General features: G+C 71.7%; 34 protein-coding genes, 1 tRNA gene and 1 pseudogene. 17 read left to right on the top strand and 19 right to left on the bottom strand.

All coding sequences use genetic code 11. The features are described 5' to 3' along the window. Positions 1–214: hypothetical protein (locus Q5762_RS34680; protein WP_315896291.1), on the top strand; the 214-nt coding region annotated here is incomplete at its 5' end. A 46-nt stretch (positions 215–260) separates the two neighbouring features. On the opposite strand, the gene Q5762_RS34675 is transcribed toward Q5762_RS34680, so the two are convergent. Further along, positions 261–345 (bottom strand) — tRNA-Leu (locus Q5762_RS34675). 271 nt (positions 346–616) lie between these two features. Here Q5762_RS34675 and Q5762_RS34670 point away from each other — a divergent pair. After that, entirely contained in the window at positions 617–1,885 is a 1,269-nt protein-coding gene (locus Q5762_RS34670; protein WP_315896294.1) for a DUF2254 domain-containing protein, read from the top strand. A gap of 6 nt (positions 1,886–1,891) precedes the next feature. Here Q5762_RS34670 and Q5762_RS34665 read toward each other — a convergent pair whose 3' ends face one another. The 3 genes from Q5762_RS34665 to sucC all read right to left on the bottom strand — a co-directional run bounded on the left by Q5762_RS34665 (position 1,892) and on the right by sucC (position 5,633). Further along, positions 1,892–3,445: an aldehyde dehydrogenase family protein gene (locus tag Q5762_RS34665; protein ID WP_315896290.1), complete on the bottom strand. Its 1,554-nt coding sequence runs from the start codon at positions 3,443–3,445 to the stop codon at positions 1,892–1,894. A 102-nt stretch (positions 3,446–3,547) separates the two neighbouring features. Further along, the gene (sucD, locus tag Q5762_RS34660) at positions 3,548–4,450 is read right to left on the bottom strand and encodes a succinate--CoA ligase subunit alpha (protein WP_315896289.1); all 903 of its coding nucleotides are present in this window, start codon (positions 4,448–4,450) and stop codon (positions 3,548–3,550) included. Positions 4,451–4,502: 52 nt separating this feature from the next. Further along, positions 4,503–5,633, bottom strand: coding sequence for an ADP-forming succinate--CoA ligase subunit beta (sucC, locus tag Q5762_RS34655; protein WP_315896288.1), 1,131 nt, complete (start codon positions 5,631–5,633; stop codon positions 4,503–4,505). A gap of 145 nt (positions 5,634–5,778) precedes the next feature. Between sucC and Q5762_RS34650 the strand changes: the two genes are divergently transcribed. The 4 genes from Q5762_RS34650 (at position 5,779) to Q5762_RS34635 (ending at position 12,446) form a co-directional block, all read left to right on the top strand. Then, positions 5,779–7,485 carry a thiamine pyrophosphate-binding protein gene (locus Q5762_RS34650; RefSeq protein ID WP_315896293.1) on the top strand — a complete coding sequence of 569 codons (1,707 nt, stop codon included), beginning with the start codon at positions 5,779–5,781 and terminating at the stop codon, positions 7,483–7,485. A gap of 12 nt (positions 7,486–7,497) precedes the next feature. Continuing rightward, the gene (frc, locus tag Q5762_RS34645; protein ID WP_315896287.1) at positions 7,498–8,757 is read left to right on the top strand and encodes a formyl-CoA transferase; all 1,260 of its coding nucleotides are present in this window, start codon (positions 7,498–7,500) and stop codon (positions 8,755–8,757) included. Then, positions 8,758–10,938, top strand: a complete 2,181-nt coding sequence (locus Q5762_RS34640; RefSeq protein WP_315896286.1) for an acetate--CoA ligase family protein — start codon at positions 8,758–8,760, stop codon at positions 10,936–10,938. Between the two features lie 119 nt (positions 10,939–11,057). Continuing rightward, positions 11,058–12,446 carry an OFA family MFS transporter gene (locus Q5762_RS34635; protein WP_315896285.1) on the top strand — a complete coding sequence of 463 codons (1,389 nt, stop codon included), beginning with the start codon at positions 11,058–11,060 and terminating at the stop codon, positions 12,444–12,446. A gap of 186 nt (positions 12,447–12,632) precedes the next feature. Here Q5762_RS34635 and Q5762_RS34630 read toward each other — a convergent pair. From Q5762_RS34630 to Q5762_RS34580, 11 genes and pseudogenes are all read right to left on the bottom strand, one after another. Next, positions 12,633–15,163, bottom strand: a pseudogene (locus Q5762_RS34630) (PQQ-dependent sugar dehydrogenase); the annotation flags it as partial. Between the two features lie 269 nt (positions 15,164–15,432). Next, positions 15,433–16,437, bottom strand: coding sequence for a sugar phosphate isomerase/epimerase family protein (locus tag Q5762_RS34625; RefSeq protein WP_315896284.1), 1,005 nt, complete (start codon positions 16,435–16,437; stop codon positions 15,433–15,435). 13 nt (positions 16,438–16,450) lie between these two features. After that, complete coding sequence (locus Q5762_RS34620) at positions 16,451–17,668, bottom strand: Gfo/Idh/MocA family oxidoreductase (protein WP_315896283.1); 1,218 nt, start codon at positions 17,666–17,668, stop codon at positions 16,451–16,453. A 47-nt stretch (positions 17,669–17,715) separates the two neighbouring features. Next, the gene (locus Q5762_RS34615) at positions 17,716–18,753 is read right to left on the bottom strand and encodes a substrate-binding domain-containing protein (RefSeq protein ID WP_315896282.1); all 1,038 of its coding nucleotides are present in this window, start codon (positions 18,751–18,753) and stop codon (positions 17,716–17,718) included. Positions 18,754–18,811: 58 nt separating this feature from the next. Continuing rightward, positions 18,812–19,822, bottom strand: a complete 1,011-nt coding sequence (locus tag Q5762_RS34610; protein WP_315896281.1) for an ABC transporter permease — start codon at positions 19,820–19,822, stop codon at positions 18,812–18,814. Continuing rightward, complete coding sequence (locus Q5762_RS34605; RefSeq protein WP_315896280.1) at positions 19,819–21,324, bottom strand: sugar ABC transporter ATP-binding protein; 1,506 nt, start codon at positions 21,322–21,324, stop codon at positions 19,819–19,821. The genes Q5762_RS34610 and Q5762_RS34605 overlap by 4 nt, the downstream gene beginning before the upstream one ends. A 164-nt stretch (positions 21,325–21,488) precedes the next feature. After that, positions 21,489–22,670, bottom strand: coding sequence for an ROK family transcriptional regulator (locus Q5762_RS34600; protein ID WP_315896279.1), 1,182 nt, complete (start codon positions 22,668–22,670; stop codon positions 21,489–21,491). 171 nt (positions 22,671–22,841) lie between these two features. Further along, entirely contained in the window at positions 22,842–23,486 is a 645-nt protein-coding gene (locus Q5762_RS34595) for a class F sortase (protein WP_315896278.1), read from the bottom strand. An 87-nt stretch (positions 23,487–23,573) separates the two neighbouring features. Then, on the bottom strand, positions 23,574–24,149 hold the full coding sequence (locus Q5762_RS34590) for a hypothetical protein (protein ID WP_315896277.1): 576 nt from the start codon (positions 24,147–24,149) through the stop codon (positions 23,574–23,576). Positions 24,150–24,328: 179 nt separating this feature from the next. Continuing rightward, positions 24,329–25,006, bottom strand: coding sequence for a GntR family transcriptional regulator (locus Q5762_RS34585; RefSeq protein ID WP_315896276.1), 678 nt, complete (start codon positions 25,004–25,006; stop codon positions 24,329–24,331). A 129-nt stretch (positions 25,007–25,135) separates the two neighbouring features. Then, complete coding sequence (locus Q5762_RS34580) at positions 25,136–26,083, bottom strand: beta-ketoacyl-ACP synthase III (RefSeq protein WP_315896275.1); 948 nt, start codon at positions 26,081–26,083, stop codon at positions 25,136–25,138. 268 nt (positions 26,084–26,351) lie between these two features. Between Q5762_RS34580 and Q5762_RS34575 the strand changes: the two genes are divergently transcribed. From Q5762_RS34575 to fdhD, 5 genes are read left to right on the top strand one after another with little or no spacing between them, the layout of a single operon-like run. Then, entirely contained in the window at positions 26,352–27,338 is a 987-nt protein-coding gene (locus tag Q5762_RS34575) for a 2-dehydropantoate 2-reductase (protein ID WP_315896274.1), read from the top strand. Next, positions 27,335–29,263 (top strand): molybdopterin-dependent oxidoreductase, encoded by a 1,929-nt coding sequence (locus Q5762_RS34570; RefSeq protein ID WP_315896273.1) that lies wholly within the window; start codon positions 27,335–27,337, stop codon positions 29,261–29,263. The genes Q5762_RS34575 and Q5762_RS34570 overlap by 4 nt, the downstream gene beginning before the upstream one ends. After that, positions 29,263–31,296 carry an NADH-ubiquinone oxidoreductase-F iron-sulfur binding region domain-containing protein gene (locus Q5762_RS34565; RefSeq protein ID WP_315896272.1) on the top strand — a complete coding sequence of 678 codons (2,034 nt, stop codon included), beginning with the start codon at positions 29,263–29,265 and terminating at the stop codon, positions 31,294–31,296. The genes Q5762_RS34570 and Q5762_RS34565 overlap by 1 nt, the downstream gene beginning before the upstream one ends. Beyond that, the gene (locus tag Q5762_RS34560) at positions 31,293–32,153 is read left to right on the top strand and encodes a 2Fe-2S iron-sulfur cluster-binding protein (RefSeq protein WP_315896271.1); all 861 of its coding nucleotides are present in this window, start codon (positions 31,293–31,295) and stop codon (positions 32,151–32,153) included. The genes Q5762_RS34565 and Q5762_RS34560 overlap by 4 nt, the downstream gene beginning before the upstream one ends. Positions 32,154–32,157: 4 nt before the next feature. Continuing rightward, complete coding sequence (gene fdhD, locus Q5762_RS34555; RefSeq protein WP_315896270.1) at positions 32,158–33,006, top strand: formate dehydrogenase accessory sulfurtransferase FdhD; 849 nt, start codon at positions 32,158–32,160, stop codon at positions 33,004–33,006. A gap of 214 nt (positions 33,007–33,220) precedes the next feature. Here fdhD and Q5762_RS34550 read toward each other — a convergent pair whose 3' ends face one another. The 4 genes from Q5762_RS34550 to Q5762_RS34535 form a co-directional block, all read right to left on the bottom strand. Further along, the gene (locus Q5762_RS34550; protein ID WP_315896269.1) at positions 33,221–34,732 is read right to left on the bottom strand and encodes a SulP family inorganic anion transporter; all 1,512 of its coding nucleotides are present in this window, start codon (positions 34,730–34,732) and stop codon (positions 33,221–33,223) included. A 200-nt stretch (positions 34,733–34,932) separates the two neighbouring features. After that, a complete protein-coding gene (locus Q5762_RS34545) occupies positions 34,933–35,388 on the bottom strand; it encodes a (2Fe-2S) ferredoxin domain-containing protein (RefSeq protein ID WP_315896268.1) in 456 nt (151 codons plus the stop codon). Further along, positions 35,385–35,906, bottom strand: coding sequence for an isochorismatase family protein (locus tag Q5762_RS34540; RefSeq protein WP_315896267.1), 522 nt, complete (start codon positions 35,904–35,906; stop codon positions 35,385–35,387). The genes Q5762_RS34545 and Q5762_RS34540 overlap by 4 nt, the downstream gene beginning before the upstream one ends. A 121-nt stretch (positions 35,907–36,027) precedes the next feature. Further along, positions 36,028–37,077 (bottom strand): bile acid:sodium symporter family protein, encoded by a 1,050-nt coding sequence (locus Q5762_RS34535; protein WP_315896266.1) that lies wholly within the window; start codon positions 37,075–37,077, stop codon positions 36,028–36,030. 124 nt (positions 37,078–37,201) lie between these two features. On the opposite strand from Q5762_RS34535, the gene Q5762_RS34530 reads away from it, so the two are divergent. The 6 genes from Q5762_RS34530 (at position 37,202) to Q5762_RS34505 (ending at position 46,627) form a co-directional block, all read left to right on the top strand. After that, a complete protein-coding gene (locus Q5762_RS34530; RefSeq protein WP_315896265.1) occupies positions 37,202–38,062 on the top strand; it encodes a LysR substrate-binding domain-containing protein in 861 nt (286 codons plus the stop codon). Positions 38,063–38,570: 508 nt separating this feature from the next. Next, the gene (locus tag Q5762_RS34525; protein ID WP_315896264.1) at positions 38,571–40,400 is read left to right on the top strand and encodes an AMP-dependent synthetase/ligase; all 1,830 of its coding nucleotides are present in this window, start codon (positions 38,571–38,573) and stop codon (positions 40,398–40,400) included. Positions 40,401–40,522: 122 nt separating this feature from the next. Then, a complete protein-coding gene (locus Q5762_RS34520; protein ID WP_315896263.1) occupies positions 40,523–41,776 on the top strand; it encodes an ABC transporter substrate-binding protein in 1,254 nt (417 codons plus the stop codon). A 13-nt stretch (positions 41,777–41,789) separates the two neighbouring features. Then, the gene (locus Q5762_RS34515; RefSeq protein ID WP_315896262.1) at positions 41,790–44,978 is read left to right on the top strand and encodes an ABC transporter permease subunit; all 3,189 of its coding nucleotides are present in this window, start codon (positions 41,790–41,792) and stop codon (positions 44,976–44,978) included. Then, the gene (locus Q5762_RS34510; RefSeq protein ID WP_399495392.1) at positions 44,978–45,718 is read left to right on the top strand and encodes an ABC transporter ATP-binding protein; all 741 of its coding nucleotides are present in this window, start codon (positions 44,978–44,980) and stop codon (positions 45,716–45,718) included. Before Q5762_RS34515 ends, Q5762_RS34510 begins: the two co-directional genes overlap by 1 nt. Positions 45,719–45,832: 114 nt before the next feature. Further along, positions 45,833–46,627 carry an aldo/keto reductase gene (locus tag Q5762_RS34505; protein WP_315896292.1) on the top strand — a complete coding sequence of 265 codons (795 nt, stop codon included), beginning with the start codon at positions 45,833–45,835 and terminating at the stop codon, positions 46,625–46,627. Positions 46,628–46,651: the final 24 nt, after the last annotated feature.

Raw genomic sequence — 46,651 nt, 5'->3', positions numbered from 1 at the left:
CCGGGCTTCCGGGCTTCCGGGCTTCCGGGCTTCCGGGCTTCCGGGCTTCCGGGCTTCCGGGCTTCCGGGCTTCCGGGTGGAGAACGGCTCCCCGGTCGTCCTGGCACCGGGCGTCACCGCCGACGAGCAGAAGGCACTCGAGGCCGCCGACTACCGCGTCTTCCACTCCACGGAGGCGCTGCGCCTCCACATCGAGCACCTGCGTCGGGGGTAAACAGAAAGTGCTGGTTGAGATCATCTCAACCAGCACTTCTTCGTTGTGTCCGAGGGGGGACTTGAACCCCCACGCCCGATAAAGGGCACTAGCACCTCAAGCTAGCGCGTCTGCCATTCCGCCACCCGGACCAGGTGTTGTGTCGTCCGGGGGTGTTCCCCGCGGCGACATGGATAACTCTACCAGGGGTTCGAGGTGCCTTTCACCCACGTTTCCCGTGGTCAGTGGCGTGCGGTGGCCCTTGAGTCCTTGATCGCCACCGGGTGGGGCGAGGAGATGCGCAGTGTGTCGTCGTGTGCATACGTGGCGTAGCCGGTGGCGGCGCCTAGCCTGCGCTGGGTGAGCTACCTCTTCGAGCGCCGCGGGTCGACCGGTCGCGGGTCCACGTACCGCCGGCCCCGGATGCTGTCGCCGTTGCGGGAGCATCTGCGGGACACCTTCTGGTTCGCCCCGATCGCGAGCCTGGTGGCCGTGTTCGTGCTGTGGCTGGTCGCCTCCGCTGCGGACGAGGCCATCATCGGCTTCCTCCAGGACGAGCAGGACTACGACGCCGTCACCGAGCTGATCGGGATCGTCGAGGACGCGAAGACGATCGTGACGACGATCAGCTCCGCGATGATGACCTTCATCGGTGTCGTCTTCTCGATCTCGCTCGTCGCCGTGCAGATGGCCAGCGGGCAGTTCAGCCCCCGTATCGTGCGGATCTTCATCCGGAGCCGGATCACCAAGGCGGCCTTCTCCGTCTTCCTCGCCACCTTCCTGCTCTCGCTGCTCGTCCTCACCTCGTACGACAGCGAGACCGATCCCCGGTACGTGTCCACCGTGCCGCTGGTGCAGTCGGTGCTGACGCTGATCATGGTGGGGCTGAGCCTGCTGCTCTTCGTGGCGTACGTGAACTCGACGCTGCGGCTGATGCGGGTGGGGCACGTGGTGGACCGGATCACGTGGGAGTCGTTCGGCGTCCTGACGAAGCAGCCGCAGTACGAGGGTGAGCTCGCCGATCTGGGCGACGAGACCGAGCACGTGCTGCACCGGGGAAGCGCCGGCGTGCTGCGGGATGTGAACGTCGCCCTGCTCGTCAGGCTCGCCCGGCGCCACGGGGTCGTCCTGCGGCTGCTGCCTCGGATCGGGGACTTCGTGGTGCCGGGGACCCCGATCCTCGCCGTGCACGGAGGACGGGTGCCCCGGCGGATCGGGGCGGCCGTGTCCGTCGGGGTGGAGCGGACCTTCCATCAGGATCTCGGCTTCGGGCTGCGGCAGCTCGCGGACATCGGGCTCCGGGCCCTCTCCCCCGCCGTCAACGACCCTACGACCGCCGTGCAGTGCCTGGACCGGATCACGCAGTTCCTGGCCGCGGTGGCGGTCCGCCCGCTGGGGGCCGTCCACCACCGCGACCGGAACGGCACGGTCCGGCTGGTGCAGGACGTACCCGGATGGACGGATCTCGTGGATCTCGGGTTCACCGAGATCCGGGGGTGCGCGCCGGGGAACCCGCAGGTGTCGCGGCGGATGCTGGCAGGCCTCGACGACCTGCTGGCGCTGGTACCGGCGGAACGTCGGGAGCCCCTGCTCCGGCACCGCACGCTGCTGACGCAGCTGGTGGAACGTACGGTGCCGGAGGCCGCCGACCGGGCGTTCGCGCTGGAGGGCGACCGTCAGGGGATCGGGTGAGCGGGGTTACGGCATGAGGTGGTAGTCCGGGAAGTTGCCCGGGAGCCGCTCCCCGTCCGGGCCTTCGGTGACGGCCTTGACCAACAGGTCGCCGCCGACGAACGCGCCGCGCCAGGACGCTCCGAAGCCGCCGAACAGTTCGTCGCGGTCGCCGCGTGACCGGGGCTTGCCGTGGCCGGTCTTGAAGGCGCGGATCTGTGGCGCGAGCCTGGCGTACGTCGCCGGGTCGTCGGTGGCCAGCGTCGCGACGAGGGCGCCGTTGGAGGCGTTCATCGCGGCGAGGAGTTCGGCCTCGGTGTCGACGAGGACGATCGTGTCGACCGGCCCGAAGGGTTCGGCGTGATGGAGGGGGGAGGACGGGGGCGGGTTCAGGAGGGTGACGGGCGGGAGGTACGCCGAGGTGTCCTGGCCGGGCAGGAAACGGCCGTCGGCGAGCGAGCCCCGGTGGAGCGGGATCGCACCCCGGTCGACCGCCTCGGCGACCTGGTCGCCGAGCTCCTTGGCCTTGGCGGCGTTGATGAGCGGGCCGAAGTCGAGGTCGGGAAGCACGTCCTCCGGGTGCTCGACGGCGAGCGGGTGCCCGAAGCGGAGTGCGCGTACCGGTGGCAGGTACGCGGCGAGGAAGTCGGCGAACGCGGTGCGTTCGACGACGAAGCGCGGGTAGGCCGTGCAGCGCTGTTTGCCGTAGTCGAAGAGCTTGGGGATCACGGCGGTGAGGGCCGGCCAGTCGGTGTGCTTCCAGACACCCCAGGTGTTGAGGCCCTCCTGTTCGAGGATGTGGCGTTTGCCCAGGTCGGCGACCTCGGTGGCGATACGGGCGCCGGTGTCGCGGCCGCCGACGAACGAGACGCAGCCGATCTCGGGGGCGCGGACGAGCGCCTCGGAGAGTTCGCCGCCGCTGCCGCTGACCAGGGTGATCGGGATGCCCTCGCGGGCGGCGAGTGCGGCGGCGAGGGTGAGGCAGGCGAGGCCGCCGTCGGTCGGGGCCTTGGCGATGACCGCGTTCCCGGCCAGCGCCTGCACGAGCAGGGCGTGGACGAGGACGGACATCGGGTAGTTCCAGCTGGCGATGTTGGAGACGGGGCCGGGCAGCGGAGCACGGCCGGGCAGCATGGTGTCGATGCCGTCGACGTACCAGCGGACTCCGTCGATCGCCCGGTCGACGTCGGCCTGGGCGAGCCGCCAGGGCTTGCCGATCTCCCAGACGAGGAGCAGGGCGAGCAGTTCGCGGTGGGCGCTGAGCGCGTCGAGGGTGGCGGAGACCCGGGCGCGGCGCTCGGGCAGCGGGACGTGGCGCCAGGCCCGGTGCTGGTCGAGCGAGGCGCGGACGGCCTGGTGGGCGGTGGCCGCGTCGAGGCGTGGCGGGCCGGCGATGGGGCTGCCGTCCACGGGGCTGGTGGCGGGCAGCGGGCGGCCGTCGGGCTGCCAGGTGCCGGCCCAGAGGTTGCGGACGGTGTCGTCGCGGAACGCCTCGGGGGCGACGGTCAGGCAGCGCTGCCAGGCATCGGTCCAGGCAGTGCCGGGCTTGAGGGTGAGGGTGGGAGGAGAGTTCGGTGCCATGGGGTGTTCTCCGCTCTCGGGTGCACAGTCGGGGCGGGAGGCGGGGCGGGAGGCAGGGCGGAAGGCTGGGCGGAAGGCGCGACGGCAGCTGCGATGGCCGCGTCAATTCTGGGTGAGGGTGTCCGGGGTCGCCAGCCGGGCGACGACGAGGGCGGCCGTCTCGGTGGGGGTGGAGCCGACCTGGACCCCGGCCGCTTCCAGGGCCTTCTTCTTCCCCTCGGCCGTACCGGAGGAACCGGAGACGATGGCTCCGGCATGGCCCATGGTCTTGCCCTCGGGGGCGATGAAGCCGGCGATGTAGGCGATGACGGGTTTGGTGACGTGCGCGGCGATGTGGTCGGCGGCGCGTTCCTCGGCGTCGCCGCCGATCTCGCCGATCATCACGATGAGGTCGGTGTCGGGGTCGGCTTCGAAGGCGCTGAGGCAGTCGATGTGGGTGGTGCCCACGACCGGGTCGCCGCCGATCCCGACCGCCGAGGAGAACCCGTACTCCTTCAGCTCGTACATCAGCTGGTAGGTGAGCGTGCCGGACTTGGAGACGAGTCCGATCCGGCCGGGCTCGGGGGCGATGTCGGCGGGGATGATGCCGGCGTTGGACTGGCCGGGGCTGATCAGGCCGGGGCAGTTGGGACCGATGACGCGGGTGCCGTGGGTACGGGCGTACGTCTGGAAGGCCACGGTGTCGTGGACGGGGATGCCCTCGGTGATGACGACGGCGAGGCCGATGCGGGCGTCGACGGCTTCGAGGACGGCCGCCTTGGCGAAGGGCGGGGGGACGAAGACGACGGTGACGTCCGCGCCGGTGGCGGCCATGGCCTCGCGGACGGAGCCGTGGACGGGGATCCGGCGGCCGTCGAGGTCGACGGTGGTGCCCGCCTTGCGCGGGTTGACTCCACCGACGACGTCGGTGCCGGCGGCGAGCATCCGGCGGGTGTGCTTCATGCCTTCGGCGCCGGTCATGCCCTGGACGAGGACCTTGCTCTGCTTGGTCAGGAAGATGGCCATGGGTTCACATCCCTCAGCTGTGCGTGCTTGGGCGCGGGCTTCTGTGGGTGCTTCAGCGGGTGGCGAGTTGGGCGGCGCGGGCGGCGGCGCCGTCCATCGTGGTGACCTGTTCGACCAGAGGGTGGGCCCGGGCGTCGAGGATCGCCCTGCCGCGGGCGGCGTTGTTGCCGTCGAGGCGTACGACGAGCGGCTGGGTGAGGTGGACGGCGTCCAGGGCGCGGACGATTCCCTCGGCGACGGCGTCGCAGGCGGTGATGCCGCCGAAGACGTTGACGAGGACGGCCTTGACGTCGGGGTCGGAGAGGATGACGTCGAGGCCGTCGGCCATGACCTGGGCGGAGGCGCCGCCGCCGATGTCGAGGAAGTTGGCGGGGCGGGCGCCTCGGCCGGCGACGACGTCGAGGGTGGACATGACGAGTCCGGCTCCGTTGCCGATGACGCCGACCTGGCCGTCGAGTTTGACGTAGGTGAGGCCCTTGGCCGCGGCGGCGGCCTCCAGCGGGTCGCCCCCGTGCGCTTCCGAGGCGTCATCCCAACGGGCTTGGCGGAAGCGGGCGTTGTCGTCCACGGTGACCTTGCCGTCGAGGGCGAGGATCGCCCCGTCGGCGGTACGGACGAGGGGGTTCACCTCGACGAGCAGGGCGTCCTCGCCGACGAGGACCTGCCAGAGGCGGACCAGTACGTCGGCGGTCTCCGGCGGGAGTCCGGCCGCCGCGGCGATCTCGGCGGCCTTGGCCTCGGTGACCCCTCCGGCCGGGTCGACGGGGATCCGGGCGACGGCCTCGGGGCGGGTGGCGGCGACCTCCTCGATGTCCATGCCGCCCTCGGCGGAGGCGATGGCGAGGAACATGCCGGCCGCCCGGTCGAGGACGTAGCTCACGTAGAACTCGTCCTGGATGTCAACGGGTTGGGCCAGCATGACGCGGCGGACGGTGTGGCCCTTGATGTCCATGCCGAGGATCTGGCGGGCGGTGATCTCGGCGGCGGCCGGGTCGGCCGCGAGTTTGACTCCGCCGGCCTTGCCCCGGCCACCCGTCTTGACCTGCGCCTTGACGACGACGCGTCCGCCGAGGAGTTCGGCGGCGCGGCGGGCCTCCTTGGGGTGGTCGGCGACGGCCGCGTCGGGGACCGCGATGCCGTAGCCCTTGAAGACTTCCCTTGCCTGGTGCTCGTACAGGTCCATCTCGGCTCCCTCGCTCGAAAGTGCCGCGCACCCCCTGGACACCATCCGGGCGATGCGGGATAACAAGCTTCATACAGTATTCGTCGACTGTATGCAATCGACCGCGATCACCCTCAACTCCCCTACGAAGGGACAGGACTTCGCCATGCCCGACGACAGCCAGCAGCAGCCCCAGTCGCCCCAGCAGGAACGCATCTCCGGCGGACATCTGGTCGCCAAGGCCCTCAAGGCGGAGGGCGTCGAAGTCATCTACACGCTCTGCGGCGGCCACATCATCGACATCTACGACGGCTGTGTCGACGAGGGCATCGAAGTCGTCGACGTACGCCACGAGCAGGTGGCCGCGCACGCCGCCGACGGCTACGCCCGCATCACCGGCAAGCCCGGCTGCGCCGTGGTCACGGCCGGTCCCGGCACCACGGACGCGGTCACCGGCGTCGCCAACGCCTTCCGAGCCGAGTCACCCATGCTCCTGATCGGCGGTCAGGGAGCCCACACGCAGCACAAGATGGGCTCGCTGCAGGACCTGCCGCACGTCGACATGATGACCCCGATCACCAAGTTCGCCGCCACCGTGCCGGACACCGCCCGCGCCGCGGACATGGTGTCCATGGCGTTCCGCGAGTGCTACCACGGCGCGCCCGGGCCCTCCTTCCTGGAGATCCCGCGCGACGTCCTGGACGCCACCGTCCCGGTGGAGAAGGCACGCGTGCCCAAGGCCGGCCACTACCGGGCCTCCACCCGCAGCGCCGGCGACCCCGAGGCGGTCGAGCGGCTCGCCGATCTGCTGGTGCACGCCGAGAAGCCGGCCGTCCTGCTCGGCAGCCAGGTCTGGACGGCCCGCGGCACGGACGCGGCCGTCGAACTCGTCCGCACCCTCAACGTCCCCGCGTACATGAACGGGGCGGGGCGCGGCACGCTGCCGCCCGGCGACCCGCACCACTTCCAGCTCTCCCGGCGCTACGCCTTCGCCAACGCGGACGTCATCGTCATCGTCGGCACCCCCTTCGACTTCCGGATGGGCTACGGCAAGCGGCTCTCCCCGGACGCCACCGTCGTCCAGATCGACCTCGACTACCGGACCGTCGGCAAGAACCGGGACATCGACCTCGGGATCGTCGGCGACCCGGGGCTGATCCTGGCGTCGGTCACGCAGGCGGCGAGCGGCCGGCTCAACGGTGGCGCCATCAAGCGCAAGGCCTGGCTGGAGGAGCTGCGTACCGCCGAGCAGACCGCGCTGGAGAAGCGGCTGCCGCAGCTGCGCTCGGACGCCTCGCCGATCCACCCGTACCGGCTGGTCAGCGAGATCAACGACTTCCTGACCGAGGACTCGATCTACATCGGCGACGGCGGGGACATCGTCACCTTCTCCGGCCAGGTCGTGCAGCCCAAGTCCCCCGGGCACTGGATGGACCCGGGACCGCTCGGCACGCTCGGTGTCGGCATCCCCTTCGTCCTGGCCGCCAAGAAGGCGCGGCCGGACAAGGAGGTGGTGGCGCTCTTCGGTGACGGCGCGTTCTCCCTCACCGGCTGGGACTTCGAGACGCTCGTCCGCTACAACCTCCCCTTCGTCGGCATCGTCGGCAACAACTCCTCGATGAACCAGATCCGTTACGGCCAGGCCCAGAAGTACGGCCTGGAGCGCGAGCGGGTCGGCAACACCCTCGGCGACGTGCACTACGACAAGTTCGCCCAGATGCTGGGCGGTTACGGCGAGGAGGTGCGGGACCCCGCCGACATCGCCCCGGCGCTGCGGCGCGCCCGCGAGTCCGGTCTGCCGTCGCTGATCAACGTCTGGGTCGACCCCGACGCGTACGCCCCCGGAACCATGAACCAGACCATGTACAAGTGAGGGGTCTCCATCATGACCAAGGCTCTCGGTACGAAGGCACCGGGCAGGAAGGCGCTCGAAGGCGTCCGCGTCCTCGACATGACCCACGTGCAGTCCGGACCCTCCGCCACGCAGCTGCTCGCCTGGCTCGGCGCGGACGTGGTGAAGCTGGAGGCCCCGTCCGGCGACATCACCCGTAAGCAACTGCGGGACATCCCGGACGTCGACTCGCTCTACTTCACGATGCTCAACTGCAACAAGCGGAGCATCACCCTCAACACCAAGACCGAACGCGGCAAGGAGCTGCTCACCGAGCTGATCCGTCGCAGCGACGTGATGGTCGAGAACTTCGGCCCGGGGGCCGTGGACCGGATGGGCTTCACGTGGGAGCGCATCCAGGAGATCAATCCACGAATCGTCTATGCCTCCATCAAGGGGTTCGGGGACGGCCCGTACACCAACTTCAAGGCGTACGAGGTCGTCGCTCAGGCCATGGGCGGCTCGATGGCCACCACCGGGTTCGAGGACGGGCCGCCGTTGGCGACGGGCGCCCAGATCGGGGACTCCGGCACCGGCATCCATGCCGTGGCGGGAATCCTGGCGGCGCTCTACCAGCGCGAGAACACCGGGCGGGGGCAGCGGGTGAACGTCGCGATGCAGCACGCGGTGCTGAATCTCTGCCGGGTGAAACTGCGGGACCAGCAGAGGCTTTCGCACGGACCGCTCTCCGAGTATCCCAACGAAGATTTCGGCGAGGAAGTCCCTCGTTCGGGTAATGCTTCCGGCGGCGGCCAGCCGGGCTGGGCGGTGCGCTGCGCGCCCGGCGGCCCGAACGACTACGTGTACGTCATCGTCCAGCCCGTCGGCTGGTCCCCGGTCTCGGAGCTCATCGGCCGGCCCGAACTCGCCGACGACCCGGAGTGGGCGACGCCGGAAGCCCGGTTGCCCAAGCTCCCGAAGATGTTCCAGCTGATCGAGGAGTGGTCCTCCACGCTGCCCAAGTGGGAGGTCCTGGAGCGGCTCAACGCCCGGGGCATTCCGTGCGGTCCGATCCTCTCCACCAAGGAGATCATCGAGGACGCCTCGCTGGTCGCCAACGAGATGGTGGTCGAGGTCCCGCACCCGGAGCGCGGGAACTTCACCACGGTGGGCTCCCCGCTCAAGCTTTCCGACTCCCCGGTGGAGGTCGTCACCTCCCCGCTGCTCGGCGAGCACAACGAAGAGGTGTACGTCGGCGAACTGGGGCTCGGCGACGAGGAGCTTCGGCTGCTGAAGACGAGCGGGGTGATCTAGGTGACGGCGCACAGCACGACGCACGGCGCGGCGCACAGCTTCGACCAGCAGGCGGTACGTGAGCTGCTCGACGCGGTCAGGGCGGAGGGGCGCACGGCCCTCACGGCGCCCGAGGGGAAGCGACTCGCCGACGCGTACGGCATCGCCGTGCCGGGCGAGGCCCTGGCCCGGGACGTCGACGAGGCGGTGGCGCAGGCCGACCGGCTCGGCGGGAAGGTCGTCCTGAAGATCGTCTCCCCCGACATCCTGCACAAGACCGACGCGGGCGGTGTGGTCGTCGGCGTGGAGGGGGCGGCGCAGGTCCGCGAGGCGTTCTGCCGGATCGTCGAGAACGCCCGGGCCTACGCCCCCGACGCGCGCGTCGACGGCGTGCAGGTGCAGCAGATGCTGCCGCCGGGCCAGGAGGTCATCGTCGGCGCCGTCACCGACCCGGCCTTCGGCAAGGTCGTCGCCTTCGGGCTCGGCGGGGTGCTCGTGGAGGTGCTGAAGGACATCACCTTCAGGCTCGCTCCGGTGACCGCCGACGAGGCGGTGTCGATGCTGGACTCGATCCGGGCGGCGGAGATCCTGCGCGGCGTGCGCGGGGCGCCGGCCGTGGACCGGTGGGCGGTCGCGGAGCAGATCCGGCGGGTCTCCCACCTGGTCAGCGACTTCCCCGAGATCGCCGAGGTCGACCTCAACCCGGTCATCGCCACCCCCGAGGGCGCCCTGGCGGCGGACATCCGCGTGATCCTCGCCTCCGAAGTGCCCACCCCGAGGCGGACGTTCACCCGCGAGGAGATCCTGTGGTCCATGCGGCGGCTGATGGAGCCGCGCGCGGTGGCGGTGATCGGGGCCTCCAACGAGCAGGGGAAGATCGGCAATTCGGTCATGCGCAACCTCGTCGACGGCGGATTCCCGGGCGAGATCCATCCGGTGAACCCGCGGGCCGATGACATCCTCGGACGCAAGGCGTACAAGAGTGTCACGGACGTTCCCGGTGAGGTCGATGTGGCGGTCTTCGCGATCCCCGCCCGATTCGTGGCGTCGGCGCTGGAGGAGGTGGGTCGCAAGGGCATTCCGAACGCCGTGCTGATCCCGTCAGGCTTCGCCGAGACCGGGGAACACGCCCTGCAGGACGAGATCGTGGCCGTGGCGGAGCGGTACGGGATCCGACTCCTCGGCCCGAACATCTACGGGTACTACTCGACCTGGCAGGACCTGTGCGCCACGTTCTGCACACCGTACGACGTCAAGGGGGGTGTGGCCCTGACCTCGCAGTCAGGTGGGATCGGGATGGCGATCCTGGGCTTCGCCCGCACCACGCGGACGGGTGTGTCGGCGATCGTCGGACTCGGCAACAAGTCGGACATCGACGAGGACGATCTGCTGACCTGGTTCGGCGAGGATCCCCGTACCGACTGCATCGCCATGCACCTGGAGGACCTCAAGGACGGGCGGGCCTTCGTCGAGGCGGCCCGGCAGACCGTGCCGAAGAAGCCGGTGGTCGTCCTCAAGGCCGGGCGCACCAGCGCCGGGGCGCGGGCGGCAGGCTCGCACACGGGTGCGCTGGCCGGTGACGACGCGGTGTACGACGACATCCTGCGGCAGGCGGGCGTCATCCGGGCGCCGGGGCTGAGCGACATGCTGGAGTACGCGCGGGCGCTGCCCGTACTGCCGGCGCCGCGCGGGGACAACGTCGTCGTCATCACCGGAGCGGGTGGGTCCGGTGTGCTGCTCTCGGACGCGATCGTGGACAACGGGCTGCGGCTGATGGAGATCCCGGAGGACCTGGACGCCGCCTTCAAGGCGTTCATCCCGCCGTTCGGGGCGTCCGGGAACCCCATCGACATCACGGGCGGCGAGCCGCCGGCCACGTACGAGGCGACGATCAGGCTCGGTCTGGAGGACCCGCGGATCCACGCGCTCGTCCTCGGCTACTGGCACACCATCGTCACTCCCCCGATGGTGTTCGCCGAGCTCACCGCGCGCGTGGTGGCGGAGTTCCGCGAGCGGGGCATCGAGAAGCCGGTCGTCGCCTCGCTCGCGGGGGACGTCGAGGTCGAGGAGGCCTGCCAGTACCTGTTCGAGCGGGGTGTCGTGGCCTACCCGTACACGACGGAGCGGCCGGTCGCGGTGCTCGGCGCGAAGTACCGCTGGGCCCGGGCCGCGGGGCTCCTGGGCGGTGATGCGGTGAGCTGAGCGACAGCTCGAACCACGGGGCTCGCGGCGGCCGCGGACCGCCCGCCGCGGGTCCCGGTGCGAAGGGAACGGACAGGGGGCGCTGGCCAGACTTCTTCCACGCGAGGGGTTCGATCTCCATGACGACAACCGACATCACCACCACCCTCCCTTACAGGGAGGTGACGGACGCCAACGGCCGCACGTACCGGCTCGGTGAGAGCGACGTCGACCTGATGGGCCGTAAACGCAAGTGGATGGTCATCCTGCCCTGGGTGGGCATGATGGGCATCAGCTCGGCGGAGTACGCGTTCGCGTCCGCCGAGGACACGCTGCACACCGCGCACAGTTGGAGCAGTGCGCACATCTTCTGGATGCTCGGGGTCTGGGTGTTCTTCCAGGCCGCGGTCGCCTTCCCGGCCGGAAAGCTGAGGGAGAGCGGCAGACTGCCCGCCCGCTGGGCGATGATGCTGGGCGCTCTCGGCACCCTGCTCGGCTATCTCTCGCTCGCCTTCGCGCCGCACGTGATCGTCGCCTACATCGGCTTCGGCATGTTCAGCGGCATGGGCGCGGGCATGGTCTATGCCACCTGCGTCAACATGGTGGGCAAGTGGTATCCCGAGCGGAAGGGCGGCAAGACGGGCTTCGTCAACGGCGGTTTCGCCTACGGGTCCGTGCCCTTCGTCTTCATCTTCACCGGCTACATGGACCTGACGAACTTCCGTTGGGTGCTGGTCGCCGTCGGACTGTTCCTGGCCGCGACGGTGGCGGTGGCCGGCTACTTCTTCCAGGACCCGCCGAAGAACTGGTGGCCCGCGGAGATCGACCCGCTGCGCAAGCCGGACGACCCCCGGGCACGGCGCGCCCTGGAGAAGAACCCGCCGGCGGTGAAGCAGTACACGCCGAAGGAGGCCTGGCAGACCGGCCGCGTGGGCCTGATGTGGTTCTGTCTGCTGTGCACCTCGGGCGTGAACATCTTCGGAATCGCCTTCCAGGTGCCGTTCGGTGACGAGGCAGGCTTCGCGGGCGGGATCGTGGCGACCGCGATGTCGCTGAAGGCGATCGTGAACGGCACGGGCCGGGGCGTCATCGGCTGGCTGTCGGACCGGTACGGGCGCAAGCAGTGCCTGATCTTCGTCTGCATCGTGCTCGGCCTGTCGCAGTACGGGATCCTGTTCGCCGGCAACATCAACAACCTGCCGCTGTTCCTGCTGTTCTCCAGCATCTCCGGTTTCGGCGGCGGCGCGATCTTCCCGATGTTCGCGGCGATGACGGCCGACTACTTCGGCGAGAACAACAACGCCTCCAACTACGGTCTCGTCTACAGCTCGAAGCTGGTGTCGGGTCTGCTCGGTTCCGGCATGGGCGCGGTCGTGGTGGGTGCCTGGGGCTACGGCGGCGCCTTCGTCCTGGCCGGATCGATCTCGCTGTTCGCCGGATTCGTGGCGCTCTTCCTGCACCCGCCGGGCCGGCCGCAGGCCCGCCTCGTGAAGGCGAACCCGCGACCGATCAGCCGCGACGAAGGATGATCAGCAGTCCTTCTCCCGGAGCGAGTGGAGGTGCGCGCTGGACTTCCGGGCGAACGCGAAGGACTCGACCGGGTTGTCGTGTTCGGCCTGCCAGTGGTGGGCGCGGTACCGGTGGTGGGTGCGGTTCACCGCGGAGATGAAGCGCCGGTAGTCGATGTCTCCGTCCCCGACGTCCGCCATGCGGTAGCCGTCGCGGACGGAGTCGTCGCGTTCGCCGTCCTTCACGTGGACGAGGGCCCGCTTGGCGTTACGGTCGGCCGGGGTGCTGGAGATCGTGAAGTCGTCCACGTCGTAGAGCGCGCCCGCGCCGCCCTTGAAGACGAGGAAGAGTTCGGTGGAGGCGCGGGGCAGGTTCCGCAGGGGTACGTCGACATCCTGGAAGGTCTCCCAGCCGCCGGTCACGGGGACGGCCGCGGAGCGGTGCAGGGGCCCGGTGGGCGATCCGGTGCGGACTTCGAGGAAGCCGCCGACGCCGCCGGAGGAGACGCGGGCGGTGAGCTTGGTGGCCCCGCTCAGGCTGTAGGGCTTGAGGGAGATCCAGTCACCGTCGTGGATGTCCCCGACGGTCCGTCCGCCGTTCGCCGGGGCCTTGTCGATGACGGCGACGCCGTTCTGGGCGTCGAAGTGCTCGGCCTGGCGGTGGCGCGGCTGGAGCTTGGCCTGGTCGTGGGTGGTGAGGGCGGCCTGGCCGCCGCCTCCGCCGTCGGTGTACTCGGCGTCGAAGACGGCGAAGATGTTGGCGTCGTCGTCATGGCCGCCGTCGGAGGAGGTCTTGATGGTGCCCGTGCAGCCGTTGGCCGAGGTGACCGGGTGGCCGTGACTGTCGTGGCCGAGGACGTAGGTGACCTTGACCTTGGCGCAGTCGATCGCGCCGTCCTCCGGGTCGGTGACCTTCACCTTGAACGGGATCTCGTCACCGAAGGCGAAGAGGGCGCCCTTCGCGGGGAGTTCGAGGGTGACCTTCGGCGCGGTGCTGCCGACGACGACGTGGACGGAGGCCGAACCGGTGCGGCCGCTGGGGTCCTTGGCGGTCACGGTCGCGGTGTAGGTGCCGTTCTTCCGGTACGTGTACGTGGGGTTGGCGGCCGTCGACGTACCGCCGTCGCCGAAGTCCCAGCTGTACGTGAGGGCGTCGCCGTCACCGTCGGTCGTCCCGGCGGAGGAGAAGGCGACCTTCAGAGGGGACACGCCCGAGGTCTTGTCGGCCTTCGCCTCGGCGACCGGGGAGCGTCCGCCGGTGGCGTTCTCGATGCGGTAGAGCCCGGAGTTGTGGTCGCCGCCGAACCAGGCGGTGCCGTAGTCGAGGACGTACAGCGCACCGTCGGGGCCGAAGGCCATGTCCATCACCTGGGTGCCGGTCCAGGGCACGGGGTTGATGGACTGGACGGCGCCGTCCGCGCCCTGCTCGACCCGCCTGATCCAGCGCCGGCCGAACTCGCCGGCGAAGAAGTCGCCGTCGTATGCCTCCGGGAACTTGACCGGGGAGGTCGAGGCGGCGTCGTAGCGGTAGACGGGACCGCCCATCGGGGACTCGGAGCCGGTGCCGAACTCCGGTACGGAGCCGCCGTTGTACGGGATCCAGGCGGGCTCGGCCGGCGGGACGTCGACGAGTCCGGTGTTGTACGGCGACTCGTTCTTGGGCGCGGCGCAGTCGAAGGCGGCGCCGGACTCCTTGGTCGCGAAGTCGTAGTCGCGGTAGGCGTCGTTCCTGCCGGTGCAGAACGGCCAGCCGAAGTTGCCGGGCTTGGTGACGCGGGCGAACTCGACCTGGCCGGCCCGTCCGCGGCTCGGGTCCGCCGCGCCCGCGTCGGGGCCGTAGTCGCCGACATAGAGGACGCCGGTCGCCTTGTCGACGCTGAAGCGGAAGGGGTTGCGGAAGCCCATGGCGTAGATCTCGGGGCGGGTCTTCGCGGTGCCCGCGGCGAAGAGGTTGCCGTCCGGGACGGTGTACGAGCCGTCGTCCGCGACCTTGATGCGCAGGATCTTGCCGCGCAGGTCGTTGGTGTTGCCGGAGGTCCGCCGTGCGTCGAACGCCGGGTTGCGGCCGGGGCGTTCGTCGATGGGGGTGAAGCCGTCGGAGGCGAAGGGGTTGGAGTCGTCGCCGGTCGACAGGTAGAGGTTGCCCTGCGCGTCGAAGTCGATGTCGCCGCCGACGTGGCAGCAGATGCCCCGGGTGGCGGGGATGTCGATGACCTTCTTCTCGCTGGCGTCGTCGAGGGTGCCGTCGGCCTTCAGCGTGAAGCGGGAGAGCCGGTTGACCCGTCGTACTTCGCGAAGTCGGCGGCGGTGCCGTTCTCGGGCGCGTCGCCGGCGGGGGTGTCGAGCGGCGGCGCGTAGTAGAGGTAAATGGCCTTGTTCTGGGCGAAGTTCGGGTCGAGTCCGATGCCCTGGAGGCCTTCCTCGTCGTGGGAGTAGACGGGGATGGTGCCGATCACCTCGGTGTTGCCGGCGGCGTCGGTACGGCGCAGCTCGCCGCCGCGTGAGGTGTGCAGGACGCTGCGGTCGGGGAGCACGGCCAGCGACATCGGTTCGCCGACCTCCTCACCGCCCTTGGCGAGGGTGACCTGCTGGAACTCCTCGGCGGCGGCGCCACCGGTGCCGGCGCCGGTACCGCTGTCCGGCTCGGCCGCGAGGGCCTGTTGGCCGCCGAGGGCGAGAAGGCCGGCGGCGAGAAGGGCGAGGGGCTTTCTGGCTCGGGGGCGTTTCCCGCTGTGCACGAATGTCCTCCGGATGAGGGCCGATGGAGTGCGGGTGTCCGGGGACCGGCGCGCGCCGTCACGCTGGTCGCAACCTTCGAGTTACGTCCTTACGTCATGTACACATCATGGACCGTAGCGGGGTTCGTCCAGGCCGGAAAGCCTTTGCACACGGCCCTCGTCAAACTTTTCACCGCGACAGGACAAAGCCCGTCGAGGGCAGGGCGGAGCGGCCCGGGTGACGTCGCCACCACCCGGGCGTCCAGCTGGAGCAACTCAGGCCCGACGCCTCAGTCGCGACCGCCGAAGGCCGCGTCGAAGGAGGCCGCCGGCGGGTCGAAGTCGAACCGCTTGAGGTGGGAAAGCGCTTCCGGAGCGCCGGTCAGCCGGTCCATCCCGGCGTCCTCCCACTCCACCGAGATCGGCCCTGCGTAGCCGATCGAGCGGAGCATCCGGAAGACGTCCTCCCACGGCACGTCGCCGTGCCCGGCCGAGACGAAGTCCCAGCCGCGCCGGGGATCGCCCCACGGCAGATGCGAGCCGAGCCGGCCGTTGCGCCCGTCGAGGCGCTTGCGGGCCTCCTTGCAGTCCACGTGGTAGATCCGGTCGCGGAAGTCCCAGAGGAAGCCGACCGGGTCGAGGTCCTGCCAGACGAAGTGACTCGGGTCGAAGTTGAGGCCGAAGGCCGGCCGGTGGTCCACCGCGTCGAGCGCCCGCTGCGTGGTCCAGTAGTCGTACGCGATCTCGCTCGGATGGACCTCGTGCGCGAAGCGGACGCCCTCGGCGTCGAAGACGTCCAGGATCGGGTTCCAGCGCTCCGCGAAGTCCTGGTAGCCGCGCTCGATCAGGCGCTCCGGGACCGGCGGGAACATCGCCACCAGGTGCCAGATCGACGAGCCGGTGAAGCCGATGACGGTGTCGACTCCGAGCGCTCCGGCGGCCCGGGCGGTGTCGGCCAGCTCGCGCGCCGCCCGCCGCCGTACGCCTTCCGGCTCGCCGTCGCCCCAGATCCGGGCGGGCACGATGGCCTGGTGGCGCTCGTCGATCGGGTGGTCGCAGACCGCCTGGCCCACCAGGTGGTTGGAGATCGCCCAGCACTTCAGGCCGTACTTCTCCAGGAGGGCGCGGCGGCCGTCGACGTACGACGGGTCCGCCAGCGCCTTGTCGACCTCGAAGTGGTCGCCCCAGCAGGCGAGTTCGAGGCCGTCGTAGCCGAAGTCGCGGGCGAGCCGGCAGACCTCTTCCAGCGGCAGGTCGGCCCACTGGCCGGTGAAGAGCGTGAAGGGACGGGACACGATCGGCAGCCTCCTAGCGCAGCGGTACGGGGGTGTAGACGGCGTTCTTCTCGGCGCTCTCCTCCACGGCGGCGAGCACCCGCTGCACCTGGAGCCCGTCGGCGAAGGACGGGGCGGGGGCGGTCGTCCCCGACGCGACGGCGAGCACCAGGTCGCGCGCCTGGTGGACGAAGGTGTGCTCGTAGCCGAGTGCGTGACCGGGGGGCCACCAGCCCTCCAGGTACGGATGGTCCGGCTCGGTCACCAGGATGCGGCGGAAGCCCGCGGAGGCGGCCGGTTCGGTGTGGTCGTGGAAGGAGAGCTCGTTGAGCCGCTCCAGGTCGAAGGCGAGCGAGCCCTGCTCCCCGTTGATCTCGAGCCGCAGGGCGTTCTTCCGGCCCGCGGCCATCCGGGTCGCCTCGAAGGAGGCGAGCGCGCCGGAGGCGAGCCGCCCGGTGAACAGCGCCGCGTCGTCCACGGTCACCGCCCCGTACGCCCCGCCCGACGCCCCCGCACCGGAGAGCCCGGCCGACACGCCCGCGAGCAGCGGACGCTCCCGTACGAAGGTCTCGGTGAGCGCCGAGACCCCGACCAGGAGCTCCCCCGCGAGGTACTGGGCGAGGTCGACGGCGTGCGCACCGAGGTCGCCGAGGGCCCCGGACCCCGCGTGCTCGCGCTCCAGGCGCCAGGTCAGCGGGAAGTCCGGGTCGACGAGCCAGTCCTGCAGATAGGTGACCCGTACGTGCCGCAGCGCGCCGAGCCTGCCTTCCGCGACGAGCCGGCGGGCGTACGCGAGGGCCGGCACCCGCCGGTAGTTGAAGCCGACCATGGCGACCTGGCCACGGGCGGCCGCGGCCTCGGCGGCGGCGACCATGGCCTCCGCCTCGGCCACGGAGTTGGCGAGCGGCTTCTCGCACAGGACGTGCTTGCCCGCCTCCAGGGCGGCGACGGCGATCTCCGCATGGCTGTCGCCCGGGGTGCAGACGTCCACGAGTTGGACGTCGTCACGGGCGACGAGGGCGCGCCAGTCGGTCTCGGCGGCGGCCCAGCCGTGCTTGGCCGCCGCCGCGCGCACCGCGCCCCGGTCACGGCCGGCGACGGCGGCGAGGACGGGCCGCAGCGGCAGGTCGAAGACGCGCCCGGCGGTGCGCCACCCCTGGGAGTGGGCGGCGCCCATGAACGCGTACCCGACCATGCCGATGCCGAGTGTCGGCGGCGTGGCCTCGCCGGACTCGCTGTCCCTCTGTTCCATACGGATTCCTCCTCGTCGGTTGCGCGGTGGGGGCGGCCGGAGGCCGGTCAGCTGAAGCCGGTGGGCAGGTACTCGTCGACGTTCTCCTTGGTCACGACGGCCGAGTAGAGGGTGAGCGAGGCCGGGATCTCCTGCTCGGACATGCCGCTGACGCCCTTCTTCTGGCCGAGGGCCCGGGCCAGGTCGATGGCGGACGCGGCCATGGTCGGCGGGTAGAGGACGGTGGCCTTGAGCACGCCGTCGTCGGCCTTGATGGCGTCCATCGCGGACTTCGCGCCGGCGCCGCCGACCATCAGGAAGTCCTTGCGGCCGGCCTGCGCGATGGCCCGCAGCGCGCCGACGCCCTGGTCGTCGTCGTGGTTCCAGAGCGCGTCGAACTTAGACTGCGCCTGCAGGAGTTGGGCCATCTTGGCCTGACCCGACTCGACCGTGAAGTCGGCCGCCTGGCGGGCCACCTTGCGGATGTTGGGGTAGTTCTTGAGGGCGTCGTCGAAGCCCTGGGAGCGCTGCTTGGTCAGCTCCAGGCTGTCCAGGCCCGCGAGTTCGATCACGGTGGCGTACGGCTTGTCCTTGAGCTGCTCGCCGATGTAGCGGCCGGCGTTGAGCCCCATGCCGTAGTTGTCGCCGCCGATCCAGCAGCGGTAGGCCTGCGGGGAGGCGAAGATCCGGTCCAGGTTGACGACCGGGATGCCGGCCTTCATGGCCTGGAGGCCGACCTGCGTGAGCGCCTTGCCGTCGGCGGGCAGGATGACCAGGACGTCGACCTTCTTGTTGATGAGGGTCTGGATCTGGCCGATCTGGACGGCGGTGTCGTTGGAGCCCTCGGTGATCTCCAGGGTGACGTCGGAGTACTTCTTCGCCCGCTCCTTGGCGTTCTGGTTGATGGCGTTGAGCCAGCCGTGGTCGGCCTGGGGGCCGGCGAAGCCGATGGTGACGGGCGTGCCGGGCTTGTCGTCGGCGGCGGGGGCGTTGCTCGCCGCCGGGGCCTGGTTCTTGGGCTCGTTGCTGGTGCAGGCGGTGAGGAGGGCTCCGGCGGAGACGGCCGCGGTGCCGAACAGCAGTCCTCTACGGCTGGTTTCTGGCATGGCGATGGATCCCTTCGGGGTGAGGGGGCATTGCGGGGGATGGGGATCGGGGTGAGGGTCAGCTCTCGCCGTGGCGGGCGGTGCGGTGCTGGACCAGGACGGCGGCGACGATGATCGCGCCCTTGGCGATCTGCTGGACGTCGCTCTGCAGGTTGTTGAGCGCGAAGATGTTGGTGATCGTGGTGAAGACGAGGACACCGAGGACGGAGCCGACGATGGTGCCCCGGCCGCCGCTGAGGAGCGTGCCGCCGATGATCGCGGCGGCGATGGCGTCGAGTTCGTACAGGTTGCCGTTGGTGTTCTGACCGGATCCGGACAGGATGATCAGGAGGAAGGCCGCGATGCCGCAGCACAGGCCCGACAGCAGGTAGAGGTAGAGGCGCTGACGGCGTACGTCGATGCCGGCCAGGCGGGCGGCTTCCGCGTTGCCGCCGACGGCGACCGTGCGGCGGCCGAAGGTGGTCCGGTTGAGGATCAGCCAGCCGAGGACGGTGACGGCGGCGAAGACGAGAACGAGCGGCGGGATGCCCAGGAGGTAGGCGTCGGGGACGCCGAGGTCGAGGACGGAGTCGACGGTGACGATCTGCGTCCGGCCGTCGGTGATCTGCAGGGCGAGGCCGCGGGCCGAGGCGAGCATGGCGAGGGTCGCGATGAAGGGGACCATCCCGCCGTACGCGACGAGCAGCCCGTTCACCAGTCCGCAGCCCACGCCGACGACGACGGCGGTGAAGAGGATGCCGGCGAATCCGTACTCCTGTGTCGCGAGCGTCGTCGCCCAGACGGAGGCGAGGGCGACGATCGCGCCGACGGAGAGGTCGATGCCGCCGCTGGTGATGACGAAGGTCATGCCGACGGTGACGACACCGATCACGGAGGCCTGGGTGAGGACGAGTTGGAGGTTGGAGACGGCGAGGAACTCGTCGGGGCGGGTGAGGCCGCCGACCGCGATCAGGACGGCGAGCACGCCCAGCAGGGACAGGTTGCGCACGTCGGCTCTCAGGCCGAGGGGGCGCCGGCTGCCGCCGTCCCGCGCGGTCGCCTCGGTGTTCTTGGCCGTCGACAGCGTCATGCGTGCGGGCTCCCTTCCATCACGAGGTCGAGTACGCGGTGTTCGTCGAGGTCGCGGGCGGGTGCCGTGTGGACGACACGGCCTTCCCGGAGCACCAGGACGCGGTCGGCCAGGCCCAGGACCTCGGGCACTTCGCTCGACACGAGGAGGACGGCGAGGCCGTCGTCGGCGAGGCGGCGGATGACGGCGTACAGCTCGGCACGGGCGCCGACGTCGACGCCGCGGGTCGGCTCGTCCAGGAGCAGGACGCGGCAGCCGCGCAGCAGCCAGCGGGCGAGGACGGCCTTCTGCTGGTTGCCGCCGGACAGGGTACGGATCGGGGCGTCGGGGTTGTCGGGCCGCAGCGACAGCTCCCGGGTGGCGGTCCGGGCGGCTTCGCGTTCGCCGTTACGGTCGATCCAGCCGGCGCGCGCGAAGCGGGAGAGCGTGGAGACGGAGACGTTACGGGTGACGGACTCCAGCATCAGCAGGCCCTGGGCCTTGCGTTCCTCGGGGGCGAGACCGAGCCCGGCGCGGACGGCGGCGCGGACGCTGCCGGGGCGCAGGGGGCGGCCGTCGACGACGACGCGTCCGGCGGTGGCCTTCCGGGCGCCGTAGATCGTCTCCAGGATCTCGGAGCGGCCCGAGCCGACGAGCCCGGCGAGGCCGACGATCTCCCCGGACCGCAGGTCGAGGTCGACCGGCGCGAACTCCCCTTCTCTGGCGAGACCTTGGACCTGGAGCAGGGGTGCGGTGGCCGCGGCGGCCGCGGCCGGCGGTTCGGTCGGCCGGGGCGGGAAGACGTACTCGACGTTCCGGCCGGTCATCAGGGCAACGATGTCACGGGTCGGCGTCGAGGCGGCGGGCAGACCGCCGGCGACGGCGCGGCCGTCCTTGAGGACGGTGACCCGGTCGCCGATCCGCCGGATCTCCTCCAGGCGGTGGGAGATGTAGACGACGGCGACTCCGTCGGCGGTGAGGTCGGCGACGATACGGAAGAGGTTGTCGACCTCGTCCGGATCGAGGGCGGCGGACGGCTCGTCCATGACGATGAGCCGGACGTCGTGGGAGAGGGCGCGGGCCATCGACACGATCTGCTGCTGGGCGGCGGAGAGTTCCCCGACGCGGCGGGCCGGGTCGATCTCGGGGTGCCCGAGCCGCTTGAGGAGGGCGGCCGTGGACGCGCGGGCGGCGCGGGCGCGGACGACGAAGCCGGCGGTGGTGGGTTCGTGGCCGAGGTGGACGTTCTCGGCGACGGAGAGCCCTTCGACGAGGTCGAGCTCCTGGTAGATGGTGGCGATGCCGAGGCGCATGGCGGCGATCGGGGAGCGGAGCTGGACGGGTTCGCCGCGCCAGGTGATCCGGCCGCCGTCGGGTTGGTGGGCGCCGGCGAGGACCTTGATGAGGGTGGACTTCCCGGCACCGTTCTGGCCGAGGAGGCAGTGGACCTCGCCGGGTGCGACTTCGAGGTCCACGCCGTCGAGGGCGCGGACGCCGGGGAAGGACTTGGTGATTTCGGACATGGTGAGTAGGGGTGGTGGCTCTTGAGGCATGGGTGAGGTCCCCTCGGCGGTTGCGGGTGTGCGCCTGAGCGGGTGCTGACTTAGGTGGTACGGGCGGGTGCGGGCCGGTGGGTGGTTGTGCCCACCCGTTCCGCCCCAGCGGAACGCATGCCCACAACCGGGCTCTACGCCGGGGAGAAGAGGTGGTCGCTGATGAGGCGGGCCGCGCCGATGACGCCGGCTGTCTGGCCCAACTCGCCGAGCACGATGGGGAGGTTGCCGGTGGCCAGCGGGAGGGACTGGCGGTAGACCTGGGTGCGGACACTGGCGAGGAGGTTGTGACCGAGGCCGGTGACTCCGCCGCCGATCACCACCAGACCGGGATTGAAGAAGCTGACGAGTCCGGCGATGACCTGCCCGACCCGGTTGCCGCCCTCACGGATGAGGGCGAGCGCGGTGGCGTCCCCGGCGGCGGCCGCCGCGGCGACGTCGACCGCCGTGAGCCGGCCGGCCGCCGCGAGGCGTCCGGCGAGCTCCTCCGACCGGCCCGCGCGCGCCGCGTCCTCGGCGTCGCGGGCCAGGGCGGCACCGCTGAAGTGGGCTTCCAGGCAGCCCTTGTTGCCGCACGCGCAGGAACGGCCGTCCGGTTCCACCTGGATGTGCCCGATGTCGCCGGCGCTGCCCGTCGTACCGCGGTAGACGTCCCCGCCCACGACGATGCCGCAGCCGATGCCCGTACCGATCTTGACGCAGAGGAAGTCGCCGACCGAGCGGGCGACGCCCGCGTGCTGCTCCCCCATGGCCATCAGGTTCACGTCGTTGTCGACCATGACCGGGCAGCCGAGTTCCTGGCTGAGCGCCTCCCGTACGGGGAAGCCGTCCCAGCCGGGCATGATCGGCGGCGCGACGGGGATGCCCTCGGGGAAGCGGACCGGACCGGGGACGCCGACGCCCGCGCCGTCGAAGCCTTCGGCGAGACCGGAGGCCCGGAGTTTGGCCGCCATGGTGAGGGCCTGCTCGAAGACGGCGACGGGGCCCTCACGGACGTCCATGGGGTGGTTGAGATGCCCGAGCACCTCCAACTCGGCGTTGGTGACGGCCACGTCGACGGACGTGGCGCCGATGTCGACGCCGAGGAAGCGGAGTTCGGGCGCGAGCCGGATGTTGTGCGAACGGCGGCCGCCGCGCGAGGCGGCGAGGCCGTCCGCGACGACGAGGCCGGTGTCGAGGAGCCGGTCGACCTCGACGGCGAGCCGCGAGCGGGACAGGTCGACCTGATCGCCGAGCTGCGCACGGGAGTTGGGGCCTCCGTCACGCAGCAGGCGCAGCAGTCGCGCCTGGTGCGCGTTGGCGGGTCGTGCCGTCATACGCCTCACGCGCCCCTCCCCTAGCGAGTCGGCGAAGCCCTTCGGTCGGATCTCCGCCGGGCTTTCGAGCGGGAACGTAGCAGTGGTGTCCGGAGGTGGGAAGAAGTCGCGCAGCAATCCGTGCAGACTTTTTCCTGATTGAGGACAAAGCCGGGTCGGGGGAAGGTCGGCTCAGCGCACCTCGACCAGGCGGGCGGAGACGACGACGTTGCCGTCGTACCCCCGCTGCCGGGAGAAGCCCCCGCCACAGGTGATGACGCGCAGCTCGGGGTACGGGGAGGCCCGGTAGATCCGCTCGGCGGGGAAGCCCTCCTTGGGGACGACCTCGATGCCGTACACGGCGAAGACGGCGGTCCTGCCGTCCTTGCGGGCGATCTCGACGCGGTGGCCCTTGGCCAGCGCCCCGAGGTCGTAGAAGACGGCCCGGCCGTCCGGGGTGTCGACATGGCCGACGACGACCGCCGTGCCCTTCTCCCCCGGCGTGACGGCGCCGGTGAACCAGCCGGCGAGGTTCGTGTCGTACGGGGGCGGGGTGTCGATCCAGCCCTCGGCGTCGAGGCCCACGGCCGTGACGGGCGCGTCGATCCGGACGGCGGGGACGCGGATCCGGGCCGGGCGGGAGGCGGGCAGCGGATCGCGGACGTTCACGGGGGCGCCGGCGGCGGCGTGGTCCGGGGCCGCGGCGGCGAGCGGCTGAGGGGGCCCTCCGGCCGGCCACTGCTCCGTACCGCCCCGGACGAGATGGACGCCGAAGAGCAGGACGACGATGACGACGCCCCACGCGCCGCGCCTGGACGGCCCGTTCGACCCCTGCACGATGTGCGCTCCCGATTCCCGATTCCCGCTGTTCGCGATGACGCTCCTCCGCCCCGGACCTCGTCACCCCAGGGCGGAGGAGCCGTTTCAGGCGCGGTCGTCGGCGCGGCGGCGGCGCAGCAGCAGGACGCCGCCCGCGCCGAGCGCGCCCGCGATCAGCGCGGTGCCCGTGACGACCTCGGTGGCGCCCATGGCGTCGGCCCCGCCGCCGAAGCCGGCCCTGACGCCTTTGTGCGCGCCGGTGTCCGTGTCGGGGGTGGTGTGACCGCCCGCGATGGTGAGCGTCGCGGTGCCCTTCTCGCCCTTGCACTCGAAGGTCACCTGGTACTCCGCGCCGGCCTTGGCGTCGGCGTCGACCTTCGCGGTGCCCGCGCGGCCCTCCTTGAGGGTGACGGAGTCGAAGACTCCGGAGGTGACGGTCACCGAGGGGGCCTCGCAGCCGTCGGACTTCAGCGTGACCGTGCCGCCGGGGGCGACCGTCTCGGGCGACACGGAGAAGCCGAAGGACGTGATGTTGCGACCGGTACCGTCGCCGGCGCCCTCGCCGATGCCCGTACCCTCGCCCCACAGATCGTCGTCGCCCGCCGCGGCCGCGGGTGCGGCCAGGCAGAGGGCGGCGGTGGCGAGCAGGGCGGTGGCGGCACCACGTATCGCGCGTCGCATGGCGGTCGGTCCTCCCGGTCACGCGAGGGCGGCCTGATGTCCCTCGACCCGTCCGAAGCTAAGGCGGGCCCGGGGGCCTCGCCACCGGACTCCGCCGGACGGGTCAACCGCGCGAACACCAGACCCACAGGCTGTACGGGCCTTGAGCCGGCACCGGCCCCGTGCGTTGTGGGGCGGCGTCAGCCCTGGCTGTGTTCGCGGTACGTCGCTCGCGTGTGTTCCGTGTGGGCTCGCATCACCGTCGTCGCGCGGGACTCGTCGCGGGCCTCGATCGCGGCGATCAGCTGGCGGTGTTCCCTCCAGGACTGTTCGCCGCGCTGCCGGGCGACCGGCGTGTAGTACCAGCGGACGCGGCGGTCGACCTGCCCCGCCAGCTCGGACAGTACGACGTTTCCGGCCAGCTCCATGACCTTGGCGTGGAAGGCCGCGTTCGTCGCCACGGCCAGGTCGACGTCGTCGTCCGCCACGGCCTGCTCGCCCCGCGCGCAGAGTTCCTCGAGCGCGGCGATCCCGGCCGAGCCGGAGTTCGCGGCGGCGAGCCGGGCGGCCTCGGCCTCCAGGAGCGTACGGACGGAGAGCAGTTGGTCGGCCTCTTCGTCGGTCGGGTCGTGGACGAACGCCCCCTGTGCCGGCCGCAGATCGACCCAGCCCTCGGTGTTCAGCCGCTGGAGCGCCTCGCGCACCGGCTGCCGGGAGACACCGAGGTGGCCGGCGAGTTCGCTCTCGACCAGATGCTGACCGGGCCGCAGGGCCCGGGTCGTGATCAGCTCCAGCAGCGCTTCGTAGACCCGGTCGCGCAGCGGCCCCGGCCGCTCCAGCCGGGGCACGGCCCCCTGCGGCAGTCCTGCGGACAACATCGCGGCCCCCTCGTACGCCGTAGGCGATCAACCCGAATTGGCTATCGTCTACAGTCTACCGACGCACAAGTCCAGGCATGCGGCCCTTCGCGATCTCGGCCGAAACAACCCCCTGCGGGCCGAGCGGGGTTACGGAACCCGGACGACCTGCCCCGCGTACGAGAGGTTGCCGCCGAAGCCGAAGAGCAGCGTCGGCGCCCCGGACGGGAGCTCCCCGCGCTCGACCAGCTTGGCGAGGGCGAGCGGGATCGAGGCGGCCGAGGTGTTGCCGGACTCGACGACATCCCGGGCCACGACCGCGTTGACCGCGCCGATCTTCGCGGCGAGCGGCTCGATGATCCGCAGGTTGGCCTGGTGCAGGACCACTCCGGCCAGGTCCTCCGGGGTGTAGCCCGAGCGCTCGCACACCTGGCGGGCCAGGGCGGGCAGCTGCTGGGTGGCCCAGCGGTAGACGGACTGGCCCTCCTGCGCGAAGCGCGGCGGGGTGCCCTCGATCCGGACGGCGTGGCCCATCTCCGGGACGGAGCCCCAGAGCACCGGGCCGATGCCCGGATCGGCCCCGTCCTCCACCGCCTCGACGACCGCCGCGCCCGCGCCGTCGCCGACGAGGACGCAGGTGGTGCGGTCGGTCCAGTCGGTGACCTCGGTCATCTTGTCCGCGCCGATGACCAGGGCGCGGCGGGCGGCGCCCGCCCGGATCGCGTGGTCGGCTGTGGCGAGCGCGTGCGTGAATCCCGCGCAGACCACGTTGAGGTCCATGGTGGCGGGCGAGGCCATACCGAGCCGTGCGGCGACGCGGGCCGCCGTGTTGGGCGAGCGGTCGATCGCCGTCGAGGTCGCGACGAGGACCAGGTCGATGTCGGTCGCGGCGAGGCCGGCGGTGGCGAGCGCCTTGCCTGCGGCGTGCGCGGCGAGTTCGTCGACCGGCTCGTCGGGGCCGGCCATGTGGCGCGTCCTGATGCCGACCCGGCTGCTGATCCACTCGTCGCTGGTGTCGACGAGCGCGGCCAGATCTTCGTTGGTGAGCACCTTGGCGGGCTGGTAGTGCCCGAGCGCGGCGATACGAGTGCCCGTCATGCTCGGGACCCCCTTGGGTTCAGGTGGAAGCAGGACCTCCCATCCTGACCAGCGACTGATCGGTAACCAGGCACGTAAACCACCAAGATTCGCCCGTAGGTGTTGGGAGACCGTGACAACAGACGTTCCGCGCCCCTTGTCGACCCCTCCTCCATACTGTAGACAATATTTCGTCGACACTTACTGACTCACCCACGAAGACACACGAAGACACACCTCCCCTCCCGGTTCCCGCGAACGGTTCCCTCGACCGAACGGAGATCCGCACGTGAAGGTCGCAGTCCTCGGCGCCGGAGCGATCGGCGCCTACGTCGGAGCCGCGCTCGACCGCGCCGGCGCCGATGTCCATCTCATCGCCCGTGGACCGCATCTCGCGGCCATGCGGCAGCACGGTGTACGGGTCGAGAGCCCGCGCGGCGATTTCACCGCCCGCGTGCACGCCACCGACGACCCGGCCGAGATCGGCCCGGTCGACTACGTCTTCCTCGGCCTCAAGGCCAACGCGTACGCGGCGTGCGGGCCGCTCGTCGCGCCGCTCCTGCACGACACCACGGCGGTCGTCGCCGCCCAGAACGGCATCCCCTGGTGGTACTTCCACCGGCACGGCGGCCCGCACGACGGCCATCGCGTCGAGAGCGTCGACCCCGGCGGCGCGGTCTCGGCCGTGCTCGCCCCCGAGCGGGCCATCGGCTGCGTCGTCTACGCGGCGACCGAGCTGAGCGGCCCCGGCGTCGTCCGCCACCTGGAAGGAACCCGGTTCTCCATCGGCGAGCCCGACCGCTCCGCCTCCAAGCGCTGCGAGATGTTCGCGGAGGCGATGCGCGCCGGGGGCCTGAAGTGCCCGGTCGAGGCGGAGTTGCGCCACGACATCTGGATCAAGCTGCTCGGCAACATCTCCTTCAACCCCATCAGCGCGCTCGCCCGGGCGACGATGCGCCAGATGTGCCGGCACGGCGGTACGCGGCAGGTGATCGAGCAGATGATGCACGAGACCCTGGCCGTCGCCGCGGCCCTCGGCTGCCGCCCCGACATCTCCGTCGAGCGCCGCCTCGCCGGCGCGGAACGGGTCGGCGACCACCGCACCTCCACCCTCCAGGACCTGGAGCGGGGCAAGCCCCTGGAGCTGGACGTGCTGCTCGCGGCCGTCGTGGAGCTCGCCGACGTCACCGACGTACCCGTACCGACGCTCCGTACCGTCCACGCCCTGTCGGACCTGCTCGCGAACCAGTCCATCCAGCCCGGGAGCCCGGCATGAAGAACCGGAACCGCGAACCGAAGATGTACACCCGGCTCACCCACCCGCTCGTACGGGACGAGAAGGGCGGGCCGCTGCGGACGGCGAGCTGGGACGAGGCGCTGGACCGGGCGGCGGCCGGATTCCGGGCGGCCCAGGGCGCGTTCGGGATGTTCTCCTGCGCCCGCGCCACCAACGAGATGAACTACGTGGCGCAGAAGTTCGCGCGGGTGGTGATGGGCACCAACGACGTCGACTCCTGCAACCGGACCTGTCACGCGCCGAGCGTCGCCGGTCTGTCGGCGGTGTTCGGATCGGGCGGCGGCACGTCCTCGTACGAGGAGATCGAGCACACCGACGTGATCGTGATGTGGGGCTCCAACGCCCGCTTCGCGCACCCGATCTTCTTCCAGCACGTACTGAAGGGGATACGGAACGGGGCGCGGATGTACGCGGTCGATCCGCGCCGCACCTCGACCGCCGAGTGGGCGGAGAGCTGGCTCGGCCTGGACGTCGGCACCGACATCCCGCTGGCGCACGCGATCGGCCGCGAGATCATCCACGAGGGCCTGTACAACCGGGCGTTCGTGGAGCGGGCGACCAGCGGCTTCGAGGAGTACCGGGAGCTGGTCGAGCCGTGGACGCTGACGGCCGCCTCGAAGGTGACGGGTGTACCGGCCGCCGCCATACGGGAGTTGGCGCACGCGTTCGCCCGCGCCGAGCGGGCGCAGCTGTGCTGGACGCTCGGCATCACCGAGCACCACAACGGCACCGACAACGTCCGCGCGCTGATCAACCTGGCGCTCCTGACCGGGCATGTGGGGCGGTACGGCTCCGGTGTGCAGCCGCTGCGCGGGCAGAACAACGTGCAGGGCGGCGGGGACATGGGCGCCATCCCGAACCGGCTGCCCGGCTTCCAGGACATCCTGGACTCGGGTGTACGGGCGAAGTTCGAGTCGTTCTGGGGCACTTCGATCCAGCCGCGCTACGGGCGGACGCTCACGGAGATGTTCGAGGCGATGGAGAGCGGCGAGCTGCGGGCGGTGTACTGCGTCGGCGAGAACCCGGCGCAGTCGGAGGCGGACAGCGGGCAGGCGATGGAGCGGCTCGCGAAGCTGGACTGTCTGGTGGTGCAGGACATCTTCCTGACGAAGACCGCCGAGTTCGCGGACGTGGTGCTGCCCGCGACGGCGGCCTGGTGCGAGACGGACGGCACGACGACCAACAGCGAGCGGCGGGTTCAGCGGGTACGGAAGGCGCTGCGTCCGCCGGGCGAGGCCCGCGAGGACATCGACATCATCTGCGACCTGGCGCGGCGGCTCGGCCACGAGGAGTGGGCGTACCCGGACGCGGAGTCGGTCTGGAACGAGCTGCGGGCGCTGTCCCCGGACCACTGGGGCATGACGTACGACCGGCTTGAGCAGCACCAGGGCATCCAGTGGCCCTGCCCGGACCTGGAGCGGCTCGAACCGTCCTTCCTGCACGGCCGGTTGTGGGAGGCGGATCCCGAACAGCGGGGCAGGCTCGCCCCGTTCGGGATCGTGCTGCACGATCCGCCGGTCGATCTGACCGACGAGCGGTATCCGATCCGGCTGACGACCGGGCGGCGGCTCGACTCGTACAACACCGGGGTGCAGAGCGGGAGTTTCGCCTCTCCCCTGCGGCGCGGGGAGTACGTGGAGCTCTGCCCGGAGGACGCGGAGCGGTACGGGGTCGCGGTGGGCCAGGAGGTCCGGGTGGCCTCACGGCGGGGGTCGGTGGTGGCGCCGGTGTGGGTCGATCCCGCGCTGCGGCCGGGGCTCGCGTTCATGACGATGCACTTTCCGGACGAGGTCGACACCAACCAGCTGACGATCGAGGCGAACTGTCCGATCGCGGGCACGGCGGAGTTCAAGGCGTCGGCGATACGGATCGAGAAGCTGGCGGACGAGAGGGTGGACGTCTGATGGATCTGCGCTTCGGGGACGGCAAGCCGTCGGACGAGGAGCGGGAGGCGGTCGACGCGGTCCTCGGCCCGCCGGATTCGGCGTGGGACGGCGCGGACGACCGTTCGGCGGCGGATCTGCGGTGGGCCCGGGGCGGGCGGGAGGCCCGGGAGCGCCGGGACCTGCTGCTGCCGGGGCTGCACGCGCTCAACGACCGGGTGGGCTGGATCAGCGAGGGCGGCCTGGCCTACCTGTGCCGGCGTCTCACGGTGCCGCCGGCGGAGGCGTACGGGGTGGCCACGTTCTACTCGATGTTCGCGGTGCGGCCGCGTCCGGCGCAGGTCCTGCACGTCTGTACGGACCTGGTGTGCGCGGCGCGCGGCTCGACGCGGCTGACGGAGGGCCTGGTTGTCGATGGGGTCGCGTTCAGCCCGAGCCCCTGCCTGGGGCTGTGCGAGCGGGCGCCGGCGGCGTTGCTGGTACGGGCGGGGGTGGACGCGGACGCCACGGCTCCGGTCGCGTCCGGTGACCGTCCGGCCCTGGGGCCCGGGGCCTCGCTGCTCGGCGCGCTGAGCGGGCAGGAGCCGACGGCCGCGCCCACCTTGAACCCCGTCGCCCCGGGAGGCACGGCCCGGGGCGACGGGCCGCGCACGCGGCTGGCCCGGGTGGTCGCGCCCGCGACGGTCGACGCGCTTGCGGGGGCCACCGTCAGTCCCGAGGCCGTCCCGCCTGAGGCGAACGCCGCCATGGCCGTGCCGCAACACGCTGCGCGACCGGTGCGGGCCGGTGGTCGGGTTGTGCCCACCCTCCCCCAGACTCCGTCCGGGGGGACCCCCACCGCCCTGCGGGACGATTGCCCACAACGCCTACTGGCGCGAGTCGGGGTCGTCGATCCCTCCAGCGTCGACGACTACCGGGCCCATGGCGGTTACGCCGCCCTCCGCCGAGCATTCGCGCTCGGGCCCGCCGGGGTCATTCGGGAGGTCACCGACTCCGGGCTCGTCGGGCGGGGTGGGGCCGCGTTCCCGACCGGGCGGAAGTGGCAGGCGACCGCCGCCCAGGCCGACGGCCCGCACTACGTCGTGTGCAACGCCGACGAGTCGGAGCCGGGGACCTTCAAGGACCGGGTCGTCATGGAGGGGGACCCGTACGCGCTCGTGGAGGCGATGACCGTCGCCGGGTTCGCCGTCGGCGCCCACCACGGCTACCTCTACATCCGGGGCGAGTACCCCCGGGCGTACGAGCGACTCGACCACGCCATCGGCGAGGCCCGTGCCCGTGGGCTGCTCGGCGACGACATCCTCGGCAGCGGTTTCGCCTTCGACATCGAGATCCGGCGCGGGGCCGGCGCGTACATCTGCGGCGAGGAGACCGCCCTCTTCAACTCCATCGAGGGCTACCGGGGCGAGCCCCGCTCCAAGCCGCCGTTCCCCGTGGAGAAGGGCCTCTTCGGGAAGCCCACCGCCGCCAACAACGTCGAGACGCTCGTCAACGTCCTGCCGATCCTCACCCTCGGCGCCGAGGCCTTCCGCGCCGCCGAGACCAAGCTGTTCTGCGTGTCCGGGAACGTCGACCGGCCAGGCGTGTACGAACTCCCCTTCGGCGCCACCCTCGGTGAGCTCCTCGACCTCGCCGGGAAGCCCGACACCCTGCGCGCGGTCCTCCTCGGCGGCGCGGCGGGCGGCTTCGTCCGCCCCGACGAGCTGGACATCCCGCTCACCTTCGAGGGCACCCGCGCCGCAGGGACCACGCTCGGCTCGGGGGTCGTCCTTGTCCTCGACGAGTCCGTGGACCTGCCGCGGATCCTGCTCCGTATCGCCGAGTTCTTCCGCGACGAGTCCTGCGGCCAGTGCGTGCCCTGCCGGGTCGGCACGGTCCGACAGGAGGAGGCGCTGCACCGCATCAAGGACCGTACGGGGGACGCGGCCGCCGCCGACATCGCCCTGCTGCGCGAGGTCGGGCAGGCCCTGCGCGACGCCTCGATCTGCGGTCTCGGCCAGACCGCGTGGAACGCCGTCGAATCCGCCATCGACCGTCTGGGGGTCTACCGGTGACCACGATTCCGCTCGCCCCGCCCCGCCGCCTCCTCGAGTTCACGCTCGACGGCGCGCCCGTCCGCGTCCCGGAGGGCGCCACGATCCTGGACGCCTGCCGCGCGGCCGGTACGGACGTGCCGACGCTCTGCCACGGCGACACGCTCACCCCGAAGAACGCCTGCCGGCTGTGCGTGGTCGAGGTCGAGGGGGCCAGGACCCTCGCCCCGGCCTGCTCGCGCCGCGCCGAGCCCGGCATGGTCGTCCGTACCGACACCGAACGCACCCGGCACAGCCGCAAGGTCGTCCTGGAGCTGCTCGCCTCCTCCGTGGACCTCTCCACCACCCCCGGCGCCGCCGAGTGGCTCAAGGAGTACGGGGCCGAGCCGGATCGGTTCGGCCCGGACGCGCGCCGACTGGGCGAGGAGCCGCGGATCGACAACGACCTCTACGTCCGCGAGTACGACAAGTGCGTCCTCTGCTACAAATGCGTCGACGCCTGCGGCGACCAGTGGCAGAACTCCTTCGCGATCTCCGTGACCGGCCGTGGCTTCGACGCCCGGATCGCCGTGGAGCACGACGGGCCGCTCACCGAGTCGGCGTGCGTGTACTGCGGCAACTGCGTCGAGGTCTGTCCGACGGGCGCGCTGAGCTTCAAGCGGGAGTTCGACATGCGCGCGGACGGCAGCTGGGACGAGGCGGCGCAGACGGAGACGACGACGGTCTGCGCGTACTGCGGGGTGGGCTGCAACCTCACCCTGCATGTCCAGGACAACGAGATCGTCAAGGTCACCTCGCCGCACGACAACCCGGTGACCCATGGCAACCTCTGTATCAAGGGCCGTTTCGGCTTCCAGCACGTACAGAATCGGGTGTAACCACATGGGACGGGTCACCGAGCGACGGCGCGTCATCCGGATCCGGGGCGAGGCCGTCAACGAACGCCCGGACACCCTGGTGGCCGAGGAGCCGCTGGAGATCCGGCTGAACGGCCGGCCGCTCGCGATCACGATGCGTACGCCCGGCGACGACTTCGCGCTCGCGGCCGGGTTCCTGGTCAGCGAGGGCGTGCTCGGCGCGGCCTCGGACGTGCGGAACATCGTGTACTGCGCGGGCGCCAAGGACGACGGTACGAACACGTACAACGTGGTGGACGTCCAGCTCGCTCCCGGGGTGCCGGTCCCGGACATCACCCTGGAGCGGAACGTGTACACGACGTCGTCGTGCGGGCTGTGCGGCAAGGCCAGCCTGGACGCCGTGCGCACCACGGCCCGTTTCCCGATCGCCGACGCTCCCCCGGTCCGGCTGACGCCCGAGCTCCTGTCCCGCCTCCCCGACCGGCTGCGGGCGGCGCAGCGGGTCTTCGACCGGACCGGGGGGCTCCACGCGGCGGCGCTGTTCTCGGAGGACGGCGAGCTGCTGGACGTACGGGAGGACGTCGGCCGGCACAACGCGGTGGACAAGCTGGTGGGCCGGGCGCTGAGCGACGGGCGGCTGCCGCTGTCCCGGGCGGTGCTGCTGGTCTCCGGCCGGGCGTCGTTCGAGCTGGCGCAGAAGGCGGTGATGGCGGGCATTCCGGTGCTCGCGGCGGTCTCCGCGCCGTCCTCGCTGGCGGTGGACCTGGCCGCGGAGACGGGGCTCACGCTGGTCGGCTTCCTGCGCGGGCCGGACATGAACGTGTACGCGGGCGAGCACCGGATCGCCCTCGGGGCCGCGGCCTCGCACGGCTGACCGGGTTCTCGCCGCCCGCCGCACGGGTCGGGCCGCCGGCCGGCGGGGAGCGCCCCCTGCGCCGGCCGGCCCCGCGCCCCGAAACCGTGTCCTCAATCGCCGGACGGGCTGAATTCAGCCCCGCCGGCGTTTGAGGCGCGGGGTCTGGGGCGGAGCCCCCGTTCGGGATGGGGGTCCCCCCGGACGGAGTCTGGGGGAGGGCGGGGTGGGGAATTCAGTGGCCGGACGTCAGCTCGCCGGAGAGGCGGTCGTGCAGCGCCGCGCTGCCGTGGTTGAGGCCGGTGATCTCGACGGTCTTGCCGCGCTGGGCGTACCGCGTCTCGATCGCGTCGAGGGCCGCGACCGACGACGCGTCCCAGATGTGCGCGGCGGACAGGTCGATGACGACCTTCTTCGGGTCCCCCACGTAGTCGAAGCGGCCGACGATGTCGTTGGAGGAGGCGAAGAAGAGCTCCCCGGTGACCCGGTAGACGGCGGTCGTGCCGTCCGGGTCGACGACCGAGGTGACCTCCGCGAGGTGCGCGACGCGCTTGGCGAAGATCACCATGGCCGTGATCGAGCCGACAACGACCCCGACCGCGAGATTGTGCGTGGCCACCACGGCCACCACGGTGATCACCATGACCGCGATCTCCCCCGCGGGCATCCGCCTGAGGGTCTTCGGAGCGATGGAGTGCCAGTCGAAGGTCGCGAAGCACACCATGATCATGACGGCGACGAGGGCGGCCATCGGGATGTCGGAGACGACCGGTCCGAAGGCGATGCACAGCACCATCAGGAACACGCCCGCCAGGAACGTCGAAAGGCGGGTACGCGCTCCGGACACCTTCACGTTGATCATCGTCTGGCCGATCATCGCGCAGCCGCCCATGCCGCCGAAGAAGCCGGTGACGATGTTGGCGATGCCCTGCCCGACGGACTCACGGGTCTTGTTGGAGTGCGTGTCGGTGATCTCGTCCACCAGCTTCGCCGTCATCAGCGACTCCATCAGCCCGACCAGCGCCATCGCGAACGCGTACGGCGCGATCGTCGTCAGCGTGTCGAGCGTGAACGGCACGTCGGGCAGGCCCGGCACCGGCAGCGAGGACGGCAGGGCGCCCTTGTCGCCGACGGTCGGCACCGCGATCCCGGCCGCGACCGTGATCACCGTCAGGATGCCGATGGAGACCAGGGGCGCGGGGACCACCGTGGTGATCTTCGGGAAGAGCACCATCAGGACCAGGCCGGCGACGATCAACGGGTAGACGGCCCAGGGGACGTCGCTCATCTCGGGGATCTGGGCCATGAAGACCAGGATCGCGAGGGAGTTGACGAACCCGACCATCACCGAGCGCGGGATGAACCGCATCAGCCTCGCCACCCCCAGCGCGCCGAGCGCGATCTGGAAGACACCGGCCAGGATCACGGCGGCGATCAGATATCCGAGGCCGTGCTCGCGGTTGAGGGGGGCGATCACCAGCGCGACCGCGCCGGTCGCCGCGGAGATCATCGCCCGCCGCCCACCGACGATCGAGAGCGTCACGGCCATGGTGAAGGAGGCGAACAGACCGAGCGTGGGATCGACGCCGGCGATGATCGAGAACGAGATCGCCTCGGGGACCAGCGCCAGGGCCACGACGAGGCCGGCCAGGATCTCGGTGCGCCAGACCTTCGGGTCACGCAGCCAGTCGGGCTTCAGGCCTCGCAGGAAGGCGGCCGGGGACGCGGCGGGAGCGGAAGAGGGCAAGGGAACGGGAACCTGTCGTGCTCGGGCGGGCCTGCGGTCAGGCCGGGGGGCGTACGGCGGGCGGGAGGGGGTGGACGTACCGGCGCCCCGCGGGCCGCCCCGGCACGGAAAAGGTGAGGCAGCGATCCGCCGCTCTCACCACCGGCAAGCCTACCGGTCGCGGGTCGCACACATGTCCGTACGTACGGCCCCGCTCAGCCTCAGCGCTTCCGACGAGTGGTACGGGTGGTACCGGTGGTACCGGTGGTACCGGTGGTACCGGTGTTACGGGACGCCTCGGCCGGCGGGTCGATCATCTGGAGCGCGAGGGTGGCCGGGGGTTCGGCGACGCCGGGCCCGCCCGCGGCCGTCCAGGCCAGGATGTCGTCCAGGCAGTCGTCGTCCGTCGTGAACCCGATCCAGGCGGCCCGGCCGCCCCGGCGGCGGCCCTCGGTGGAGGGCTGGACCACGACGATGTTGGCCTGTGCGCAGGGCCCGAGGCAGTCGCTGGTACGGACGGACAGCCGGCCACCCGACTCCGCCGCGGCCCGTCGGAGCCGTGCGAGCTGGCCGGCGTGATCGACGCCCGGGTTCTTGGCGGCGTCGCCGCAGCAGCAGCCGCGGCAGACGACCAGGGAGCAGGGGCGGGCGCCGTACCGTATCGGCACGGGGGTCACTCGGGGCCGTCCAGGGTGATCGCGTCGACGGGCGCGACGGTGCCGAGGCGCGGGAAGTCCAGGGTCACCGAGGCGTGGTGCTCCTCCGCGGTGAGCCCGGTCATGGCGTCCTCGGCGAAGACGGTTTCGTAGCCCAGGTCGCAGGCGGCGCGGGCGGTGGACTCCACGCCGAGGTTGGTCGCGATGCCGCCGAAGACGACCGTGGTGACGTCGTGCGCGGCGAGGAGCTCGTGGAGTCCGGTGTCCTGGAAGCCCCCGATGGTCCGCTTGACGACGACGTGGTCGCCCGGGTGGACGAGCGAGGGGACGAGGTCGCTGCCGGGCGGCTGGGACGCCACGTTCGGCCGCTCGACCCTGATGTGGACGACGGGGGCTCCGGCGGCCCGGAAGGTCGCGGCGAGCCGGGTCGCGGCGGTGACGACGTCGGTTCCGGGGCGGGGGGCGAGGGGCAGCGCGACGATGCGTTCCATCAGGTCGACGAGGACGAGTGCGCTGCGGCCGGGATCGAGTGCGGGCATGGGAGCACGGTAGCGGGCTCGATGATCATCGCGGTGGGGGTGGGGATGTGATCCCGCCAACGGGCGGGGAGGGTCGCGACGCCCTCGGCGGGGCCGACGGGAGGCCGCCCCGGCCCGGGCCTCAGCCCCTTGCCCCGGCGGCTTCCGCCGTCCTCGCGTCGTCCGCCGTCGGATCCGAGCGCGGGGCCACGTCCGGTGCCGCCTCCCGGGCCCGCCGCTTGGCGAGGACGGCGCAGACCATCAGCTGCATCTGGTGGAAGAGCATCAGCGGGAGCACGGCGAGCGACGCCTGCGGCCCGAACAGCACGCTCGCCATCGGGAGCCCCGCTGCCAGGCTTTTCTTCGAGCCCGCGAACTGGATCGCGATCCGGTCCGCCCGGTCGAATCCCAGCCGCTTCGCGCCGTACCAGCTCAGCGTGAGCATCAGCGCGAGCAGGACCGCCTCGACGGCCAGCAGGAGTCCGAGCCGGGCCGGGGTGACCAGGTGCCAGATTCCGGCGACCATGCCGTGGCTGAAGGCCGTGTACACGACGAGCAGGATCGAGCCCCGGTCGACGTACCCGAGCGACTTCTTGTTCCTGGCCAGGAACGGGCCCACCCAGCGGCGCAGCAACTGGCCCGCCACGAACGGCACGAGGAGCTGGAGCACGATCTTCATCAGCGAGTCGGCGGAGAAGCCGACTGCGCCGCCCCCGATCAGCGCCCCGGCGAGCAGCGGGGTCAGCACGATCCCGGCGAGGGAGGAGAAGGAGCCCGCGCAGATCGCGGCGGGCACATTGCCGCGCGCGATCGAGGTGAAGGCGATCGAGGACTGGATGGTGGAGGGCACCAGGCACAGGAAGAGGAGGCCGCTGTAGAGCGGGGGCGTGAGAACGGCCGGTACCAGTCCCTTCGCCGCGAGGCCGAGGACCGGGAAGAGGAGGAAGGTGCAGGCGAGGACGGTGACCTGGAGCCGCCAGTGCTTGATTCCGTCGAGCGCCTCGCGGGTGGAGAGGCGGGCGCCGTAGAGGAAGAACAGCAGGGCTATGGCCGCCGTCGAGGCCCCGTCGGCGACCGTGGCGGCGGCGCCGGAGGCGGGCAGCAGGGCAGCGAGGCCGACCGTTCCGAGCATCGCCAGGATGAACGGGTCGATCGGCAACCAGGACGGGAGGAGGGTCGTGCGGCGGCTCATGCGCTCCACTGCCTTCGGACGGGGTCGTTCCCTCCCCATCCTGCTCGCCCGCGCGGACATCGGGAATCCCGTACAGCGCTCTGACTGCCATCATGGATCGTGATGATCGCGTTACGGTGGACGGGTGTACGACCCCTCACAGCTCCGGACCTTCCTCACGGTCGCGCAGACCCTGAGCTTCACCCAGGCCGCCCGCCGGCTCGGCGTCCGCCAGTCGACCGTCAGCCAGCACGTGCGGCGGCTGGAGGACGCCACCGGGCGGCCGCTGTTCACCCGGGACACCCACAGCGTGGAGCTGACGGAGGACGGCGAGGCGATGCTCGGCTTCGCCCGGACGATCCTCCAGGCCCACGAGCGGGCCGCCGCCTTCTTCACCGGGACCCGGCTGCGCGGGCGGCTGCGCTTCGGCGCCTCGGAGGACTTCGTGGTGACCCGGCTGCCCGAGATCCTGGAGTCGTTCCGGCGCGAGCACCCCGAGGTGGACCTGGAGCTGACGGTCGAGCTGTCGGGGACGCTCAACGCCCGTCTTGAGGCGGGTCGCCTCGATCTGATCCTGGCCAAGCGGCGCGCGGACGAGAGCGGGGGCGAGCTGGTCTGGCAGGACTCGCTGATCTGGATCGGCGCGCCCCGGCTGCGGCTCGACCCGGACCGTCCGGTGCCGCTGATCGTCTTCCCGCCGCCCGGCATCACCCGCACCCGGGCGCTCGAAGCGCTGGAGGCGCACGGGCGGGCGTGGCGGATCGCGTGCACGAGCAGCAGCCTGAGCGCCAACATCGCGGCGGCGCGGGCCGGTCTGGGGGTGATGGCGCACACCCGTGGGCTGGTGCCGCCCGGCCTGACGGAGCTGCCCGCCCGGGCGGGGCTGCCGGACCTGGGCGACGTGGACTTCGTGCTGCGCAAGGGCCGGCGGCGCGGCACGGCCCAGGAGGCGGCCGACGCCCTGGCCGCGGCGATCCTCGCGGGCGGCGTCCGGCTGCGAACCTGAGCGTCGCGTAGGTGAGCCGTGCGTATGTGAGCTGTGCGTACTGAGCGCCGCGTACGTGAGCGCCGCGTACGTGAGCGCCGCGTACGTGAGCGCCGCGTACGTGAGCGCCGCGTACGTGAGCGCCGCGTAGGTGAGCGTCGCGAACGTGAGCGCCACCGCCCGGCCGCGCGTACGTGAGCGCCGCGTACCGAGCGCCGCGTACCGAGCGCCGCGTACCGAGCGCCGCGAACCGAGCGCCGCGAACCGAGCGCCGCGAACGCGCGCGCCGCCCACCTGCGCCGTCGGCGTGAGCGCTGCGTACAGATTCCGTGGAGATTGCCGCTCGCCCTGCTTACTCCACAGTCAGTAACCACCCCCGGGCCATCGCCACTTACCCCCTCCCCCTCCCCTGACCTGTGACAACCGCCGATGTCCCGGCTTGGTGAAGGCCCTCCCGCCTGCCAGTCGGGTGGGGTACCGTCACCCGCGCCGTACGGAGCGCGACAACGAGCGGTCGAGGAGCAGGTCATTGCGCGAGTTCACCGTGCCGCCCGTCGAGGCGGCGCCTCAGGTCGGCGGTCTGGCGGACGCCGTGTTCGACCGTGCCGAGCAGACCCCCGACCACGTCGCGCTGGGCCGCAAGGACGCCGCCGGGCAGTGGCGGGACGTGACGTCCGCGCAGTTCCGGGACGAGGTGCTCGCGCTCGCGAAGGGGCTGATCGCGCACGGCGTCCGGTTCGGCGACCGGGTCGCCATCATGGCCAGGACCCGCTACGAGTGGACCCTCTTCGACTTCGCGCTCTGGGCCCTCGGCGCCCAGTCCGTACCGATCTACCCCACCTCCTCGGCCGAGCAGGTCTACTGGATGCTGCACGACGCCGAGGTCACCGCCTGCGTCGTGGAGTCCGAGGACCACGCGATGACGATCGGCTCGGTCATCGACCGGCTGCCCCGCCTCCAGCGCCTGTGGCAGCTGGACGCCGGCGCCGGCGCGGTCGCCGAACTGGTGGCGGCGGGGGCGGAGATCGACGAGGACGTCGTCCAGCGGCACCGCCGGGCGGTGACGCCCGAGTCCGTGGCGACGATCATCTACACCTCGGGCACCACCGGCCGCCCCAAGGGCTGTGTCATCACGCACTCCAACCTGATGTTCGAGACGGACATGCTGACCGGCCGCTGGGAGCCGGTCTTCCACTCCAAGCCGGGCGACCAGGCCTCGACCCTGCTCTTCCTGCCGCTCGCCCATGTCTTCGGGCGGATGGTGGAGGTGGCGGCGATCCAGAGCGGGGTGAAGCTCGGCCATCAGCCCGCCCTCCAGGCGTCGGCGCTCCTGCCGGACCTGGCCGCCTTCCGGCCGACGTTCATCCTGGCCGTGCCGTACGTCTTCGAGAAGGTCTTCCACGCCGCCCGCCGCCGGGCGGAGAGCGACGGGAAGGCGGGCCCCTTCGACAAGGCCGTCGACGTGGCGGTCAAGTACGCGGAGGCCCTGGAGCACAGGGCCTTCGGGCTCGGTCCGGGCCCGTCGGCGGCGCTGCGGATGCAGCACCAGTTCTTCGAGAAGGTCGTGTACGGCAAGGTCCGCGAGGCCATGGGCGGGCGGGTCCGGCACGCGATGTCGGGCGGCTCGGGCATGAACCGGCGGCTCGGGCTCTTCTTCGAGGGCGCCGGGGTGACGATCTTCGAGGGGTACGGCCTGACGGAGTCCTCCGCGGCGGCCACGGCGAACCCGCCCGAGCGGGTCAGGTACGGGACCGTCGGGCAGCCCGTGCCGGGGACGACGGTGCACATCGCCGAGGACGGGGAGGTGTGGCTGCACGGCGGCCAGGTCTTCTCGGGGTACCTCAACGATCCGCGGGCGACGGCCGCCGTCCTCAACGACGGCTGGCTGGCGACCGGGGACCTGGGGGCGCTCGACGAGGACGGCTATCTGACGATCACCGGGCGGAAGAAGGAGATCCTGGTGACGACCAGCGGCAAGAGCGTGTCGCCGGCCGGTCTCGAGGAGCGGGTGCGGGCGCATCCGCTGATCTCCCAGTGCATCGTGGTCGGCAACGACCGGCCTTACATCGCCGCCCTGGTGACGATGGATCAGGAGGCGGTGGAGCACTGGCTCGCGATGCAGGGGCGGCCGCCCCTGCCACCCTCGCAGCTGGTACGCGACCCGGGCCTGGAGACGGAGATCCGGCGGGCGGTGGTCGCCGCCAACACCCTGGTCTCGCAGGCGGAGTCCATCCGGACGTTCCGGATCCTGGCCCATCCGTTCAGCGAGGAGCACGGCCTGCTGACGCCCTCCCTGAAGCTGAAGCGGAAGGCGATCGAGCAGGCGTACGCGTCGGAGGTGGCGGCACTGTACGGGTGATGCCGCGAGCGGTCACGTGAAGGCCAAGCATTCCTGACGCATCATCAATTGACGGTGCATCAGTTATTGACGGTTCATCAGCATGGTCACAGAATGCGGTCCACCCGACGGAGGGATCGCCCGTGCCTCGACCGTTGCTTCGCACCATCGCCGCCGCCTTCACGCTGCTCCTCGTCACCGCCTGCAACTCCGCCTCCAGCGGCGGTACCACCACCTCCTCCTCGGTACGCGGAGTCACCGCCGACACCGTCAAGGTCGGCGGCATCGTCTCCATGACGACCGCGAGCGGCTACTCCAAGAAGGATACTGACCTTGGTGCCCGGGCCCGCTACGACCGGGCCAACGCCGAGGGCGGGATCAACGGCCGGAAGATCGAGTACCTGGGCGCCGAGGACGACGGCCAGGACCCCGCGAAGAACCTCGCGGCGGCCCGTAAACTCGTCCAGCAGGACAAGGTGTTCGCCGTCTCCCCCATGAGCTCGGTCACCTTCGCCGGGGCCGACTTCCTCAACGGCCAGAAGGTCCCGACCGTGGGCTGGGGCACGCTCCCCTCGTTCTGCGGACCGGAGTACATCTACGGCTTCAACGGCTGTCTCGTCCCCACCCCCGGCGGCACGCTCAACCAGACCTGGCCCGAGGGCCTCGCCGCCGTCCTCGGCGGCGCGCGCGGCAAGTCGGTCGCGCTGATCGCGGGCGACAACGACGCCGGCAAGTTCGGCATCCGTACCTTCACCCAGGGATTCAAGGCGGCCGGCTTCCAGGTCCCGTACGCCAAGGCCGTGGTGCCGGCGACCTCGATGCCCAGCGACTGGTCGGCGTACACCAAGGAGATCCTGCGCTCGGGCCCCGGCGGCCGCGCGCCCGACGCGGTCGTCTCCGTCATGCAGACGCCGTACAACATCGGCCTGTTCACCGCGCTCAAGCGGTCCGGCTTCAAGGGCGTCATCTCCGATCCGACGGACTACGACCCCGGGCTGCTCGCCAAGGACGCGACGAGGCAGGCGCTCGACGGGGTGCATGTGCTGCTGCAGTTCCAGCCGTTCGAGGCGGACAGCCCGGCGATGCGCCAGTTCAAGGCGGACATCGAGAAGGCGGCGGGCGGCAAGGACGTACCGCTCAACATGCACATGTTGACGGGCTACATGTCCGCCGACCTCTTCCTCTCCATCGCCGCGAAGGCGGGCAAGGACCTCACCGTCGAGTCCTTCCAGAAGGCCGCGTCCGGGTTCTCCGACACCGGCACGCTGGTGGGCGACCGCGCCGAACCCAAGGGGCAGAAGGAGAGCTTCGGCTGCGGGGCGCTGGTCCGGCTGAAGAACGGGCGGTACGAGGTGGCCGTGCCGTTCAAGTGCTACCCGCCGATCCCGTTCGGCTGAGGGGCGCGTTCGCGTGGGTGACCTGCTGGGCTTCGTCCTGAGCGGGCTGGTCTCGGGCGCGCTGTACGCGCTGCTCGCGACCGGCCTCGTGCTCTCGTACTCCGCCTCCGGACTCTTCAACTTCGCGCACGGCGCCACCGCGTATCTCTGCGCGCTGGCGTTCTACGAGCTCCACTCCAGCTTCGGCTGGCCCGCCGTGCCCACGGCCCTGTTCCTGGTGTGCGTGGTGGCGCCCGGTCTCGGCCGGGGCCTCGACCGGCTGATGTTCCGGAAGCTGGCGGGTGTCGGCGAGACCGCGCAGATCGTGGCCACGATCGGACTGCTCGTCGCGCTGCCGGCGGCCGGGCTGTGGGCCGTGGAGCTGCTGGAGCGGGCCGGGGCGCCGGTCCTGCCGGCCGAGAACCAGTTCGGGCTGCCGGGGGTCGGGCCGAGCCCGGCGGTGTCCTGGCAGCTCCTGGACGGCGTCGGCATCGATTCCGACCAGCTGATCACCTGGGTCGCGACGGCCCTCGCGGCGGCCGGGCTGTGGGTGCTGATGCGGCACACCCGGCTGGGGCTGCTGCTGCGGGCCGCCGTCGACAACCGCTCGCTGACCGAGCTGCGTGGCATCAGCGCGGACCGGCTGTCCTCGATCGCGTGGATGCTCTCCTCGGCCCTCGCGGGGCTCGCCGGGGTCCTCGCCACCCCGCTCCTCGGGCTCTCGGCCCACGACTACACCCTCTTTCTGTTCGTCTCGGCGACGGCGGCGGTGCTCGGGCGCTTCGCCTCGGTGCCGCTGGCCTTCGCGGGCGGGCTGGGGCTCGGGGTGCTGCAGAACCTGGTGGCCGGGTACTCCTCGTTCGCCGAGGACATCACCGGCTTCCGTACCGCCGTCCCCTTCCTCATCCTCTTCGCCGGCCTCGTGGTCCTCGCGCAGCGGCGGCGCGCGGCGGGCACGGCGGCGGCGGACCCGCCGCCGGTCGACTACCTGGCGGGGAAGGGCTGGGGCCGCCGGTGGGGCGCTTGGGTGGTGGGCGGGGTGCTGCTCGGTACGGCGTTCTACACCGTCACCACCCCGTTCTGGAGCGGGATCCTGGCTCAGGGGCTCGCCATCGGGCTCGTCTTCATGTCGTTCACCGTGGTGACCGGGCTCGGGGCGATGGTGTCGCTCGCGCAGGCGACGTTCGTGACCGGCGCGGCGCTGGTCGCGGGGCTGCTGATGAGCCGTGGGTGGCCGTTCGTCGCGGCGGCGGCGGTCGGGACGGTGGCCGCCGCGGTGCTCGGTGCGGTGGTGGCGCTGCCCGCGCTGCGGCTCGGCGGGCGGTCGCTCGCGCTGGCCACGCTGGCCCTGGCCTTCCTGGCGGACCAGGTGCTCTTCCAGCTGGGGTGGCTGCGCAACGGTGACACGGGGTGGGAGATCCCCCGGCCCGTCGTCGGCCCGGTGGACCTGGGCGACGACCGGGCGCTCGGTCTCGCGCTCGTGCTGCTCTGCGGGGCGGTGGTGGCGCTGCTGACCTGGCTGCGCGGCTCGCGGTGGGGCCGGGCGATCCTGGCGGTCCGTTCGGCACCGGAGGCCGCGGCGGCGTCGGGTGTGTCGGTGGTACGGACGAAGCTGCTGCTCTTCACGGTGTCGGCGGGGCTCGCGGGCTTCGGGGGCGTGCTGTTGGCCTCGTACAGCACCCGGATCACGGCGACGGACTTCACGGCGATGACCGGTCTGGTGTGGCTGGCCGTGGTGGTCGCGGCGGGCGTGCGGCGCCCGCAGTTCGCGGTGGTGGCGGGGCTCGTCTTCGCGGTGGTCCCGCATGTGATGGCGACGTACGTGACGGAGTCCGCGCACGTGCCGGTGATCCTCTTCGGCCTGGCGGGGCTTGCGCTGGCGAACGACCCGGACGGCTACTGCGCGGCGTGGCCGTCCCGGCGGGCGGCGCGGGCGGCGTCGCGGGGGCGGGTGCCCGTGCCGGGGGCTGTTCCCCGGGGGCGGGTGCCCGTGCGAGGCGCCGTTCCCCGGGCGCGGGGGCCCGTGCCGGGGGCCGTTCCCCCACCCCGCCCCTCCCCGAAACCGGGGGCAGGCCCCCGGACCCCCGGGGAAGGAGACCGGGGGCAAGGCCCCCGGACCCCCGAGGGCGGCAGCTTCGCGCCGCAGGGCGCGGCCGCCCCAGAGGGAGGCGCGATCGGCACGGCCGCGCCGTCCGGCGCCGACCGGCCCCCGCCGTACGCACCGGAGCCGTACATCGCCGAGGCCAGGGGCACGGCCCCGGCTCCCCGGACGCGACCCACGACGGACGCATCCGCCCCGCCGTCCGGGGACGCCCGTCCCGCCACGAGCGGCGACCTGCCCGTGCCGCAGGCCGGGGTCCGGGGCGGAGACCCGGATTCCCCGACAGGACCCGCCGCGGCGGATGCATCCGCCTCACCGCCTCCCGGTGACCGCCCCGCCACGAGCCGCGACCTGCCCGTGCCGCAAGCCGGGGTCCGGGGCGGAGACCCGGATTGGGGAAGGGGCGGGGTGGGGGAGGAACACGCTCTCGAACTCCTCGGCGTGCGTGCCGGGTACGGCGGTGCGTCCGTCCTGCATGGGGTGGACCTCGCCGTTCGGGCGGGGGAGGTGCTTGTGTTGCTCGGGCCCAACGGGGCCGGGAAGTCGACGCTCTGCCGGGTGGCCGCCGGGCTGCTGCGGCCCGCCGAGGGGCTCGTGCGGGTGCGGGGCGAGGACGCGAGCCGGGACACCGCCGTGGCGCGGGCGCGGCGCGGGGTGCGGCTCGCCCCCGAGGGGCGGGGGATCTTCGCCGGGCTCTCCATCGAGGAGAACCTCGCGCTGCATCTGCCGGCCGCCGAGGACCGGGACGCCGTCTACGCCCGCTTCCCGGTGCTCGCCGCCCGCCGTACCGTCGCCGCCGGGTCCCTGTCGGGCGGGGAGCAGCAGATCCTCGCGCTCGCCCCGCTCCTCCAGCACCCGCCGGACGTCCTGGTCGCCGACGAGCCCTCCCTCGGTCTCGCGCCCCGGGTCGTGGACGAGGTCTTCGGGCTCCTCACCGAGCTCCGGGCGCACGGGACCGCGCTGGTCCTGGTCGAGGAGAAGGCGGCCGAGGTGCTCGCCCTCGCCGACACCGTCGCGTACCTCGCGCAGGGCGAGACCGCCTGGACCGGGCCGAGGTCCGAGGTGGACCTCGAGCGGCTCGCCGAGGCCTATCTGGGGACTGGGACAGGAGCCCGCCGGTGATCGACTCCATACTCCGCGCCAGCGGCATCGACGTCCGCTTCGGCGGTGTCCACGCCCTGCGTGACGTGACCGTCTCCGTACGCCCCGGTGAGGTCTGCGGCCTCATCGGGCCCAACGGCGCGGGCAAGACGACGCTCTTCGACGTCCTGTCGGGGATCCGGCGACCGGACGCGGGCGCGATCGCGTACGCGGGGGCGGACATCACCCGCCGCTCCCCCGTCTGGCGGGCCCGCCACGGGATTCGCCGCACCTTCCAACGCCAGCAGCTCTTCGGCCAGTTGACGGTAACCGACAATCTCGTCGTGGCGCAGGACTGGCGGGGCGGACCGCGACGGAGCGCCCGGAACCGCGAGCGGGCGGCGGCCGTGCTCCACGAGTGCGGGCTCGACGCGCTCGCCGGTTCGTACGCGGGCGCACTGCCCGTCGGGCAGGCCCGCATGGTCGAACTCGCCCGCGCGCTCGCCGATCCGCCCCGGGTCCTGCTGCTCGACGAGCCCGCGTCCGGCACGACCGCCGAGGAGCGCCGTCAACTCGCCGCCGTCATCCGGCACATGGCCGACGAGGAGAACTGCGCCGTGCTGCTCGTCGAGCACAACGTGGCCTTCGTGATGGAGCTGTGCTCACGGGTCGTGGTCCTCGACCTCGGCCGGGTCCTGGCCGAGGGGACGGCCGCCGAGGTCCGGGCCGACCCTGCCGTCCGGGAGGCGTATCTCGGTTCCACGCCCGGCCCAGGGGAATGAGATCACCCGTACCTACGTTGACGTGGGGAGTACCACCCCCCGACCAGTAAGGATCGACCGCACGTGAGTACGGACAGCAAGGTCCCCGCCCTCACCCTGAACAACGGCGTGGAGATGCCGCAGCTCGGCTTCGGCGTCTGGCAGGTGCCGGACGACGAGGCGACGAGCGCGGTGGCAACCGCCCTGGAGGCGGGCTACCGCTCCATCGACACCGCCGCGATCTACGAGAACGAGACGGGCACCGGCCGGGCGATCGCCGCCTCCGGCCTTCCCCGCGAGGAACTGTTCGTCACCACGAAGCTGTGGAACGGCGACCAGGGGTACGACTCGACGCTCAAGGCCTTCGACGCCTCGCTCGACAAGCTGGGCCTGGACTACGTGGACCTGTACCTGATCCACTGGCCGGTGCCGGCGAAGGACGCGTACGTCGACACGTACCGGGCGTTCGAGAAGATCCTCGCCGACGGCCGGGCGCGGGCGATCGGCGTCTCCAACTTCCTTCCGGAGCACCTGGAGCGGCTGATCGGCGAGACCTCGGTCGTCCCCGCGATCAACCAGATCGAGCTGCACCCGCATCTCCAGCAGAAGGAGTCGCGCGAGGCGCACGCCCGGTACGGCATCGCGACCGAGGCCTGGTCGCCGCTGGGCCAGGGCAAGGGCCTCCTTGAGGTGCCTGCCATCGTCGCCGTCGCCCAGAAGCACGGCCGTACCCCCGCCCAGGTGGTGCTGCGCTGGCACCTGCAGACGGGGAACGTGGTCATCCCGAAGTCGGTGACCCCGTCCCGTATCCGCGAGAACATCGACGTGTTCGGCTTCGCGCTGGACGAGGAGGACATGGCGGCGATCGCGGTCCTCGACGAGAACCGGCGCCTCGGCCCGAACCCGGCCGAGTTCAACGTCGGCGCCTGAGCGTTCGCGTACATACAGGTGAGT

This window comes from Streptomyces sp. P9(2023) (genome assembly GCF_032436795.1).
Classification (GTDB): domain Bacteria; phylum Actinomycetota; class Actinomycetes; order Streptomycetales; family Streptomycetaceae; genus Streptomyces.
Note: the sequence above shows the minus strand (reverse complement) of the source record. Positions and strands in the feature narration are given on the sequence as shown.

Bases quoted from the DNA above. Each gene is read 5' to 3' on its own strand.
- Q5762_RS34665 (WP_315896290.1), bottom strand. From the start codon at position 3,445: ATGGCACCGAACTCTCCTCCCACCCTCACCCTCAAGCCCGGCACTGCC.
- Q5762_RS34505 (WP_315896292.1), top strand. From the start codon at position 45,833: ATGCCGCAGCTCGGCTTCGGCGTCTGGCAGGTGCCGGACGACGAGGCG.
- Q5762_RS34670 (WP_315896294.1), top strand. From the start codon at position 617: ATGCTGTCGCCGTTGCGGGAGCATCTGCGGGACACCTTCTGGTTCGCC.
- Q5762_RS34610 (WP_315896281.1), bottom strand. From the start codon at position 19,822: ATGACGCTGTCGACGGCCAAGAACACCGAGGCGACCGCGCGGGACGGC.
- sucD (WP_315896289.1), bottom strand. From the start codon at position 4,450: ATGGCCATCTTCCTGACCAAGCAGAGCAAGGTCCTCGTCCAGGGCATG.
- Q5762_RS34615 (WP_315896282.1), bottom strand. From the start codon at position 18,753: ATGCCAGAAACCAGCCGTAGAGGACTGCTGTTCGGCACCGCGGCCGTC.
- Q5762_RS34570 (WP_315896273.1), top strand. From the start codon at position 27,335: ATGAAGAACCGGAACCGCGAACCGAAGATGTACACCCGGCTCACCCAC.
- Q5762_RS34635 (WP_315896285.1), top strand. From the start codon at position 11,058: ATGACGACAACCGACATCACCACCACCCTCCCTTACAGGGAGGTGACG.
- Q5762_RS34605 (WP_315896280.1), bottom strand. From the start codon at position 21,324: ATGTCCGAAATCACCAAGTCCTTCCCCGGCGTCCGCGCCCTCGACGGC.
- Q5762_RS34590 (WP_315896277.1), bottom strand. From the start codon at position 24,149: ATGCGACGCGCGATACGTGGTGCCGCCACCGCCCTGCTCGCCACCGCC.
- Q5762_RS34600 (WP_315896279.1), bottom strand. From the start codon at position 22,670: ATGACGGCACGACCCGCCAACGCGCACCAGGCGCGACTGCTGCGCCTG.
- Q5762_RS34620 (WP_315896283.1), bottom strand. From the start codon at position 17,668: ATGGAACAGAGGGACAGCGAGTCCGGCGAGGCCACGCCGCCGACACTC.
- Q5762_RS34580 (WP_315896275.1), bottom strand. From the start codon at position 26,083: ATGACGGGCACTCGTATCGCCGCGCTCGGGCACTACCAGCCCGCCAAG.
- fdhD (WP_315896270.1), top strand. From the start codon at position 32,158: ATGGGACGGGTCACCGAGCGACGGCGCGTCATCCGGATCCGGGGCGAG.
- sucC (WP_315896288.1), bottom strand. From the start codon at position 5,633: ATGGACCTGTACGAGCACCAGGCAAGGGAAGTCTTCAAGGGCTACGGC.
- Q5762_RS34565 (WP_315896272.1), top strand. From the start codon at position 29,263: ATGGATCTGCGCTTCGGGGACGGCAAGCCGTCGGACGAGGAGCGGGAG.
- Q5762_RS34585 (WP_315896276.1), bottom strand. From the start codon at position 25,006: ATGTTGTCCGCAGGACTGCCGCAGGGGGCCGTGCCCCGGCTGGAGCGG.
- Q5762_RS34540 (WP_315896267.1), bottom strand. From the start codon at position 35,906: ATGCCCGCACTCGATCCCGGCCGCAGCGCACTCGTCCTCGTCGACCTG.
- frc (WP_315896287.1), top strand. From the start codon at position 7,498: ATGACCAAGGCTCTCGGTACGAAGGCACCGGGCAGGAAGGCGCTCGAA.
- Q5762_RS34535 (WP_315896266.1), bottom strand. From the start codon at position 37,077: ATGAGCCGCCGCACGACCCTCCTCCCGTCCTGGTTGCCGATCGACCCG.
- Q5762_RS34650 (WP_315896293.1), top strand. From the start codon at position 5,779: ATGCCCGACGACAGCCAGCAGCAGCCCCAGTCGCCCCAGCAGGAACGC.